Origin of the sequence: Salmonella sp. NW1250 (assembly GCF_051812965.1) — a bacterium.
In the GTDB taxonomy this organism is placed as follows: Bacteria; Pseudomonadota; Gammaproteobacteria; order Enterobacterales; family Enterobacteriaceae; genus Salmonella; species Salmonella enterica.
Window position 1 is genome coordinate 172,028 of the sequence record NZ_JAMNDD010000006.1, and the last position, 57,041, is coordinate 229,068.

Below are 57,041 nucleotides of genomic sequence, written 5' to 3' on the forward strand. Positions count from 1 at the left end.
GGCGAGCTCGAACTCTATGAATATGACGCGGGAGAACTCCAACCGGAAGATGTCGAGGTACGGGTCGACTACTGCGGGATCTGCCATTCCGATCTGTCGATGATCGACAATGAATGGGGGTTCTCTCAATACCCTCTGGTTGCCGGACATGAGGTCATCGGTCGGGTAGCCGCGCTCGGCAGCGCGGCACAGGATAAGGGGCTAAAAGTCGGCCAGCGCGTTGGAATCGGCTGGACGGCGCGCAGCTGCGGACACTGCGATGCCTGCATCAGCGGCAATCAAATTAACTGCCAGGAAGGCGCAGTGCCCACTATCCTCAATCGTGGCGGTTTTGCCGAGAAGCTTCGCGCGGGCTGGCAGTGGGTAATTCCTCTTCCGGAGAATATAGATATGGCGTCCGCAGGCCCGCTGTTATGTGGCGGCATTACGGTCTTTAAACCGCTATTGATGCACCATATTACTGCTACCAGCCGCGTTGGCGTCATCGGTATCGGCGGGCTGGGGCATATCGCCATAAAGCTGTTACATGCAATGGGCTGCGAAGTCACCGCGTTCAGCTCCAATCCATCGAAAGAGCAGGAAGTGCTGGCGATGGGGGCCAATAACGTGGTGAACAGCCGCGATCCGGAAGCGTTAAAAGCACTGGCGGGTCAGTTCGATCTCATTATTAACACGGTCAACGTCGATCTCGACTGGCAGCCCTACTTCGAAGCGCTGACCTATGGCGGCAACTTCCATACCGTTGGGGCGGTATTGAAGCCGCTGCCCGTACCGGCGTTTACATTAATTGCCGGCGATCGCAGTATCTCAGGCTCGGCAACCGGAACGCCATATGAACTTCGCAAACTGATGAAATTCGCCGGACGCAGCAAAGTCGCGCCCACCACGGAACTGTTCGCAATGTCACAAATCAACGAGGCTATCCAGCACGTTCGCGACGGCAAAGCCCGCTATCGTGTAGTGCTAAAAGCTGACTTCTGACCGCCTGACTCAGCGCTTTGACAATGATCAGGAAGCGCTGAGTGCCTGACGAAAAGCCTGTACAGCCAGTCGGCACTGCTCCGTCACGTGCTCGATGTCATGATTAACATCGATACGCGCAATATCATGTTCATCGGCACAGGGTCGCTCCAGCGCGTCAAACTGACTTTGCAGCAGGTCTGGCGGCATAAAATGCCCGGCACGACGCTGCATTCGCTGCAGAATAGTGGCGTAATCGCCATCCAGCCACAGGAAATGTACGTTAGGGCTGCTCTTACGTAAAATATCGCGGTACTGTTTTTTTAATGACGAGCAGACAATAAATCCCGTCTCATTTTTTTTATAAAGACTGTATGAAGCGTCATTTAATCGTTCCAGCCAGGGTAAACGGTCTTCATCAGTTAACGGTATTCCCTGAGACATTTTATCAATGTTTTTCGCCGGATGGAGATCATCGCCGTCAATAAACTTCGCAGAAAATAATGTTGCAATTTTGCTGCCTATTAAAGACTTACCACTACCTGAAACACCCATTAAAATATAGCTTTCCCCGGCCATTTAAATACCTCTGAGTCATATTCCACTCCACAATATTACGCCTCTACGTTCGACAATTTCACGTTTTTTAATTTCCATAGAGAAGAACTCTAAGGCACATCACGTTATGCGTAACATTGTAGTGTAACAATTTTCCAGCGTGACATAAGTCACAAATAATGACAAATAAAACCGCTTAAATGCGTTCAGGGTAACTACCTGACCAGTGAGGAATTTATGGAAGTAAAAACTCAATCCTGCGTTGTTGCGGGTAAGCGTGCTGTTGCCGTTACGGAACAAAATATTGAATGGAATAATAAAGGAACACTCGTACAAATTACCCGAGGCGGCATTTGTGGGTCTGACTTACATTATTATCAGGAAGGCAAAGTCGGCAATTTTACAGTAAAAGCGCCAATGATTTTAGGGCATGAAGTGATTGGCAAAATCGTTCATAGCGACTCAGATTTATTACGTGAAGGACAACCGGTAGCGATTAATCCATCGAAGCCTTGCGGTCATTGCAAATACTGTCTGCAGCATGAAGAAAACCACTGTACTGAAATGCGTTTCTTTGGCAGCGCCATGTATTTTCCGCATGTCGATGGCGGTTTTACCCGATTTAAAGCTGTCGATACCGCTCAGTGCATTCCCTGGCCGGAACAGGCGGACGAAAAAGCCATGGCCTTTGCCGAACCGCTGGCGGTTGCCATTCATGCGGCTCATGAGGCGGGCGATCTGCAGGGCAAACGCGTCTTTATCTCCGGCGTTGGCCCTATTGGCTGCCTGATTGTTAGCGCGGTAAAAACGCTGGGCGCGGCGGAAGTGGTATGTGCCGATATCAGTACCCGTTCTCTCTCGCTGGCCCGGCAGATGGGCGCGGATACGCTGGTGAACCCACAGCATGATTCTCTCGATGACTGGAAAGCAGAAAAAGGGTATTTCGATATCAGTTTTGAAGTCTCTGGGCATCCTTCCTCTATCTCAACGTGTCTGGAAGTCACACGGGCCAAAGGCGTGATGGTGCAGGTTGGCATGGGCGGCGCAGTTCCCAACTTCCCGATGATGATGGTAATAAGCAAAGAGATCTCGCTGAAAGGCTCTTTCCGCTTTACTACCGAATTTAATACTGCGGTTTCCTGGCTTGCCAACCGCGTTATCAATCCGCTGCCGTTACTGAGCGCGGAATATCCATTTACCGACCTGGAAGCGGCGCTGATCTTTGCCGGAGACAAAACACAGGCGGCAAAAGTTCAGCTCGTTTTCTGAGAAAGTAAAATAAGGGACACTATCATGAACGATCTTTTTTCACTGGCAGGTAAAAATATCCTTATCACCGGAGCCGCTCAGGGAATTGGTTATTTGCTGGCGACCGGTCTTGGTCGCTATGGCGCGCGCATTATTGTTAACGATATCACCCCGGAGCGCGCCGAAACAGCCGTGACGAAACTTCAGCAGGAAGGGATAAAGGCTATTGCCGCTCCCTTTAATGTCACTCATAAACAGGATATTGAAGCTGCGGTTGAACATATCGAAAAAGATATCGGCGTCATTGACGTCCTGATAAATAACGCCGGTATCCAGCGCCGTCATCCGTTTACTGAGTTTCCCGAACAGGAGTGGAATGACGTCATCGCCGTAAATCAAACCGCGGTTTTTCTCGTCTCTCAGGCCGTTACGCGCCGTATGGTGGCGCGTCAGGCAGGAAAAGTGATCAACATCTGTTCGATGCAAAGCGAGCTGGGCCGCGACACGATTACGCCATACGCCGCGTCGAAGGGTGCCGTGAAGATGCTGACTCGCGGCATGTGCGTGGAGCTGGCGCGTCATAATATCCAGGTCAACGGTATTGCGCCGGGATACTTCAAAACGGAGATGACCAAAGCGCTGGTTGAAGATGAAGCCTTCACCTCCTGGCTATGCAAACGTACGCCTGCCGCACGCTGGGGCGATCCCCAGGAGCTTATTGGCGCAGCGGTGTTTCTCTCGTCAAAAGCTTCCGACTTTGTTAACGGACATCTGCTGTTTGTCGATGGCGGTATGCTGGTTGCCGTCTGACCAGGGAAATACGACGCAGCGCGTAAGCGCTGCTATTTTGGCGCTAATAAGAGAGACGAATATGCCATTAATAATTATTGCGGCAGGCGTTGCGCTGCTGTTGGTTTTAATGATTGGCTTTAAAGTTAACGGCTTTATCGCCCTTGTTCTGGTTGCCGCCGTGGTGGGATTTGCCGAAGGGATGGGCGCGCAAGACGTCCTGCACTCCATACAAAACGGAATTGGCGGTACTCTGGGCGGACTCGCCATGATCCTCGGTTTTGGCGCGATGCTGGGAAGATTAATTTCCGATACCGGCGCCGCGCAGCGCATTGCGACGACGCTCATTAATACGTTCGGCAAAAAACGCGTGCAATGGGCGCTGGTGATCACCGGGCTTATCGTCGGCCTGGCAATGTTTTTTGAAGTCGGATTCGTACTGCTGTTGCCGCTCGTTTTTACGATTGTGGCCTCATCGGAACTGCCCTTGCTGTATGTCGGGGTTCCAATGGTCGCCGCCTTATCCGTTACGCACTGCTTCCTGCCGCCGCATCCCGGCCCTACCGCTATTGCGACAATTTTTGAGGCAAATCTCGGTACGACCCTGCTGTATGGGTTAATCATTACCATACCGACCGTGATTGTTGCCGGCCCTCTGTTTTCAAAATTGCTGGCGCGCTTTGAGAAAGCGCCGCCTGAAGGATTATTTAATCCTCACCTATTCAGTGAAGAGGAGATGCCGTCATTCTGGAACAGTATTTTTGCCGCCGTGATCCCGGTCATTCTGATGGCCATCGCAGCGGTATGTGAAATCACGCTGCCAAAAACGAATGCCGTGCGGGTTTTCTTCGAATTTATCGGTAATCCAGCAGTGGCGTTGTTTATTGCCATTATCATCGCCATTTTTACGCTGGGCCGACGCAACGGACGTACGGTTGAGCAGGTGATGGATATCGTCGGCGAGTCCATTGGCGCTATTGCGATGATTGTTTTTATCATCGCGGGCGGCGGCGCGTTTAAGCAAGTGCTGGTGGATAGCGGCGTGGGTCAATATATCTCGCAATTAATGACTGGCACATCGCTATCTCCGTTATTAATGTGCTGGACGGTAGCCGCCGTGCTGCGTATTGCGTTAGGTTCCGCGACCGTGGCCGCGATAACCACAGCGGGCGTCGTATTGCCGATTATTAACGTAACCCACGCCGATCCGGCGTTAATGGTACTGGCGACAGGCGCGGGAAGCGTTATTGCATCACATGTTAACGATCCCGGTTTTTGGCTGTTTAAAGGGTATTTTAATCTTAGCGTCGGGGAAACCCTACGCACCTGGACCGTTATGGAAACATTGATTTCTGTCATGGGATTGCTGGGCGTACTGGCGCTGAATGCGGTTCTGCATTAATTCATCATCCGCAGCCCAATTAACCATGGGGGCGACGTTCCCGCCCCCGGTACTGGAGAAAACATGAGGAATCACAGAATTTCTTTGCAGGATATCGCTACGCTTGCAGGCGTGACAAAAATGACGGTGAGCCGTTACATCCGATCGCCGAAAAAAGTCGCCAGGGAAACCGGCGAGCGTATTGCGCAGATCATGGAGGAAATTAACTACATACCAAATCGCGCGCCAGCTATGCTGCTAAACGCGCAAAGTTACACTCTGGGCGTGCTGATCCCCTCTTTTCAGAACCAGTTGTTTGCCGACATTCTTGCCGGGATTGAATCCGTAACGTCGGGTCATAACTACCAAACTCTCATTGCGAATTACAATTACAATCGCGATTCGGAAGAAGAGTCCGTTATCAATTTACTGTCTTACAATATCGACGGCATTATTCTTTCAGAAAAATATCATACCCTCAGAACCGTCAAATTCCTGCGCTCAGCAACCCTCCCGATTGTAGAGCTCATGGACATCCAGGGCGATCGCTTAGATATGGAGGTGGGGTTTGATAACCGTCAGGCCGCCTTTGATATGGTCAGCACCATGCTGGATAAACGCCAGCGGCGGAAAATCCTCTATCTGGGTTCAAAAGACGATATCCGTGATGAGCAGCGTTATCATGGCTACTGTGATGCGATGACGCGCCGGGGGCTGGCGCCGTTGCGCATCAATCCACGCGCTATCTCCTCTATCCATCTGGGGATACAGCTAATGCGTGATGCGCTTGCTGCGCACCCGGACGTGGATGGCGTCTTTTGTACTAATGACGATATCGCAATGGGCGCTCTACTGTGGTGCCGCGAGCGTCAACTGGCCGTACCGGAGCAGATCTCCATCGCCGGCTTCCACGGTCTGGAGATGGGCAGGCAAATGATACCGAGCCTCGCCAGCGTAATTACCCCTCGTTTTGAGATCGGGCGCAGAGCCGCGCAGATGTTGCTCAACAAAATTAAAAATAACGATCTCAACCATAATACGATTGATTTGGGTTATCAGATTTATCACGGCAGCACGTTATAAATTTTTTGATCTACTTTTTCCCGCAGCTTGCCTGAGCTTAACGCGTAGCCAAAAGCGCCACGCGTCAGGTTACGCACTACATCATTCGAGGAATACCAGGCGGTCTGCCGGATGGCGGCGGAAAGGACTTATCCGGCCTACGGGTCCGGAGTAGGCCTGAAAAGCACAGCGCCATCAGGCCTACGATTACTGTGATTACGACTTACGCAGCATTAGCCACAGGCTAATCAGGAAGAAAGACGCGCTCGGCAGCAGCGCGCCGACAATCGGCGGAATGCCGTATACCAGCGTCAGCGGGCCAAAAATCTGGTCGAGGACGTAGAAGACGAAGCCGAAGCTAATCCCCGTCACTACGCGCACGCCCATCGGCACACTACGCAGCGGGCCAAAGATAAACGACAGCGCCATCAGCATCATCACCGCCACGGAGAGCGGCTGGAAGATTTTACTCCACATATTGAGCTGATAACGTCCGGCGTCCTGTCCGCTCGACTTCAGATATTTAACGTAGTTATGCAGACCGCTGATGGAAAGCGCATCCGGGTCCAGCGCCACCACGCCTAACTTATCCGGCGTCAGATTCGTTTTCCAGGTGCCGCTCACCGTCTGCGAACCGGTGATCTGTTTCGGGTTTTGCAGATCGGACTCATCCACCTGCGACAAACGCCAGACCTTATGCTCCGGGTCGAATTTTGCCGAAGCGGCGTAACGCACTGACTGCAAACGACGCTGATCGTTGAAAGCGTAAATACTAATGCCGGCCAGCTCCTCGTCGCCCTTCACCCGTTCAATATAGACAAAGTTATTCCCGTCTTTCGCCCACAGACCTTGCTGGGTGGAAAGCAGCGAACCGCCATACATCGCCTGCGCACGATAGTTACGCGCCATCTGCTCGCCCTGCGGGGCGACCCATTCGCCGATCGCCATGGTTAACAGCACCAGGGGGATAGCCGTTTTCATCACCGACAGCGCCACCTGCATACGGGTGAAACCCGATGCCTGCATCACCACCAGTTCGCTACGCTGCGCCAGCATCCCCAGTCCCAGCAGCGCGCCAAGCAGCGCCGCCATAGGAAAGAAGATCTGGATATCCTTAGGTACGCTGAGCAGGGTGTACATACCCGCGCCCAGCGCGTCGTAGTTACCCTGCCCCGCTTTTTTCAGCTGATCGACAAACTTGATGATCCCGGAGAGCGACACCAGCATGAACAACGTCATCATGATGGTGGTAAAAATGGTTTTACCGATATAGCGGTCAAGTACACCAAATGGCTGCATTATACCGCTCCTTTACGCAGAAAACGGGCACGCAGGCGGCGGACCGGCACCGTATCCCACAGGTTTAAACCAATCGCCAACGCCAGATAGATCAGGTTGACCGCCCACATCCAGATAACCGGGTCCAGTTTGCCTTTACCGCCATTCGATTTAATGGAGGTCTGGATCAGGAAGAACAGCAGATAAAGCAGCATGGCGGGCAACATAGACAAGACGCGCCCCTGACGTGGATTCACCACGCTGAGCGGCACGACCATCAGCGCCATCATAAATACGGTAAAGACTAACGTGATACGCCAGTGCAGCTCGGCGCGAGCGCGATCGTTGTCGGTATTCCACAGCGTGCGCATGTCCATCTGGTCGGTATCGTTCGGGTCCAGCGCCACGGCCTGATGGCCAATAATCGCCTGATAGTTCTGGAAGTCGGTGATGCGAAAATCGCGTAGCAACGCCGTCCCTTCAAAACGCGTCCCTTTGTTTAAGGTGACAACCTGGGAGCCATCGCGCAACTGAGTAAGGTGTCCGGAATCGGCCACGACCACAGAAGGACGAGCATTGCCCTTAGGGCGAATTTGCGCCAGGAAAACATCGTGGAAGTCGCTGCCGTCAACGCTTTCGATGAACAACACCGAGCTGCCGTTGGTCGCCTGCTGGAATTGTCCCTGCGCCAACGCCGCCATACCGGGGTTCGCTTTCGCCTCCGCCAGTACTTCATCCTGGTGTTTTGACGACCAGGGGCCGGCCCACATCACGTTAACCGCCGCAAGGATACCGGTAAATAACGCCAGTACCATGGCGGCCTTTACCAGCACGGCTTTGCTCAACCCACAGGCGTGCATGACCGTAATTTCACTTTCGGTATACAGTTTGCCCAGCGTCATCAGCAGCCCCAGGAACAGGCTTAAAGGCAGGATGAGCTGCGCCATTTCCGGTACGCCCAGCCCCAGAAGCGAGAGCACCAGATTTGCGGGAATATCGCCGTCAACCGCCGCGCCGAGAATCCTCACTAACTTTTGACAAAAGAAGATCAAAAGTAAGATGAAGAGTATCGCCAGCTGGCTTTTGAGCGTCTCCCGCACCAGATATCTTATGATTATCACTTTAAATACGCCCGTAAAAACCCATTTTTTTGCTGGAATTTAGCTTGTTTCATGGCTTAAACGTCATTTATTCTCTTGAGTCGTCGAAATCATCGCTAAGATCATTATACTCAGCGGATTCACCTCTCAGAACTTGTTCTGACGTGCCAATGCCGTAATAACGTTAAGATTAACACGAAGTCACCGCAACAGCGGACATGAGTTACGAAAGCTTTCAATTTCTATACTCTAATGGATTTCGAGTTGCAGGCAGGCGGCAAGACTGTGAAGCCCCGGAGCTTACATCAGGTAAGTGACAGGGGTGAGCAGGCGCAGCCAACGCATCTGCAACTTGAAAGACGACGAGTATAGCTGTAGCCACCACTGTTGTCTTTAAGATTCAGGAGCATAGTGCATGGAGTTCAGTGTAAAAAGCGGTAGCCCGGAGAAACAGCGGAGTGCCTGCATTGTCGTGGGCGTCTTTGAACCGCGTCGCCTTTCTCCGATTGCAGAACAGCTCGACAAAATTAGCGACGGATACATCAGCGCATTGCTGCGTCGCGGCGAACTGGAAGGAAAACCGGGGCAGACTCTGTTGCTGCACCATGTTCCTAACGTTCTTTCCGAGCGAATCCTCCTCATTGGTTGCGGCAAAGAGCGCGAGCTTGATGAACGTCAGTATAAGCAGGTTATTCAGAAAACGATAAATACTCTGAATGATACCGGTTCGATGGAAGCCGTCTGTTTCCTGACCGAACTGCACGTCAAAGGCCGCAACAACTACTGGAAAGTGCGTCAGGCCGTCGAAACGGCCAAAGAGACGCTTTATAGCTTTGATCAACTCAAGACCAACAAGAGCGAGCCGCGCCGCCCGCTACGTAAGATGGTCTTTAATGTGCCGACCCGCCGTGAGCTCACCAGCGGCGAACGCGCCATTCAACACGGTCTGGCCATCGCCGCCGGGATTAAGGCAGCGAAAGATCTCGGCAACATGCCGCCCAATATCTGTAACGCCGCCTACCTGGCGTCACAGGCGCGCCAGTTGGCTGACTGCTACAGCAAAAATGTCATCACCCGCGTCATCGGCGAACAGCAAATGCGCGAACTGGGTATGAACGCTTATCTGGCGGTCGGCCACGGTTCGCAGAATGAATCGCTGATGTCGGTGATTGAGTACAAGGGCAATCCATCCGAAGACGCGCGCCCGATCGTGCTGGTGGGTAAAGGCCTGACCTTCGACTCCGGCGGCATCTCCATCAAGCCATCTGAAGGGATGGACGAGATGAAGTACGACATGTGCGGCGCGGCGGCGGTTTACGGCGTGATGCGTATGGTCGCCGAGCTTCAGCTTCCGATTAACGTTATCGGCGTACTGGCGGGCTGTGAAAACATGCCGGGCGGACGCGCGTATCGTCCGGGCGACGTACTGACCACCATGTCCGGTCAGACGGTTGAAGTGCTGAATACCGATGCTGAAGGCCGTCTGGTACTGTGCGACGTGCTGACCTACGTTGAGCGCTTCGAACCGGAAGCCGTCATTGACGTCGCGACGCTAACCGGCGCCTGCGTGATTGCGCTGGGCCATCACATTACCGGTCTGATGTCGAACCATAACCCGCTGGCGCATGAACTGATCGGCGCGTCCGAGCAAGCGGGCGACCGCGCGTGGCGTCTGCCGCTGGGCGATGAGTTCCAGGAACAACTGGAGTCCAACTTTGCGGATATGGCGAATATTGGTGGTCGTCCTGGCGGCGCTATCACCGCGGGCTGCTTCCTGTCGCGCTTTACCCGTAAGTATAACTGGGCGCACCTGGATATCGCCGGTACCGCCTGGCGCTCCGGCAAAGCGAAAGGCGCGACGGGTCGTCCGGTAGCGCTGCTGTCGCAGTTCCTGCTCAATCGTGCGGGCTTTAACGGCGAAGAGTAAGTTTGAGATTACCCCGTAGGCCTGATAAGGCGCATTAGCGCCGCCATCAGGCGTTTTGCCGGATGGCGCTGCGCTTATCCGGCCTACGGGAGGCATCATGGCAACGCATTTAAATCCACCACAAGAAGCCCCATATATGAAGAATGCGACGTTCTATCTTCTGGATAATGACACTACCGTCAACGGTTTAAGCGCCGTTGAACAACTGGTGTGTGAAATTGCCGCAGAACGTTGGCGCGCCGGCAAGCGCGTGCTGATCGCCTGCGAAGATGAGAAGCAGGCCATTCGGCTGGATGAAGCGCTGTGGGCGAGACCGGCGGAAAGTTTTGTCCCGCACAATCTGGCAGGCGAAGGCCCACGCGGCGGCGCGCCGGTTGAAATCGCCTGGCCGCAAAAACGCAACAGCAGCCCGCGCGATATTTTAATCAGCCTGCGTACAAGCTTTGCAGATTTTGCCACCGCTTTCACAGAAGTGGTAGACTTCGTCCCTTACGAAGAAACTTTGAAACAACTGGCGCGCGAACGCTACAAAGCCTACCGCGTGGCTGGTTTTAACCTGAATACGGCAACCTGGAAATAATGGAAAAGACATATAACCCCCAAGATATCGAACAGCCGCTTTACGAGCACTGGGAAAAGCAGGGCTATTTCAAGCCTAACGGCGACGAAAGCAAAGAGTCCTTCTGCATCATGATCCCGCCGCCGAACGTCACCGGCAGTTTGCATATGGGACATGCTTTCCAGCAAACCATCATGGATACCATGATCCGTTACCAGCGTATGCAGGGTAAAAACACCCTGTGGCAGGTCGGCACCGACCACGCCGGGATCGCGACCCAGATGGTGGTTGAGCGCAAGATTGCCGCTGAAGAAGGTAAAACCCGTCACGACTACGGCCGCGATGCGTTTATCGACAAAATCTGGCAGTGGAAAGCAGAATCCGGCGGCACCATTACCCGTCAGATGCGCCGTCTCGGCAACTCCGTTGACTGGGAGCGCGAGCGCTTCACCATGGACGAAGGTCTTTCCAATGCCGTGAAAGAAGTCTTTGTCCGCCTGTACAAAGAAGACCTGATTTACCGTGGCAAACGCCTGGTGAACTGGGACCCGAAACTGCGTACCGCCATCTCTGACCTGGAAGTGGAAAACCGCGAGTCCAAAGGCTCGATGTGGCACATCCGCTATCCGCTGGCCGATGGCGCGAAAACCGCAGACGGTAAAGATTACCTGGTCGTCGCCACCACCCGTCCGGAAACCGTACTGGGCGATACCGGCGTGGCCGTGAACCCGGAAGATCCGCGTTATAAAGATCTGATTGGCAAATTCGTTATTCTGCCGCTGGTTAACCGCCGCATTCCAATCGTTGGCGACGAACATGCCGATATGGAAAAAGGCACCGGCTGCGTGAAGATCACCCCGGCGCACGACTTTAACGACTATGAGGTCGGGAAACGTCATGCCCTGCCGATGATCAACATCCTGACCTTTGACGGCGACATCCGCGAAAGCGCGGAAGTGTTCGATACCAAAGGTGAAGAGTCTGACGTTTATTCCAGCGAGATTCCGGCTGAGTTCCAGAAGCTGGAACGCTTTGCTGCCCGTAAAGCAGTCGTTGCTGCCGTTGACGCGCTGGGCCTGCTGGAAGAAATTAAACCGCACGACCTGACCGTCCCTTACGGCGACCGTGGCGGCGTGGTTATCGAACCGATGCTAACCGACCAGTGGTATGTGCGTGCAGACGTGCTGGCGAAACCGGCGGTGGAAGCGGTTGAAAACGGCGACATTCAGTTCGTGCCGAAGCAGTACGAAAACATGTACTTCTCCTGGATGCGTGATATCCAGGACTGGTGTATCTCTCGTCAGCTGTGGTGGGGTCACCGTATCCCGGCATGGTATGACAACGACGGCAACGTCTACGTTGGCCGTACCGAAGACGAAGTGCGTCAGGAAAACAACCTTGGTGCCGACGTTGCGCTGCGTCAGGACGAAGACGTTCTCGATACCTGGTTCTCCTCCGCGCTGTGGACTTTCTCCACCCTCGGCTGGCCGGAAAACACCGACGCCCTGCGTCAGTTCCACCCCACCAGCGTGATGGTGTCCGGCTTCGATATCATCTTCTTCTGGATTGCCCGCATGATCATGATGACCATGCACTTCATCAAAGATGAAAACGGCAAGCCGCAGGTGCCGTTCCATACCGTCTATATGACCGGTCTGATTCGCGACGACGAAGGCCAGAAGATGTCCAAATCCAAGGGTAACGTTATCGACCCGCTGGATATGGTGGACGGCATCTCTCTGCCGGAACTGCTGGAAAAACGCACCGGCAATATGATGCAGCCGCAGATGGCGGAGAAAATTCGCAAGCGTACCGAGAAGCAGTTCCCGAACGGCATTGAGCCGCACGGCACCGACGCCCTGCGCTTTACCCTGGCGGCGCTGGCCTCGACCGGTCGCGACATCAACTGGGATATGAAGCGTCTGGAAGGTTACCGTAACTTCTGTAACAAGCTGTGGAACGCCAGCCGCTTTGTGCTGATGAACACCGAAGAGCAGGATTGCGGCTTCAACGGCGGCGAAATGACGCTGTCGCTGGCGGACCGCTGGATCCTGGCGGAGTTCAACCAGACCGTTAAAGCCTACCGCGACGCTCTAGACAGCTTCCGCTTCGATATCGCCGCGGGCATTCTGTACGAGTTCACCTGGAACCAGTTCTGTGACTGGTATCTGGAGCTGACCAAGCCGGTAATGAACGGTGGCACCGAAGCCGAACTGCGCGGCACCCGCCATACGCTGGTCACCGTTCTGGAAGGTCTGCTGCGCCTGGCGCATCCTATCATCCCGTTCATTACCGAAACCATCTGGCAGCGCGTGAAGGTTATCTGTGGCATTACCGCCGACACCATCATGCTGCAGCCGTTCCCGGAATATAACGCCGCACAGGTGGATGAAGCCGCGTTGGCCGATACCGAGTGGCTGAAGCAGGCGATCGTCGCAGTACGTAACATTCGTGCGGAAATGAACATCGCCCCGGGCAAACCGCTGGAACTGCTGCTGCGCGGCTGTAGTGAAGAAGCCGTTCGTCGTGTTAACGACAACCGTAGCTTCCTGCAAACCCTGGCGCGTCTGGAAAGCATCACCGTGCTGCCAGCCGATGACAAAGGCCCGGTTTCCGTGACCAAAATCATCGACGGCGCCGAACTGCTGATCCCGATGGCAGGCCTCATCAACAAAGACGATGAGCTGGCGCGTCTGGCGAAAGAAGTGGCGAAAATCGAAGGCGAGATTGCCCGTATCGAAGGCAAACTGTCCAACGAAGGTTTCGTCGCCCGTGCGCCGGAAGCGGTGATTGCCAAAGAGCGTGAGAAGCTGGACGGTTACGCAGAAGCCAAAGCGAAGCTGATTGAGCAGCAGGCGGTTATTAGCGCGCTGTAATCTGAAAGCCTGATGGCGCTTCGCTTACCAGGCCTACACGTTCGCTTATTGACATGGCGCGATCGGTAGGCCGGATAAGGCATTCACGCCGCCATCCGACAACATGAATTATGGGCCGACGTAAACGTCGGCCTTTTTACATCAGATAAACGGGAAGTAAGGCATGATGCCACGAGAAATCCACATTAGCAGGCTGTTTTCCAGCGGCTTCTCATCATTGGTTAACTCAAGCGAATCCAGATCGCCCTGGACCTGTGTATTCTGCGCCAGCCAGCTCACCAGCCAAATTTTCAACCACGGATAAGCCAGCCCTAAGGTCACGCCGGAAATCACAAACACCACCAGTAACCGCCACAGCATACCGTGTGCAGTGACAGAGGAATGAAAACGAATCGAATCGTTCGCCAGTGACAAATTGTTTAAAAACAGGTTGCGTAACGCCACATATAAGTAACTGGTTACCACAATAATCGCGAGAAAATAGAGGAAATAACATGCCATTATCTGGCCATAATATTGCAGAATAAGCGCCCCTCCTGCCTGCGCATTCCCCATCATACTCAAAAGAATCATGTCGGTGAACACCGGCGCGATTAGATAACCAATCACGACAGCAAAAGGGAAAAGGGTCAACATTGCCAACACGCACCCTCTGATGCACGTTTTAACATTAACCTGAATCGAGAAACGATGAATGCCAAAGTTTGCGCCATTGCCAAACAAGGTCATCCATTTGCTGTAGGTAATACCGTTAATGACCCCTATCCCAATAATAGCCAGCAAACCGAGAAAAACGATATTGAACACTAAACCGCCGACGGCGATGGTTACCAGTGAGATAATATAAAGAACAATATAAAGCGCCACCATCAGGAGTACCGGGAGAGCGAACATGTACCACCAGGCGCGCCGCATGGAACACTGGAATCCAAAATGTACGCCATTAAGCGAAGTCATCATCGCCTGATACTATAATCCTTTCACCGCCATAAAAGGAATAATCGCAATTAATAAGCCGAATAGCGTAAAACCGAGACCGGGATGACCGTGCTCAATAAGAGAGAGGCTAACAATATAAATAATAAAAACTAACAACACACTAATAAATAATGCGCCGCCCGTGGCTTTGTAAGCAAAAGGCTGATTGTTTAGCGTCATATTAGTATAAATATAACGTCGACATTTCACCATCGCCCACGGCGCATAGATTCCCAACGTGATACACGTCAACAAGAAATTCACAAGGCAAATAACAAAATACTTTCCGCCCTTGCCTGTAAACACCAACGTGTGATTATGGTTATCTTTACTACTGATAACGTTATTCATGAATCATATCCCTGAATTACAATCTATTAGAATTAATAATAAAAACCAGTAAATTGTTACTGATTTGACTACGATACTATTTTTGTTTAATTTTTCCGCCTTTTATTTTGTCTGATTCAGGATCTCCTTGCGCGTGACTCAAGACGGTGGTATTAAAGTAATCTATAAATAAATTTTAAAAATTGAGCCATATTATGAATAATGTCGCCTCGCCAACGCTCACGGTGCGCCGAATCACTACCGCCGACAATGCCGCTATTGCCCGTGTCATCCGTCAGGTTTCAGCGGAATACGGACTTACCGCCGATAAAGGTTATACCGTTGCCGACCCCAATCTGGATGAACTGTATCAGGTTTATAGCCAACCGGGCGCGGCCTACTGGGTGGTAGAGCAAAACGGTTGTGTGGTGGGCGGCGGCGGCGTGGCGCCGTTATCCTGTAGCGAACCAGACATTTGTGAACTGCAAAAAATGTATTTTTTACCGGTGATTCGTGGTCAGGGGCTGGCGAAAAAGCTGGCGCTGATGGCTCTGGATCATGCCCGTGAACAGGGTTTTAAACGCTGCTATCTGGAAACAACGGCTTTTTTACGCGAGGCGATTGCGCTATACGAACGTTTAGGATTTGAACATATTAGCGAACCGCTCGGCTGCACCGGACATGTCGATTGCGAAGTGAGGATGTTAAAGGATCTCTGAAAACCAGGCGTTTATTTATCCTCGCCAGGTATTATTTTTGCTGATATAAGTAATCCCGGAAACATCCTGTTATCCGGGAATCACTTATTATTCAAGGAAGTTATAAATGAAACGCCTATTATCAGCAATTGTTTTCCCCGCTATGTTTATTAGTATCTCTAATGTATATGCATTAGATATACAGCCCGGCGAATGGAAAATGGAAAATATAGAAATGCGCACCATCAATCCAGATACAAAAGAAGTATTAATGGATGAAAAAAATTCGGGCATAGCGACGCTTATGTGTTATACCCCTAAAATGTCTGAAGATTCTAAAAAAATGGTGAAGGGTTTTTCTACCAGTGCAGGCGGTTGCACGACAACATTTGTAGAAAGTACGGATACCAAACTGATCAATGAGACTGTCTGTAATAATCCTGATGTCAAATCGCACTCTATTGTAGAAACGACGAAAATAAGCGATACAGAATTTGCGATGACCATGAAATCGGATGTCGATGCAGGAGGTAATAAAACCACCTCCATCAACAAAATTAAACAAACCTTTGTTGGCAAGACCTGCTCTGAAGCGTCAAAAGGCGTGAAACAGTAAGTATTTCAACACAAGAACCCGTAGTGATGATGCAAAAAGGGCATTGTTCACGGTCACCTTTCGGGAATATAACACTGAGTGAGTTCTTTTTGCCTGCCGCAGGGCAGGCTTTACTCAGGACAGAATATCATGAAAATGACTTTTCCTGCTCGCCAGCAGTTTGATGCCGGGCGGATGACCACGCAGGTGGCGACAGCGTAAAAGATAAAAACGCTAATCTTTAATTTTACCCTTTATCCGGCGACTGGCACGCCGCTATGAAAACGAAACTCGCGGTCTGGCGACAAGATAAGGTCAGCTTCCACGTCGCCAAAATAGCGCACGCGCGCAGAAATGTCCTCGGCGGAAATCTGCTGCGCCAGCGCCAGGTAATCCTGATAATGCCGCGCTTCGGAGCGCAGAAGCGAGAGATAAAACGTCTGTAAATCCTCATCCAGCCAGGGCGCCAGAGCGGCAAAACGTTCGCAGGAGCGGGCTTCAATGTACGCCCCGCAAATCAGCTTATCAATTAAGGTGAGCGGTTCGTGCGTGCGTACCGCTTTCAACATTCCTTTCGCGTAGCGGCTGGCGGTGATTTTCACATAAGGAATGTTTCTGGCCTGCATGACCTCGCGTACCTGCCAAAAATGGTGCAACTCCTCTTTAATCAATAACACCATACGGTCGATAAGCTGACGTCCCCAGGGGTCATCAGTTTGCGGCATGGCGCTTTTGCTAATCTGTTTATGCAGGGCAACAAAATCCGGCTCCGGCCCCTGACGAAACGCGAACGCCTCGTAAGGTTGCAGCCAGGCGAGCAGCGCGTCGGCGCCCGATTTATCGGCGACATATTTACGCACCAACAGCAACGCGGTTTGCGCAGCCTTCAGTTCGCAGATCAAGTGATCGGTAAGCAGAAGAGGAAGATTTTGCGGATCGCGGGCCTGGACAATCCACGCCTGCGGCGTCGGGCAATGCAGGAAATTAAGCACCGGAGAGAGTATTTGCGGGTAATTCATACGTAACCTGTTAAAAAAATACGACAGCAGACGCTGCCGTACCGTCATACTATGCAGCTTTAGTGACGCACGCCGTCGTCATCTTCATCGACATAATCGTCGTCATCACCCTCTTCGCCATTAGGGTCTTCGAAATAGGTTCCCCAGCCGTCGTATTCAACATCATATTTTTCCGCCAGGTTCATCAGTTGCTCAACCTGAGCGTCGATGAGTTCGGCGTTCAACGCGCACTCGCTGAGGATGTCGCAACAAATAACCGTATCGCCCTCTTCCACTTCCAGCTCTTCCGGCTCCGTCACTTCATAGCCGAGTTTAAAGGCTTCTACCGCGGCTTTTTCCAACGTTTCGAAATCGTCAGCGGAAAGGTGATGCTCGATAGTGTACAGCGCATCCGGATCGCTGCCGTCCTCAAGTAACTCTTCAATAATTAACCGCGTTTCTTCACGCTGCTCTTCCAGTAATTCCGGGTTTGCCATAGCTCGTTCCTCATAGATGTCCTGCCGATACTCTTATTGTCACATACCGCCGACGTTGCCTCCACCTTATCGAGAAAAGTTTTATCAAACAGGGTTGCAAATGAATAATCATCCATATAAAGTGAATTTTAATTCAATGAGAGGCCTAAGCCATGTGAGGGAAGTATGTCTACGTTTTACCAAAAACCTTTTTTAAAGTTACTTGATTTCACCGCCAGCGAGCTCGCTGCTCTGTTGCAGCTTGCCGCCAAACTGAAAGCCGATAAGAAAAACGGTAAAGAAGAACAAAAGCTGGTGGGTAAGAATATTGCGCTCATCTTCGAAAAAGACTCGACCCGGACACGATGCTCTTTCGAAGTTGCCGCATACGATCAGGGGGCGCGCGTGACGTACCTGGGTTCCAGCGGGAGCCAGATCGGCCATAAAGAGTCCATCAAAGATACTGCCCGCGTCCTGGGCCGGATGTTTGACGGTATTCAGTATCGAGGATATGGCCAGGAGATCGTCGAAACGCTGGCTGAATATTCCGGTGTGCCGGTATGGAACGGTTTAACCGATGAGTATCACCCAACGCAATTACTGGCGGATCTGCTCACCATGCAGGAACATCTGCCGGGTAAAGCCTTTAACGAGATGACGTTGGTCTATGCCGGAGACGCGCGTAATAACATGGGTAACTCCATGCTGGAAGCCGCCGCGTTAACAGGATTGGATCTCCGTCTGGTCGCGCCAAAAGCCTGCTGGCCGCAAGCCGCGTTAGTGGCGGAGTGCAGCGCCATGGCGAAAAAGAACGGCGGCGCCATCACCCTGACCGAAGATATCGCCTCGGGCGTAAAAGGCGCGGATTTTATCTATACCGATGTTTGGGTCTCTATGGGCGAACCCAAAGAGAAATGGGCGGAGCGTATTGCCCTGCTGCGTGATTATCAGGTCAACAGCCAGATGATGGCGTTAACCGGCAATCCGCAGGTTAAGTTCCTGCATTGTCTGCCTGCGTTCCATGATGACGAAACCACGCTCGGCAAAAAAATGGCCGAAGAGTACGGTTTACATGGCGGGATGGAAGTGACCGACGAGGTTTTTGAGTCTGCGGCCAGCATTGTCTTTGATGAAGCGGAAAACCGAATGCATACCATCAAAGCAGTAATGGTAGCGACGCTGTCTAAATAATGTCGTGATGATGCCGGATGGCGGTTGGCCTACAAGATCGCAACGTGCAGGCGCCGCCATCCGGCACAAAATATTACGCCATCAGCATTTTCACAACCGCTTTACGTACCCGCGCCGATTCTCCCACCGCGCACAGGGGCTTATGCACTTCGCCGGGATAAAACACCACAAAGTCGCCTTCGTTCAGGACGACGGTTTTCTCGTCGACGCTCGTCGGTAAAAATGCAATGTCTTTATCCGCCAGCCAGTCCGTGTGCGGCGTTCCCGCAGGCCGGGTACTGAATGCCATCCCTTCCTGACCTTGTAGCACAATCTGAATATCAAGATAACGGGCGTGATACTCTGCGCTGCGCGATTCGCCCGGCTCCGTCATATTTTCAGAAATCATATAAAACAGCCTGTCGCCGTCAATGTCATACTTACCTGGCGCGGTCGTTGCCGTGACATGCGCATTGACGTGCTCAATCGCCTGCCGTAACGCCGTCGGCAGCCAGGCCTCCAGATATTCAATATTGCCAACAATCATCGCATCCCCTTAGTTAAAACAGCGTTTTATTTTTCTCTTTATACGAGAAAAATGGCTGCCATACTACCCTTACTCTCATCGATTTTGCGCCAGCGCATGTTTATCGCCAGCGGTGTTTATATATTGTTAATAGTTCACCCAACTTTATGCAGCACCTATGCATAAACCCCAGCGGCGCCAAATTGCCACCACTAACAACGCTTTGATATTAAAGGCGTTAACATAAAAACGTTTTAGCGATCACAATTCGCTCTCCCTGCATAAATGACTTCTCTATCCATAGTTATTTTTAAATTATTTAAATATCCCCGATAATAAAATCCCCCTCACGCATAGTTATGCAACCATTAAAAATAATCACTTTATTTTCAATGATTTAAGATTTAAACATCATTCAATACAGCAAACAAATAATTAACAATAAAAAAATAACAAACCATATAGCTGCGTAGTAATTCATTTAATGCCTTATTGTTTTTTGAATTTATCTGACCCGGCTCATATATTAAGTAAGAAAAATAGCACTCCTTGATTGATGTGAATCTCATCACATTAACAACCCAAATAAAATTCAATCATTGCTCCCGAATTTAACTGAAACGCCGCGACTGCAAGCACGCTAAATATTTGCAGCCACTCCTTCTTTATTCTTGAAATTATGTAAAAGGTATAATGATGGAAAAGCATTTTGTCGGTTCTGAAATCGGTCAATTACGCAGCGTAATGTTGCATCGGCCCAATCTCAGCCTAAAAAGACTTACCCCTTCAAATTGTCAGGAATTACTTTTTGACGATGTATTATCCGTAGAGCGCGCTGGCGAAGAGCATGACATTTTTGCCAACACGCTGCGCCAGCAAGGGATAGAAGTGTTGCTGTTAACCGACCTGCTCACCCAAACGCTGGATGTGGCTGACGCTAAAGCCTGGCTACTGGACACGCAAATTTCCGATTATCGCCTTGGGCCCACCTTTGCCGCAGATATTCGCGCCTGGCTGGCGGATATGCCGCACCGTGAACTGGCTCGCCATTTAAGCGGCGGTTTAACTTACGGCGAAATCCCCGCCTCCATAAAAAATATGGTGGTCGATACTCACGATATTAATGACTTTATTATGAAGCCATTACCGAATCACCTATTTACCCGTGACACGTCCTGCTGGATATATAACGGCGTCTCAATTAACCCCATGGCGAAACCTGCACGCCAACGTGAAACGAATAATTTACGTGCTATTTATCGCTGGCATCCTCAATTCGCAGGCGGTGATTTCATTAAATATTTCGGCGACGAGGACATTAATTACGACCACGCCACTTTAGAGGGCGGCGATGTGCTGGTGATTGGCCGCGGTGCGGTGTTGATCGGTATGTCTGAACGTACTACGCCGCAGGGCGTCGAGTTCCTGGCGCAGGCATTGTTTAAACATCGTCAGGCGGAACGCGTCATTGCCGTTGAACTGCCAAAACATCGCTCCTGTATGCACCTTGACACCGTCATGACCCACATTGATATCGACACCTTCTCCGTCTATCCGGAAGTCGTTCGCCCGGACGTTCAGTGCTGGACGCTGACGCCAAACGGACGCGGCGGTCTGAAACGAACCCAGGAGAGCACGCTGGTTCATGCTCTTGAAACAGCGCTTGGCATCGATCAGGTGCGCTTAATCACCACTGGCGGCGACGCATTTGAAGCTGAGCGCGAACAGTGGAATGACGCCAATAACGTGCTCACCCTGCGTCCCGGCGTGGTGGTGGGCTATGAGCGCAACATCTGGACCAACGAAAAATACGACAAAGCCGGCATTACCGTCCTTCCCATTCCCGGCGATGAACTGGGTCGCGGGCGCGGGGGCGCACGCTGCATGAGCTGTCCACTGGAACGCGATGGTATTTAAAGGAGACGTTATGGAAAACAAACGCACACTGGTCGTCGCGCTGGGCGGCAATGCGCTGCTCAAACGCGGCGAACCGCTGGAGGCTGATATTCAGCGTAAAAATATCGAACTGGCGGCCAGAACCATCGCCCAGCTTACCCGGCAATGGCGCGTGGTGTTGGTGCACGGCAATGGCCCACAGGTAGGACTGCTGGCGCTACAAAATAGCGCCTACGCTAACGTTACGCCCTACCCGCTCGATATTCTCGGTGCGGAAAGCCAGGGCATGATTGGCTACATGCTGCAACAGGCGCTGAAGAATCATCTGCCGGAGCGTGAAATCAGCGTCCTGCTCACCCAGGTCGAAGTCGATGCCAACGACCCGGCATTCCTCAATCCAACCAAATATATCGGACCGATTTACGACGAAGCGCAGGCCCGTGCGTTACAGGCAGAAAAGGGCTGGGTATTCAAAGCCGACGGTAACGCCTTCCGCCGCGTTGTGCCCTCCCCGCAGCCGAAACGCATTGTGGAAAACGATGCCATCCGCGCGCTGATTAGCCGCGATCACCTGGTTATCTGTAACGGCGGCGGCGGCGTGCCGGTCGTGGAAAAAGCCGATGGCTACCACGGTATCGAGGCGGTGATCGACAAAGATCTGTCCGCCGCCCTGCTTGCCAGCCAAATTCACGCCGACGCGCTGCTCATTCTGACCGATGCCGACGCGGTGTATCTCGACTGGGGCAAGCCCACCCAACGCCCGCTGGCGCAGGTTACGCCGGAGCTGCTTCGTGAAATGCAGTTCGACGCCGGTTCGATGGGCCCGAAAGTGACCGCCTGCGCTGAGTTTGTCAGCCATTGCCGCGGCATTGCCGGAATCGGCTCGCTGGCGGATGGGCAAGCCATTCTCGCGGGCGAGAAAGGTACTTTGATTCGGTGTGAAACCGCCGACGTTGACGCATAAGGCTTTTTACCGGATGGCGGCTTCCGCCTTATTCGGCCTACAGAGCGCGCATAACCGTGGGCCGGATAAGCGCAGCGCCATCAGGCAATTCATTTTAACAAGGATATTGTAATGGTTATTTCACTGAAAAATCGTAACTTTTTGAAGCTGCTTGACTACACCCCGGCGGAAATCCAACACCTCATCGATCTGGCTATTGAGCTGAAAGCCGCCAAAAAAGCCGGATGCGAAAAGCAAACACTGATCGGCAAAAATATCGCGCTGATTTTTGAAAAAACCTCTACCCGCACCCGATGCGCGTTTGAAGTCGCCGCGTTCGACCAGGGCGCGCAGGTGACTTATCTCGGCCCAAGCGGCTCGCAGATCGGCCATAAAGAGTCCATGAAAGATACTGCTCGCGTCCTGGGGCGGATGTATGACGGCATCGAATATCGCGGTTTTGGTCAACACATTGTGGAAGAACTAGGGGAATACGCGGGCGTTCCCGTCTGGAACGGCCTGACCGATGAATTTCACCCCACACAGATCCTGGCCGATCTGATGACCATGCTGGAACACGCGCCGGGTAAAACGCTGCCGGAACTGAGCTTCGCCTACCTGGGCGACGCGCGCAACAACATGGGCAACTCGCTGATGGTGGGCGCGGCGAAGATGGGCATGGATATCCGCCTGATAGCGCCAAAGTCCTTCTGGCCTGATGCCGCGCTGGTCGCGCAGTGCCGGGAAATCGCCAGCGTTACCGGCGCTCGTATCACCTTAACGGAGAGCGTTGAAGATGGCGTTCACGGTGTGGATTTCCTCTATACCGACGTCTGGGTCTCGATGGGAGAGCCCAAAGAAGCCTGGGCGGAGCGCGTCAGTCTGATGACGCCATATCAGGTCAACCAGCAGGTGGTAAACGCTACCGGTAATCCTGATGTGAAGTTTATGCACTGCCTGCCCGCCTTCCATAACGAGCACACCAAAGTGGGACGCGAAATCGAAATGGCTTACGGCCTGAAAGGACTGGAGGTCACGGAAGAGGTGTTCGAGTCCGCAGGCTCGATAGTCTTCGATGAAGCGGAAAACCGGATGCATACCATCAAAGCGGTCATGGTGGCGACGCTCGGCGACTAATCCCACAGGATATGCGCCCTCGCGGCGCATATCCGTGATATCAGGAGAGAACATCATGGGTAAATTTAAATTTCCCACCGCTTATACCATCCTGTTTATTCTTATTGCCCTGGTCGCGGTGATGACCTGGATTGTGCCGGCGGGAAAATACCAAATGGCGATGAACGCCACGCTGGGAAAAGAGGTGCCGGTGGCGGGAACGTATGCCCCCGTGGACGCGCATCCGCAAGGGATTACCGCTGTTTTACTGGCGCCGATTGACGGCCTCTATAACCACGAAACCTACACCGCCGGCGCCATTGACGTCGCGCTGTTTGTCTTGATTATCGGCGGCTTTCTGGGGGTGGTGAATAAAACGGGGGCGATTGATGCCGGTATTGAACGGGTAACAGTCAAACTCAACGGCAAAGATGAGTGGATGATCCCCATTCTGATGGCGCTGTTCGCCGCAGGCGGCACTATCTATGGCATGGCGGAGGAGTCGTTGCCCTTCTACACGCTGCTGGTGCCGGTCATGATGGCGGCCCGCTTCGATCCGTTAGTGGCGGCGGCAACCGTACTACTCGGCGCGGGGATAGGCACGCTCGGTTCGACCATTAACCCTTTCGCCACGGTCATTGCCGCCAACGCCGCCGGCATCCCTTTTACTCAGGGAATGCTGATGCGCGTACTGCTGTTAATTGTCGGCTACGTACTGTGCGTGTTTTGGGTAATGCGCTATGCGCGCAAAGTCCGCGCCCATCCTGAGCTTTCTATCGTGGCGGATAAAATGGAGGAAAACCGCGCTCATTTCCTCGGCAATCGCGCCAATACTCTGCTGGAGTTTACGGCTACCCGGAAATGGGTGCTGCTGATCTTCGCCGCCTCTTTCGCGGTGATGATTTACGGCGTGGCGGTTCTCGGCTGGTGGATGGCGGAAATCTCCGGCGTCTTTCTGGCGGCGGCGATTATCGTTGGCGTGATAACGCGGATGGGTGAGGAAGCGTTCACCAGTACCTTTATTGACGGCGCGCGGGATTTACTCGGCGTGGCGCTAATTATTGGTATCGCGCGCGGCATTGTGGTGGTCATGGATAACGGTATGATTACCCACACCATTTTGCACAGCGCGGAAAATCTGGTTTCCGGCCTCTCTACCACCATTTTCATAAACGTAACCTACTGGCTGGAAGTATTGCTCTCCTTCCTGGTGCCCTCCTCTTCCGGTCTTGCCGTATTGACAATGCCCATTATGGCGCCGTTAGCGGATTTTGCCCACGTACAGCGGGATTTGGTCGTAACCGCCTACCAGTCGGCCTCCGGGATTGTGAACCTGGTTACTCCCACCTCCGCCGTGGTCATGGGCGGTCTGGCGATCGCGCGGGTTCCCTATGTCCGCTATCTGAAATGGGTCGCGCCGCTGTTGCTGATCCTGACATTGCTGAACATGGCGGTACTGAGCATCGGAGCGATGATGTAACGAGCCAGATGGCGACGCGTCTTATCCGACAGGACTGATAAGCACAGCGCCATCAGGCACGCCGTCACCTTTTTTGATCGGCTTCTCATTTTCCTGCAAAACCGCCCGATTGATCCGCAATCGATGTGACAAATGTGATGAATTTCGCCAGTCCGTTGATATTAATAATAAAGATAAGGTGCATTTATGAAGGAATACGATGATTACTCCGCCAAAGAACAACAGCAACTGGCGGTTTGTCAGCGCCTGATTAGTGAAAAAAGTTACCTGTCCCAGGAGGAGATTCGCCGCGATTTACAAAATGAGGGATTTGAAGGTATCAGCCAGTCTACGGTTTCGCGCCTGCTCAAGCTGCTGGGCGCAATAAAAATCAGAAATACGAAGGGACAAAAGATTTATTCCGTAAATCCCCAGCGGCGTCCTTCGCCGGATGCCGGACGTTCAATAGCCGAAATGGTCGTCAGCGTTGAACATAATAGCGAATTTATCCTTATCCATACGGCAGCAGGTTATGGTCGCGCCGTCGCAAGAATTCTGGATTACCACGCATTGCCGGAAATTCTCGGCGTCGTTGCCGGTAGCAGTATTGTCTGGGTCGCACCACGGGTCGTTCAGCGCACGGCGCTGGTACACAAACAAATTAATTATTTACTTAAAATGAATTTAAATTCATAAGAACCGTTTGCGATGAGTAAATCATGCATTAATCGCTTGATCCCCAAACAGAGCTGAGTATAATCGCGGACAATTTGCCGGGAGGAAGCATGGTTCAGTGTGTACGACATTCTGTCTTACCGCGTCTGAAAAAGGACGCAGGCCTGCCGTTTTTCTTTCCGTTGAAAACCAATACCAAGCCCCTCAATTGAGGGGCTTTTTTTTGCCCAGGCGTCAGGAGATAAACATGGCTAACCCGCTATATCAAAAACATATCATTTCCATAAACGACCTCAGCCGCGACGATCTTAATCTGGTACTGGCGACGGCGGCGAAATTAAAAGCCAACCCGCAGCCGGAGCTATTGAAACATAAAGTGATCGCCAGCTGCTTTTTCGAAGCCTCCACGCGTACCCGCCTGTCGTTTGAAACTTCAATGCATCGCCTGGGCGCCAGCGTAGTGGGCTTCTCCGACAGCGCCAACACGTCGCTGGGGAAAAAAGGAGAAACGTTAGCCGACACGATCTCAGTGATTAGCACTTACGTGGACGCGATTGTGATGCGCCATCCGCAAGAAGGCGCGGCACGTCTGGCGACGGAGTTTTCCGGTCAGGTGCCGGTGCTCAATGCGGGCGACGGTTCGAACCAGCATCCGACGCAGACCCTGTTGGATCTATTCACCATCCAGGAAACGCAGGGCCGTCTGGATAACCTGCATATCGCGATGGTCGGCGATCTGAAATATGGCCGCACCGTGCATTCGCTAACCCAGGCGCTGGCGAAATTTAGCGGCAACCGTTTTTATTTTATCGCGCCGGACGCGCTGGCGATGCCGCAGTACATTCTGGATATGCTGGATGAAAAAGGGATGGCCTGGAGCCTGCATGGTTCTATTGAAGAGGTCATGGCCGACGTCGACATCCTCTATATGACTCGCGTACAGAAAGAGCGTCTCGACCCGTCGGAGTACGCCAATGTGAAGGCGCAGTTTGTTCTGCGCGCCAGCGACCTGAACGGCGCGCGTGAAAATATGAAAGTGCTGCACCCGCTGCCGCGGATTGATGAAATCACCACGGATGTGGATAAAACGCCACACGCCTGGTACTTCCAACAGGCGGGCAACGGTATTTTCGCTCGCCAGGCGTTACTGGCGTTGGTACTGAATAGCGAACTGAGTCTGTAAGGGAGAAAAGCGATGACACACGATAACAAACTGCAGGTTGAAGCCATTAAATGCGGCACCGTGATTGACCATATCCCTGCGCAGGTAGGCTTTAAACTGCTGAGTCTGTTTAAATTGACCGAGACCGATCAGCGAATCACTATCGGTCTGAATCTCCCGTCTGGCGAGATGGGGCGTAAAGACTTAATCAAAATAGAAAACACCTTTCTCACCGAAGAGCAGGTTAACCAACTTGCTCTGTACGCGCCGCAGGCCACCGTTAACCGCATCGACAACTACGACGTAGTCGGGAAATCACGCCCCAGCCTGCCAGAGCGTATTAATAATGTGCTGGTTTGCCCGAACAGCAACTGCATCAGCCACGCGGAACCAGTATCCTCCAGCTTTGCAGTGAAAAAACGCGCCAATGATATCGCCCTCAAATGCAAATACTGTGAAAAAGAGTTTTCGCATTATGTGGTGCTGGCCAACTAATTTGGGTTGGTTATGAGATCCCGGCTCCCTATAATGAGCGGGGACATTCTATTACCGCTGTAATTCAGGAGAAATCATGAGCAAAACTATTGCGACGGAAAATGCACCAGCAGCAATCGGCCCATACGTACAGGGCGTTGACCTGGGTAGCATGGTAATCACTTCCGGTCAGATCCCGGTTGATCCGAAAACCGGTGCCGTAGCGGAAGACGTATCCGCTCAGGCACGTCAGTCGCTGGAAAACGTTAAAGCTATCGTGGAAGCCGCTGGCCTGAAAGTAGGCGACATTGTGAAAACGACCGTATTCGTGAAAGACCTGAACGATTTCGCGACCGTCAACGCCACCTACGAAGCCTTCTTCACCGAGCACAACGCCACCTTCCCGGCGCGTTCCTGCGTGGAAGTTGCCCGTCTGCCGAAAGACGTGAAAATTGAGATTGAAGCGATCGCTGTTCGTCGCTAAGCGCCGGACGTTATCCCCGCCGGGCGGCGCAAGTTTGCCCGGTTCGGGGCACCAACAGCCATGGAGAGGCGGCAATGGTAAGATCGCGTTTTACCGAGGAACAAATAGCCGATTTTCTGCAACAGTCGAAAAACGGCGTACCGAATAAGGCGTTGTGCGAAGAATATGGATTTAGCAACAGCACGCTCCGTCGCTGGCAGGAGAAACATGCTGAAAGCATACGCCAGGAATTAAAACAGATAGAATCTACCGCGAAGATAGTCTTTTTATGCTTCATTGTCGCAGCCATATTGCTTACCCTTATGTTTCCTAAACCCACTGCCGCCTTAGCGATTCCTCCTTACTTAGTTTATTGCATTAGCTATATTCGCCGCTTTCGTCGCATATCCGCAAAACATATCCGGCGGTGGGACATCTCCTCCTCTCGTTCTGGCTCGGGGGCAGAGAATGTATTTTACAAACTTAGCTGGACATTCCTCTTTTTTATGCCTGCATATAGCATTCTACAGTTGCTTGAATAAGCCCTGAAATTTAAAGATAAAGCCGATCGCGTTAAACTTGTCGAGCTTTACGGGCATCTGACCTGGTTAGCGATATCGGGGATTAAGCACGCTGGCGAATCCCCGACGAAAGTGTTTACTGCCAGCCATAACGTCGGCTGTAAAACCCTTTCACTAACTGGGTTAACGTCATATAGCCCGCCAGAATGGCAATCAGCCACGGGAAATAGCTTAACGGCAGCGCCTGCAACTGCAGGTAAGACGCCAGCGGCGAAAACGGCAACGAAACTCCCACCACCATCACCAACAACGTCATCGCCATCAGCGGCCAGGCGGCGCGACTTTGAATAAACGGCAGACGGCGGGTACGGATCATATGCACAATCAGCGTTTGCGACAGTAATCCCACCACAAACCAGCCGGACTGGAACAAAGTTTGCGTTTCTGGCGTATTCGCATGAAATACCCACCACATCAGACAAAAGGTCAAAATGTCGAAAATCGAGCTGATCGGACCGAAAAAGACCATAAAGCGCCCCAAATCCGCCGGATTCCAGCGCTGCGGCTTTTGAATTTGTTCTTCATCGACATTATCAAACGGAATCGCCACCTGGGATACATCGTACAGCAGGTTTTGAATCAGCAAGTGCAGCGGCAGCATTGGCAGGAACGGCAAAAAGGCGCTCGCTACCAGCACGCTAAACACGTTACCGAAATTTGAGCTGGCCGTCATCTTGATATATTTCAACATATTAGAAAAAGTACGACGACCTTCAATGACGCCTTCTTCCAGCACCATCAGGCTCTTTTCCAGCAGGATAATATCGGCGGCTTCACGGGCGATGTCCACCGCGCCATCTACCGAGATACCAATATCCGCCGCCCGCAACGCCGGAGCATCGTTAATCCCGTCGCCCATAAAACCGACCACATGCCCCTCGCGTTTGAGTAAAGTGACGATGCGCTCTTTATGCATCGGCGTCAGACGCGCAAACAACGTCGTACGGGCGGCCAGCGCCGCCAGCGCGTCGTCGCTTAACCCTTCAATATCACTGCCAATAATGACATCGCCCGCATCCAGCCCAACCTCATGGCAAACTTTTGCCGCTACCAGCTCGCTGTCGCCGGTGAGAATTTTCACCGTAATTCCGCTCGCCTTCAGCGCTTTCAGCGCCGGCGCGGTGGTCTCTTTCGGCGGATCGAGAAAAGCGATATACCCTTCCAGGATCAGGTCAGATTCATCGATACGCTGGTAATCGCCCTCACGCGCAGGCAGGTATTTGGTCGCGACGGCGACCACGCGTAGCCCCTGACGGTTCAGCGTGTCGGTAACGCGTTTCACCCGGCGCAGCATATTGTCGTCCAGCGGCACAATATCGCCGTTGTGGCGCACCTGAGTACACACGCTCAGGATCTCCTGTAACGCGCCTTTGCAGACCAGTTGATGCACGTTCGAATCTTCGGCGACCACCACCGACATCCGGCGACGCTCAAAATCAAACGGAATCTCATCGATTTTCTGCCAGCGTCCGGAGAGCTGACGCGCGGCGGTTTCGTCTACTCCCTCCAGGACCGCCGTATCCAGTAAATTTTTTAGACCGGTCTGATAATGGCTGTTCAGCCAGGCGCAATGCAGTACATGCTCGCTGGGCTTACCAGAAATATCCGTATGATTCTCCAGCACAATTTTGTCCTGCGTCAGTGTGCCGGTTTTATCGGTGCACAGAATATCCATCGCGCCGAAGTTCTGAATCGCATCAAGGTGCTTCACGATAACTTTCTGTTTCGAGAGCTTCACCGCCCCGCGCGCGAGGGTGGAGGTGACGATCATCGGCAACATTTCCGGGGTGAGCCCTACCGCTACCGAAAGCGCAAATAGCGCCGCTTCCCACCAGTCACCTTTCGTGTAACCATTAATAATCAGTACTACCGGCGCCATGACCAGCATAAAGCGGATCAGCAACATACTGACGCGGCTAATTCCTTTCTGGAAAGCGTTCTGCTCGTTATCTTGTTCCGAAACGCGCCCCGCCAATTGACCAAACCAGGTGTCGGCGCCGGTCGCCATCACCACGGCCTGCGCCGTTCCGCTCACGACGTTCGTCCCCATAAAGCACAGCGTGTCGCACTCAAGCGGGTTATTTTGCCGGGGCTCACGCGTCGCGGCGACTTTCTCGACCGGCAGAGATTCGCCGGTCAGCGACGCCTGGGCGACAAACAGATCGCGCGCCTGGATAATCCGTAAATCCGCCGGGATCATATCCCCCGCCGCCAGCTTAATAATATCGCCGGGCACCAGTTGATCGATGGGTAATTCCAGCCAGACGTTTTCGCCATTTTCATTAATAACCCGCAGTACGGTAGCGGTATTGCTCACCATCGCTTTTAGCGCGTCCGCCGCTTTTGTCGAGCGCGCTTCCTGCACAAAATTCAGCAGCGTTGAGATACCGACCATCAGGGCGATAACGCCTGCGGCAAACAGATCCTCCGTGGCATAAGAAATGCCGCCAAGAATCGTGAGTAATATGTTGAAAGGATTGCGATAACATACCCACAGATGCACCCACCACGGCGAGGGTTTCTGTGCCGGAAGGCGGTTTTCGCCATGCTTTTCACGCGCGCGCGTCACCTCGGCAGCGTTTAATCCCTCCGGGTGCGTATCAAAAACGCGCCAGAGAGTCTCCTGCTCCATTGCCGCGACTTTCAGACAGCGCTCGCTCAGCGAAGGCGGGATAGTCGCATTTACCGCGGTCTGCGCGCCGGGCAGCGGATCGCGGTGAACCAGACGATAAGGCAAATGACGATTAAGCCGGGCAAAAAGCTGGCGGGTAATGGTTTTTAGCATAGGTAATCCCTCCGCGCCGAAGTCAGGCGCAGAAAATTCTTCAGGCGCGGCAAAGCCTTGCCCGATGAGCAATGTTTAAATAAAAACAGGGACGTTATTGTGTCACTGTCTTACACACCGGTAAGACAGCAGAGGCAGGCTTACCGGAAAAGGAAAATTCTCCATCGCGGGAGAGGGGTGGGTTCAGGGTCCATGTCGCCTCCGGTAAGTAAATAATTTGCGCCGCGGATTATACGCATAAATCCATAAGTTTTGTGGCAATTATGGCGGTATCATACCGTTACGTAATTAAACCAACGATAAACCAGACTTTGCCCATTGCCCTTCGCTTGAGTAAAGTTACTCTTTTTATCACCATCAGCGTCACGCCACGGGAAAACAGGATGCAAAACCGGCTCACTATCAAAGACATCGCCCGCCTGAGCGGCGTAGGGAAATCAACCGTTTCCCGCGTGCTTAACAATGAAAGCGGCGTAAGCGAACGTACCCGCGAGCGTGTCGAAGCGGTGATGAATCAACACGGTTTCTCCCCGTCCCGCTCCGCCCGCGCGATGCGGGGACAAAGCGATAAAGTGGTCGCTATTATCGTCACTCGCCTTGATTCGTTGTCTGAAAACCTCGCGGTTCAGACCATGCTGCCTGCGTTTTATGAACAGGGCTACGACCCTATTATGATGGAAAGCCAGTTCTCGCCGACGCTGGTAATGGAACATCTGGGCATGCTCAGACGACGTAACATTGATGGCGTGGTGCTGTTTGGCTTTACCGGCATCACAGAAGAGCTGATCGCCCCCTGGAAAGCCTCGCTGGTGCTGCTGGCAAGAGATGCGCAAGGTTTTGCCTCCGTCTGTTACGACGACGAGGGCGCGATTCATATCCTTATGCAGCGGCTGTATGAGCAGGGACACCGCAACATTAGCTTTCTGGGCGTTCCCCATAGCGATATTACCACCGGCAAACGTCGGCATGACGCATACCTGGCGTTTTGCAAAAAACATAAACTTCACCCCGTCGCCGCCCTGCCCGGTCTTGCCATGAAGCAGGGTTATGAGCATACAGCAAGCGTCATCATGCCGGATACCACCGCGTTAGTCTGCGCCACCGATACGCTGGCGTTGGGCGCCAGCAAGTATTTACAGGAGCAACGTATTGAGACGCTGCAACTGGCAAGCGTCGGGAACACGCCGCTGATAAAATTCCTGTACCCGGAGATCGTCACTGTCGATCCTGGCTATGCTGAAGCCGGACGGCAGGCGGCTTCGCAACTGATCGAACAGATCAATGGCCGCTGCGATCCGCGCCGGATCGTCATTCCTTCTACCCTCGCCTGAGTGACTGATTAAACGGAATACCACGAGTAATTTGTGATCGTCGCAGCGTTTCGGGAACGTTCCCATTTTTAAACCAACGTTGAAGAGATACTCTTGCGCCAACCCATAACATACCTCCTCTGCCATGAGGCTTTACGATGAGCAAAGTAAAACAAGCCGATATCGACCGGCTGATTAACCTGGTCGGCGGGCGCGACAACATAGCCACGGTGAGCCACTGCATTACTCGCCTGCGCTTTGTGCTCCACCAGCCCGCGAACGCCAGGCCAAAAGAGATCGAACAATTACCGATGGTTAAAGGTTGTTTCACCAACGCTGGTCAGTTTCAGGTGGTGATTGGCACCGACGTTGGCGATTACTATAACGCGCTGCTGGAGACCACCGGCAAAGCGTATGCTGATAAAGAGCAGGCCAAAAAAGCCGCTCGCCAGAACATGAAGTGGCATGAGCAGTTAATTTCCCACTTTGCGGAGATCTTCTTTCCGCTACTACCGGCGTTGATCAGCGGCGGTTTGATCTTAGGCTTTCGTAACGTGATCGGCGATGTGCCGATGAGCAACGGCCAAACGCTGGCGCAGATGCATCCGGCGCTAAAAACGCTTTATGATTTTTTATGGTTGATCGGCGAAGCGATCTTTTTCTATCTGCCGGTGGGGATCTGCTGGTCGGCGGTGAAAAAAATGGGCGGCACGCCGATTCTTGGTATCGTGCTCGGCGTGACGCTGGTGTCGCCGCAGTTGATGAATGCGTATCTGCTGGGCCAGCAAACGCCAGACGTCTGGAACTTCGGCTTATTTAGCATTGAGAAAGTGGGCTACCAGGCGCAGGTTATCCCGGCGCTACTGGCAGGGCTGGCGCTTGGGTTTATTGAAACGCGGTTGAAACGCATCGTGCCGGATTATCTCTACCTGGTCGTCGTCCCGGTGTGTTCGTTGATACTGGCCGTCTTTCTCGCCCACACCTTTATCGGCCCCTTTGGTCGTATGATCGGCGACGGCGTGGCCTTTGCGGTACGTTATCTGATGACCGGCAGTTTCGCCCCGATAGGCGCGGCGCTGTTCGGCTTCCTGTATGCCCCGTTGGTCATTACCGGTGTCCACCAGACAACGCTCGCTATCGATATGCAGATGATCCAGAGCATGGGCGGTACGCCAGTCTGGCCGCTGATTGCGCTGTCGAATATCGCGCAGGCCTCCGCCGTGGTGGGTATCATCATCTCCAGCCGTAAACACAATGAACGCGAGATCTCCGTTCCTGCCGCCATTTCCGCTTACCTTGGGGTAACCGAACCGGCGATGTACGGTATCAACCTGAAGTATCGTTTTCCGATGCTGTGCGCGATGATCGGATCTGGTCTGGCGGGACTGCTCTGCGGTCTGAACGGCGTCATCGCCAACGGTATCGGCGTGGGCGGCCTGCCGGGCATCCTGTCTATACCGCCGCGCTACTGGCAGGTGTACGGCATGGCGATGGTTATCGCGATCGTGATCCCGGTGATTCTGACCACCTTTATCTATCAGCGTAAGCATCGTCAGGGCACATTACAAATTGTCTAATTCTTCTTCGGGGCGCAGTTGCGTCCCAACGCACTTGCAGGAAACAACAATGACTATTCCCCTCTGGTGGCAAAACGGCGTTATTTATCAGATCTACCCGAAAAGTTTTCAGGACACGACCGGCAGCGGCACCGGCGATTTACGCGGCGTCACGCAGCGCCTTGACTATCTACAGCGACTCGGCGTAGATGCCATCTGGCTCACGCCGTTTTATATCTCGCCGCAGGTGGATAACGGTTATGACGTCGCAAATTATACGGCTATCGACCCGACCTACGGCACGCTGGATGATTTTGACGAGCTGGTCGCGCAGGCGAAAATACGCGGTATTCGCATCATCCTGGATATGGTGTTTAACCATACTTCTACCCAGCACGCCTGGTTTCGCGAAGCGCTGAACAAAGAGAGTCCATACCGTCAGTTTTATATCTGGCGCGATGGCACGCCGGATGTCTGCCCGAATAACTGGCAATCCAAATTTGGCGGCAGCGCCTGGCGCTGGCATAGCCAAAGCGAACAATACTATTTACACCTTTTCGCGCCTGAACAGGCCGACCTGAACTGGGAAAACCCCGCCGTGCGCGCCGAGCTGAAAAAGGTCTGCGAATTCTGGGCCGATCGCGGCGTGGATGGCCTGCGTCTGGACGTGGTGAACCTGATCGCCAAAGATCAGGATTTTCCTGACGATCCGACGGGCGACGGACGCCGCTTTTATACCGACGGACCGCGCGCGCATACGTTTTTACGCGAAATGAACCGTGACGTTTTTACGCCGCGTAATCTGATGACGGTAGGCGAAATGTCCTCTACCACGCTGGAAAACTGCCAGCAATATGCCGCGCTTAGCGGCGACGAACTCTCGATGACCTTCAATTTTCATCATCTGAAGGTGGATTACCCCAATGGCGAAAAGTGGACGCTGGCAAAACCTGATTATGTGGCGCTGAAAGCGTTGTTCCGCCACTGGCAACAGGGGATGCATAACGTCGCCTGGAACGCGTTATTCTGGTGTAATCACGATCAGCCGCGCATCGTTTCCCGCTTTGGCGACGAGGGTGAATACCGTATTCCAGCCGCGAAAATGTTGGCGATGGCGCTGCACGGTATGCAAGGGACGCCTTATATCTATCAGGGCGAAGAAATCGGCATGACCAACCCACACTTTACCCGCATCACCGATTATCGCGACGTGGAAAGCCATAACATGTTTGCCGCGCTACGCGCCGCCGGACGCGACCCCGACGAACTACTGGCTATCCTGGCCAGTAAATCCCGCGACAACAGCCGCACGCCGATGCAGTGGGACCACGGTAAAAACGCCGGTTTCACCCAGGGCGAGCCGTGGATAAGCCTGTGCGATAACTATACGGAGGTTAACGTCGCGGCAGCATTACGCGATGAAAACTCGGTGTTTTACACCTATCAAAAGCTGATTGCGCTACGTAAAACCCAGCCTGTACTGATCTGGGGCGATTATCAGGATCTCCTCCCGGATAGCCCATCAGTATGGTGTTATCGCCGCCAGTGGCAGGGGCAAGCCCTGCTGGTTGTCGCCAATCTGAGCGACCAGTGCCAGGAGTGGCATCCACCGCATATCAAAGGACAGTGGCAGGCGCTACTGCACAATTATGGCGAGGTCGCCAGCCAGCCAGCCGCGATGACGCTCCGCCCATTTGAAGCCATCTGGTGGTTACAACGCTAACGCGACGTCCTTATACGGATAAACGCCACAAACCTATTGACACGGGCTGTGGCGTTGCTCCAGGTTACTGACTGTTTTTGTTGAATAATTAATCAGATTTTTCTTGCTATCTTTTACAAACGCTACAGCGCCCGCCATCTGTACGCTCTGATTTTTACCTTGTTCTACATCAATAAAATTGCAAACATCCTTGATGCAAATCACTACATATAGACTTTAAAATGCACGCCGACCCAATATGTTGTATTAATTGACTACAATTGCTACAACACCTGTTCACTCGACACAAGGTGAATTGTGGATAACCTGGGTCAGGATTGCGGGAAGTCGTTGGAAAAGAGATGAATAAACCTGTTATGGCTTCCCCGGCCTCTGTGGATAACCTGTTCTTACAAATATGGAGTGATCATGACACCGCATGTGATGAAACGAGATGGCTGTAAAGTGCCATTCAAATCAGAGCGCATTAAGGAAGCCATTCTACGTGCAGCTAAAGCAGCGGGAGTCGATGACGCAGATTACTGTGCCACCGTCGCAGAAGTCGTTAGCAGCCAAATGAACGCACGCAGTCAGGTGGATATTAACGAGATCCAAACTGCGGTTGAAAACCAACTGATGTCCGGCCCGTACAAACAGCTTGCCCGCGCCTACATCGAATACCGTCACGATCGCGACATTCAGCGTGAAAAGCGTGGTCGTCTGAACCAGGAAATTCGCGGCCTGGTAGAGCAAACTAACTCCGCGTTGCTCAATGAAAACGCCAACAAAGACAGTAAAGTCATTCCCACCCAGCGCGATTTGCTGGCCGGGATTGTCGCCAAACACTATGCCCGCCAGCACCTGTTGCCGCGTGACGTAGTACAAGCGCATGAGCGCGGCGATATCCACTATCACGATCTCGACTATTCGCCGTTCTTCCCGATGTTCAACTGTATGTTGATCGACCTGAAAGGCATGTTGACCCAGGGCTTTAAGATGGGTAACGCCGAGATCGAACCGCCAAAATCTATCTCTACCGCCACTGCCGTTACCGCGCAGATTATCGCGCAGGTCGCCAGCCATATTTATGGCGGCACCACCATTAACCGTATCGACGAAGTGCTGTCGCCGTTTGTCACCGAAAGCTATAACAAGCACCGCAAAACCGCCGATGAGTGGCAGATCCCGGATGCCGAAGGGTATGCGCGTTCTCGCACCGAAAAAGAGTGCTACGACGCCTTCCAGTCGCTGGAGTACGAAGTTAACACGCTGCACACCGCTAACGGCCAGACGCCTTTCGTGACCTTTGGTTTTGGCCTCGGCACCAGTTGGGAGTCGCGTCTGATCCAGGCGTCTATTTTGCGTAACCGTATCGCCGGTCTGGGTAAAAATCGCAAAACCGCCGTGTTCCCGAAACTGGTCTTCGCTATCCGCGATGGTTTGAACCACAAGTTTGGCGATCCGAACTACGACATTAAACAACTGGCGCTGGAGTGCGCGAGCAAGCGCATGTATCCGGACATCCTCAACTACGATCAGGTGGTCAAAGTCACCGGTTCGTTCAAAACGCCAATGGGCTGCCGCAGCTTCCTCGGCGTGTGGGAGAACGAAAACGGCGAGCAGATCCATGACGGGCGTAACAACCTGGGCGTGATTAGCCTTAACCTGCCGCGCATCGCGCTGGAAGCAAAAGGCGACGAAACCGCATTCTGGAAACTGCTGGATGAACGTCTGGCGCTGGCGCGGAAGGCGCTGATGACCCGTATCGCCCGCCTTGAAGGCGTGAAAGCCCGCGTCGCGCCTATCCTGTATATGGAAGGCGCCTGCGGCGTGCGGCTGAAAGCGGACGACAACGTGTCTGAAATCTTTAAAAATGGTCGTGCGTCCATCTCTCTGGGCTACATTGGTATCCATGAAACCATTAACGCGCTGTTCGGCGGCGAACACCTGTACGACAGCGAGCAACTTCGCGCTAAAGGCATCGCGATTGTGGAGCGTCTGCGCCAGGCCGTGGATCAGTGGAAAGAAGAGACCGGCTACGGCTTTAGTCTGTACAGCACGCCAAGTGAAAACCTCTGTGACCGCTTCTGCCGTCTGGATACCGCCGAGTTCGGCGTGGTGCCGGGCGTAACCGATAAAGGTTACTACACCAACAGCTTCCACCTCGACGTGGAGAAGAAGGTTAACCCGTACGACAAAATCGATTTCGAAGCGCCGTATCCGCCGCTGGCGAACGGGGGTTTCATTTGCTACGGCGAATACCCGAACATTCAGCACAACCTGAAAGCGCTGGAAGATGTCTGGGATTACAGCTATCAGCATGTACCGTATTACGGCACCAACACGCCGATCGATGAATGCTACGAGTGCGGCTTTACCGGCGAGTTCGAATGTACCAGTAAAGGTTTCACCTGCCCGAAATGCGGCAACCACGACGCCGCACGCGTCTCGGTCACCCGCCGCGTGTGCGGTTATTTAGGCAGCCCGGACGCACGCCCGTTTAACGCCGGTAAGCAGGAAGAAGTGAAGCGCCGCGTGAAGCATTTAGGCAACGGGCAGATAGGTTAATCCTCCGTTTGCAATGCGTAAATGCCGGATGGCGGTGTAAACACCTTATCCGGCCTACAACCGCTGGCTATAGTTCCAATTTCATGAGTTTCCTCTAAGCAGTTGGTGTTGTAGCAAGGCGGCAAACGAACGAATCCCAGGGAGCTTACATAAGTAAGTGACCTGGGTAAGTGAGAGCGGCCAACGCCGCTACAGCGCCAAATGCAACGAGGAAACATGAACTTTCATCAATACTATCCCGTCGACATCGTTAACGGCCCCGGCACCCGCTGCACCCTGTTTGTGTCAGGGTGCGTGCATGAATGCCCTGGCTGCTATAACAAAAGCACCTGGCGGCTCAATTCCGGCCAGCCGTTTACCAAAGAGATGGAAAATAAGATCATTGCCGATCTGAACGACACGCGCATTCACCGTCAGGGGATCTCGCTGTCGGGCGGCGATCCGCTGCATCCGCAAAACGTACCGGATATCCTGGCACTGGTACAACGCATCCGCGCAGAGTGCCCGGGGAAAGATATCTGGGTGTGGACCGGCTACAAGCTCGATGAACTCAACGCCGCGCAAATGCAGGTAGTCGATCTCATCAACGTGCTGGTCGATGGCAAATTTGTGCAGGATCTGAAAGACCCGGCGCTTATCTGGCGCGGTAGCAGCAACCAGGTAGTGCATCATTTGCGTTGATCGCTAAAGCCGTTTGTTTGCATCGTGATAGACGGCTGAATGTTCTCGCTTACCGACCGCGACAACAAACACAATCACAACGTCATCCCGAACCTGGTACACCAGACGATAACCGGACGATTTAAGCTTAATTTTATAGCAGTCAGGAAGACCGTTTAAACGGGCAGAGTCGATTCTGGGGTTCAATAGCACATCAGCCAACTTTTTCTTAAGCTGAGCCTTCACCGTATCGCCCAGCTTATGCCACTCTTTTAAGGCCCTCGGGTCGAATTCCAGTTCATAAGTCATCCAGACTAACCTTGATTCCCTTTTGCGGACTAGACAGCCTCTCCCGAACTGTCTGAATCAATGCATCTTCACTGTCGCTAAGAGTGACGGTTTTCACTGGCATGCGCCCCGTTTCCGCGACGTACTGGAACAGTAATCGCACGGCTTCCGTTGGAGTAATGTTCAGTTTTTCCAGCACGGCATAAGCCTCATTTTTGAGTTTGTCATCCAGACGGACGTTCAGCGTGGCCATTATGCCTCCAGTAAAATCGAATGTGTAATGCAGTTTAGCATTACATTCGCATTACATCGAATTCTGGATAACGCCTCTCAAAAACGACTCACGCACTCCATCGCGACCGTTTTAAATTGCGTAAAATTCTGACATGCGCAGAGGCGCGTCATGGCGCGTTCGCGCAGGAAAGTGACGAAAATATCGTAGATGGCCATCGCCTCTTCATATTCACTTTTGCTGATGGCGAGTAAAAAAATAACGTGCGCCGTTTCATCACCCCAGGCAATCCCCTGCGGCGCGAGCACCGTATAAACCACCGTTTTCTTCGCCAGCAGCCCCAGCGCGTGTGGCAAGGCAATCCCGTCGCCTAATAACGTACTGACGATAGCTTCACGTTCAATAACCGAATCGAGAAACGCCGCATCAACAAAGCCTTCCTCGTGCAACTGATCGCACAGCGTTTTAAACAGCGTCTGTTGATCTATTTCCCCTTCCACAATGCGAAAATGCGAGGCATCGAAATATTTATCCAGCATCCACGGACGGGTTCTGTCCACCAGCACCAGCTTACCGATCTGCTCCAATTGATAGTCGGTAGGAAAGGGCGCGATCATAATGACCGGTTTATCTTTTTCGCCGATCCGCGCTGTGGAAATCACAAAATCCTCCACAATGCTGTCCCGCGCCTCATAGTCGCGTAGCGTCAGAGTGCGGGCAATCTCAATCTGCGGGTATTTCCGCGCCAGTACCGCTTCAATCATCCGCACCATCGCATTACCAGCATCGCACACCAGCAGTACCTGTGGCTGCCGCTGGTAGCCAATGTTGTAACTACGTTCCAGCCCAACGCCAATATGCAGCACCAGAAAACCGATTTCGTTTTCGCTAATGGTATACGGCGTGTATTTCCCCCAACTCGATATCGCCGCCAACGTCATATCCCACGCCATCGGATAGTGCTGCTTAATATTTTCCAGTAGTGGGTTGGGGATCATGATCTGGTAGCGCACGCGGGTGATCATCGTTTTGATGTGGGTCAGCAAGTCCGCGTGAAGCTGTTTATCATTCAACAGGTTATAGTTGTACTGGGTATTAATAAAATTGAGGATATAGCGCACCAGCGCCTCTTCATCATCGGCATTAATGGCGCTGGGGGCAATCTCCTGTACCTGGCGGGCGGCAATATGCACCTTCAGCCAGCTTACTTCCGGCTCCGACAGCGGCTTGTCGGCAAGCTGTTGTAGTAGCTCCGCAATCTCATGCGCCGCATGGCGCACTTTTTCATCGACCTCCTCTGCCACGCATTCCGATAACGGATACCCCTCGCGAATACGCCGTACCGCCACCGCGCAGTACAAACGCAGAAACAGCTCGCCCTCATCGGTCAGGCGGATTTGACAATGAGAGAAAATATCCGGCAAAAGAGACTGCAGCCGTTGAGACACCTCGGTGTTCAGCGTGGTACTAACGATTAACGGATGGGAGGGCTCCTGCTGCGCCAGTGTCCATAAAAGGTCGGTCAGACAGGCGCGAATCGCCATCTCTCCGCCAAACAATTTCATGCCATGACGCGGACGCGTTTCCAGCGTCAGATGATAACGCAGCAAATGCTCGCGTACGTCCGCCATATCGTTCTGCAACGTCGCACGGCTGACAAACCATTCATCTGCTAAATCCTCCAGCTTCAGCGAGAAGGCGGAGGTTAAAAAACGCGCCAGCAAGTAGTGTATCCGCTCCTGGCTGGTGCGCGGACCGCGCGCCAGCGTGGGAGATTGCTGCGTTTGCAGGGATTGATAACGTGCCGGATCATCAATTTTGAGCTGATACCCGTTGCCGCGGCTGAGAGTAAATTGCACACCATGCGGCGTCAGCAACATGTTCAGCGCGGCGATATCCGCCCGAACGGTACGCGTGGAGACCGACAACCGCTGCGCCAGCTCGTCCTGCGGCAGCGTCTCGTTTTGCAGCATCGCAAATAGCTGCGCTAAACGTTGGTTGGGGAATCGCACGTCTCTCTCCTCATGATTAGCCGACACGCGACCGGACGATAGCGAGTAACTGACGCACATCGTCCGCACGGGTGTTGCCGCTCACCTTATCAATAATCGAACTATAAATGTGAGGAATGATTTTGCTTACACCTGCATCAAGGGCGATGTGCAGAATCTCGGCGAAGTTTTCCAGATCGATACCGCCCGTCGGTTCCAGCCAGAAATCATGGCGGGCGCAGGCGTCAGCCACCGCTTTATACTCGTCGCGACAGGTGAGTCCTCCCATCGGAAAGTATTTAACGGAGCTGCCGCCCATGTCTTTGAGTAGCGCAATCGCCGTTTCTATGGGTACGATGCCGTCCGGCGCGCGGCTGCTTAGCGGGCCGGTGGAAATTTTCACCAGTCCCGGCGTGCCGGTCGGCGAGACAAGACCGTTCACCACCGTCTCATTTTGCCCCAGCAGCGCCCGACTGGTCCCTACGCCGGTAAACACCTGGTTGACATGCTGCGGCTGTACCTGACGCGAGATTTCGCTCACCATCGCCGACTGGTTAGGATCGCCCGCCCCCAGCCCCACGGAGAGCGCATTGTCGATAAGCGCCGCATATTCACGCATATCCGCGACTGCGCTTGCCACATCCGGATAGTCTTTGGAGAGCACGCCAACCAGCACATGACCTTCCGCCGCCGCGTAGATTTCCCGGGCGTTATCTTTCGAACCGGCCAGTACGTTCAGGCAAACGCGATCGCGGTAAAAGTTAGGGGTCAGTTTCATGCTTTTTTCTCCTGATTAATCACCTCGCCAATACGACGCGCCACAATCGCTAACTGCGCGCGATCGACGCTGCGGACATCCGCTTCAATAATCCCTTCGTTGGCTTTGTATCCGCGAAAGTAAATCGCGTATTCCCCTTGCTTCAGCGCGTCGACCAGTTCGCCTGTGGCGATGCCAGTAACGGCTTCATCAAACTTAATTTCCGTGCGCGCGATGTCGCGTCCGGCGCTGTCCCACACCACGCGGGCGCTGACGCCGTTAAACGTGTTCAACGTGTCGATAAAGGGCGCCATTTTTTCTACCATCTCCGCGCCGCTCTCTTTTTGCGCCCGCAGGTACAATTCAATGGCACAGGTCAGGCCAACAATTCCCTCTTTGCCGACCTTCATCGCCCGGCCTATGCCCGCTGACTGACGTTTTACCCACTCAACATACTGCGTTTTACCAATCACCAGCCCGCTGGTCGGCCCTTCAATCGCTTTCGCGCCGCTATAGATAACGAGATCTGCGCCCACGCGGTAGTAGCACTGCAAATCTTCTTCCGCCGCCGCGTCCACAATCAGCGGGAGATTATGCGTACGCGCCACCACCGCAGCCTGCTCCACGCTGAGCATACTTTTCTGTACGCAGTGGTGAGATTTGATATAGAGAATAGCCGCCGTGCGCGGCGTAATGGCCGCCGCCAACTGCGCGGCGGAACATTCGTTGGCGTAACCGGCTTCCACCAGTTTGCCGCCGCCCAGCGCCACCATCGTTCCCACCGGCGCGCCAAAGTTGACGTTGTGGCCCTTTGGCAGGACGATTTCGTTATTTTCAATCTGTGTAACGTGCAGGTTTTCCAGCAGCCAGTCACTGTCCTGAACCAGGACCGCGGCAACCGACTGGGCAAGGCCCGCACTGGCGCAGGAGACTACCGTCGCCCCTTCCACCTCCAGCAATTTCGCAATGTACTCGCCGGTTTTATTCACCAGATCTTTCATCTCGAAATACTGATTCATTCCGGCCATCGCCGCGTCTATCACTTCCGGGCGCGGCGTAGAGACGCCGAGCGCCGTCATACGTCCGGAGACGTTAATCACCTGTTTTAATTGATACTTCTCAAAAATCGAAGGCATGTTCCGCGCTCCCTTGTTCGGTCATATAGCCCTTGCCTGCGCGTATCGCGGCAAGCGGCGTCAGCAATTCTTCAGCCTGTAAGCTGTCGTTTTCCGCGTCTACCAACACGGTGGGCTGGCGTTTAAGTGTAAAGAGGGTCAGGTCGGCATCCAGACCTGGCTGAAGACGACCTTTGGTTTTCAGATTCAGGCTATCGGCGGCATTGGCCGTCACGCACGCAATGACCTGCGGCAGCGACATGCCGATGGTGAGGAATTTCGACATCACATTAGCCAGCGAATGCACCGGGCCATTGATGCGGTTACGGCAGTAGATATCGGAACTGATGGTATGCGGTAAAATCCCCAGGCTAATGGCGCGTTTCGCCACCGCAAAGCTCAGGCTGGCGGTACCATGTCCGACGTCCAGACGCACGCCGCGCGCCAGCGCTCGTGTCACCGAGGCGCGCAGCTCGCCGTCAGGCCGAAGAATACGGTTCGGCTTACCGTTGTAACAGTGGGTAATGATATCGCCCGCCGTCAGACGCTCCGCGATTTCGTCCAGATCCGGCGGGTTATTGCCAATATGCACCATCAACGGCAGGTTGCCGTTTTCTTGCTGCATGGCTTTAGCGCGTTCCAGCGGCGTGATGCCGTTAACGCCTACCACGCTGCTGCTCATCCGCGCCTTGAGGCCGACGATAAAATCCGGGTGGCGTTTTACCGCCTGCCGGACCGCATCGGCGTCAATATTGGCCATGTTAGCCAGCTCGTTTTGGGCAATAAGCCCAACGCGTGAAACATTCAGCAGCGCATAAACGTCGGTGGTCGCCTGACGTGTCAGAGCATAGAAATCATCAATGTCGTCTGCGCCAGTGCTGCCTGCATCCACCACTGTGGTAACGCCAGTGGCAATACCCACGCTGTCCGGTTCGTCGTGATAAATCGGTGATGTCGGGTAGCAGTGAACGTGAGAATCAATCCAACCCGCACTAACGTAACACTCGCCGCGCAGGTCAATGGTTTTCACCGCCGGACCATCAACGTCACCCAACGCCGCGATTTTGCCATCTTGCAGGGCAATATTAGTCAGCGTGTCATCGACCAGACGCGCATGGCGCAGGAGTAAATCAAACATCGTTCTCTCCTTTGCCGGATGGCGGCGCAACCGCCTTATCCGGCCTACAAATCAACAGTTAGCTAATCGCAATCGGGAAGATGGAACCGAGGATCATCGCGCCTAAAATCGCGCCGCCGGTAATCGGCTTCTGCCAGATATAAAACAGCAGCGCGCCCACCAGAGAGCCCAGACCAATGGGAATCGATGCCGTCATGGCGCTGAGGATAATCAACGGCCCCAGAAAACGGCCTGAAGTGTTACCGGCCCCCATCATGACGTCCGCCCCGTACGTGGAGTCGCTCTGATTGATGGTGAACTTACGCGCCAGAATAATGATGTAGCCAATCGCCAGGCCAATCACCAGACCGGTTATCAGCGAAGCGATAAAGTTCGCCACCGGGAAGACAAAGCCAGCCCCCAGCAGTAACGCCGGAACCCCTAAGCCCACGCCGGTCTGAATTGCCCCGCCGATATCCAGAATTCCGACCAGCGAACCTTCGATAATGCGGGCAAATAAAAAGCTGGCGCCGAAAGCGGCGACCGCGCCGTAGACGCCGGTATCCATCCCCGCTTTCAACATCGCCACAAAAGCGACTTCGTTAAATGCGCCGATACCGTACAGATAGTACATATGCGTCCCGGCGAAAACGCCGGAGGAGAGCAGGCCAACAAAGATCGGGAACGACCAGTCGGCATACCAAAAACCTTTATTCTCTTCCATTGTGGCCTCCGTTATTTGCCGCTGAGCGAGTTGTGGATCAGTTCAAGCCAGTTCGGTACCGTCATGTTGAAAGACTCGATCATTTTCATGTCGAAGCCGCGGAAGAAGCCGCTCAACACAAACAGCAAAACGATGGCGACCATCATCACTTTGGTGACATGGTTCCAGCCGCTCTCTTCTACGCCTTTACCGATCAAAATACCCAGCACCAGCCCCGGTACGGCGTTCCCCATGATGAGCTGCGCCGCGCCGCCGAAAACGGTGGCCCAGAAGCCCGATTTTTTACCGGCGTCGATCGCCGCTAACCAGAAGATCACAGGCATGACGATGTTGACCAGCAGGTTTGCCGCCGGTACCAGCACCTTAACCGCTGTCACCTGTAGCGCTTCTGGCACGGATGAGGCGGTCAGGTTAAGGAACGTCACGACGATCATGCCGATGACGGCGCAGGCGATCGCCATTTTTTTCGGGTCGTGCAGCGTCTCGCCGACGTTACGGTTTTTGATCATTAGCGCCGCCGCGCCCCAGTTAGGGATGATGCGGTGATCGACATCCTGGGTGAACGATCCGGCCGCCACAGACGACGCCCAGGCGTTAAAGAAGAAACCCAGCCCAAAGGAGAAGTGAGATGCCGGGTCGCCTTCACAAGAGTTGAGTTCGCCCAACGTACGGAACGCGCCCATCCCCTGCGTGGTTGGCGCGTGAAACATGCGTGCAGCCCCAGCGCCCACCCCTACGCCGACCAGCGCGCCGATAATGAGCGATTTAATTAGTATTATCAGGAACATAACTATGCCTTTTTAATAAAAATCAGCGTTTCGCGACGAAATCCACCCTGTCGAGATTGATGGCGGTCACGTTGACGGTCACATCCAGCTCCACGCTGTAAGTGCGTCGTTCCCGGCGCAAAAAGAAAAACAGAAAGGCCTCTTTACGCACCGACTCATGCGCCTGAACAATCCGCACATCCTGTGGCTCAATACGCAGTAAGATATACGGCGACTCTCTCATCACCGCCGACTGAACATGGTTCAGCGCATCGGCAAAGGCGCGTGCTTTGGCGTCGCCCTTGCCTTTTACTCTCACCGTGGTGGTGAATTGCTCTTTCATCATCAGGCGCCGTATTTCTTTTGCCACGCCTGCACCAGGCGCTCGCCGAGCTCTTCTTTATCCATAAAGCCGAAACCCAACACGTTGCAGCCTTCATTGATAGCGGTGACGCCTTCATCCACTGACCGCATGCCATATTTGGCTTTGTAGCCATGCTTGTTTTGCGCGGTGATAGCGCCCGCGCCGCCGCTGCCGCAAAATGAAATGCCGAAGGTGGCGTTTTCCGCTTTCATCACATCGCCCAGCTTCATGTCTGCCGCGACGCCCGGTACGACGACCGCGCGACCGCCCGCTTTTTCCACGCCTGCCGCCACTTTCTGGCCTTTACCCAGGCGATCGCCAATCACGACGGTAATCTGTTCCATTTTTTGCTCCTTAGAGGTTGTCTTTCGCGACTTCAAAATGTACCGATAATAGCCAGGCTTCTTCGTCAGGAAGGTTGCCAAACGCCGCCACGATTTCGCGGGCGAGCGCCATTGATTCGGCTGAGATTTCATCAAACAAGCTGGCATCGACTTCCGGTAAAGGCTCGCCGGTAATTGACCGGTGCGCCATCGCGCGAACGTGCGAGGTCAGCATTTGCGTCTGTACCGCATTGGGGACAATGTGATGTCGCCCCAGCAGGCCATCCACCTGCGTTAACACCTGTTCAGCCAGTTCGTTAATTCGCTCACCGGCATCGTGTTTTACTGCTCCGTTATCCACGCGTCTCACCCCGTTAATGGCAATGAGATAAAACTAGCGGCAAGGGTTAAAAGTTTGTAGCGAGTTATTTTCCACCTCGAAGTGGAAACGCGAGTGGGATAGGTGATCTGCGCCACAGAAAAGGCGGCATTAATGAATTATCGCCGGGAAAGTGTGAGATCTATCGCGGCATAAAGAGGAAATGGCGAAACAATGACGTTGTCGTATAAAGTGAGAAAGTGTGATGGGTATTACATTTTGCCGGATGGCGACCTACGGATAAAGCGAAGCCGCCATCCCACAAAAATTAACGATACTTTTTATGATACGTATTGCGGGTGGTTTTTAGCGCTTCCGCCGCCGCTTTCGCTTCTTTAACGTTACCTTCGTTCGCCAGCTTCAGCGCGCCATCAATTTGGCCGACCAGAATGTCAAAACCGTGACGAAAATCCTTCATTTCCGGGCTATCCGGCGCTTTATCTTCCAGCTTTGGCGGCGTAGCTTTTTGGGCATCCAGCGCGGCCGCGCGCATTTTGGTTAATGCCGCTTTCAGTTCAGGGGCACTATCCGTTTTCTCAACAACTTTCAGGTTATCATTGAGAATATCCATATTATCTTCAAGATCGGCAGCAAAAACAGCCGAACCGAATACCAGCGATGACACAGCAAGAATAGCTAACAGGCTTTTACGCATTGCTCACTTCCTTTTTTATTATTAACGATAAGTGTAATACCCTGAATAATTCGGGTTGCAGGTAGCCAACGCGCCTGCAGCCTGAAGTATGACGGGTATTATTGTCCGGCGATTTTCATCTCCGGTAACAATACCGAACCGCACTGTATATTACTGCGCGTTTCAATATCATCACCTACGGTGACAATATTACGCCACATCTCTTTTAAATTACCGGCAATGGTAATTTCACTTACCGGGTACTGGATTTCACCATTTTCAACCCAGAATCCCGCAGCGCCGCGGGAGTAGTCGCCGGTAATACCGCTGACGCCCTGGCCCATCAGTTCCGTCACCACCAGGCCGGTGCCCATCTCTTTTAGCAACTGCTCAAAGTTCAGCCCCTGCCCGGCGATACGCCAGTTATGAATGCCGCCGGCATGACCGGTACTTTTCAGCCCCAGTTTGCGGGCGGAATAGTTGGTCAGCAACCATTGCGTCAGTACGCCATCCTTCACAATGTCCCGGCGCTCTGTACGCACGCCTTCGCTGTCGAACGGTGAAGACGCCAGCCCTTTTAGCAGATGCGGGTGTTCTTCGATGGTTAACCATTCCGGCAGAATTTGTTTGCCCAGCGAGTCGAGCAGAAAAGTGGATTTACGGTATACCGCGCCGCCGGCAATCGCCCCGACCAGATGACCAAATAGCCCTGTCGCCACTTCATTGGCGAAAATGACCGGCGCTTTCATGGTGGAAAGCTTACGCGGCGACAGGCGGGATAAGGTACGACGCGCGCACTCGGCCCCGACCCATTCCGGCGCTTGCAGATCCGCCATTGCCCGACCGATGGTGTAAGCGTAATCACGCTCCATATCGCCGTTCTCTTCGGCGATGACGCAGCTTGAGAGCGAATGGCGCGTGGAGCAATATCCCTGCAACATGCCGTGGCTGTTGCCGAACACTTTAATGCCGTAATGGCTGTTAAAGCTCCCGCCTTCGGTATTGGTGATGCGTTTATCCGCCTTTAGAGAAGCCTGTTCCGCACGCGCGGCCAGTTCAATGGCTTCGTCTGGCGTAACCTCTGCCGGGTGGAACAAGTCCAGATCCGGCGCGTCAAACGCCAGCAGTTCTTTGTCCGCCACGCCTGCGCACGGGTCAGGCGACGTGTAACGCGCGATATCCAGCGCGGCCTGCACGGTACGGGCAATCGCCTGCGGGCTTAAATCCGTCGAAGAGGCGCTGCCTTTGCGGTTCTGGTGATACACCGTAATGCCCAGCGCGCCATCGCTATTAAATTCGACATTCTCTACTTCACCATAACGGGTGCTGACGCTAATGCCGGTGGTCTTGCTGACGGCGACTTCCGCCCCATCCGATTTGCCTGAGGCTAACTCCAGCGCTGTCGAAACTGCTTCTTCCAGAATCTTACGCTGCGCTTCAACTTGTGAGATTACTTTCATTGCAAATGCCATAATGTAGAGAGAGTTTCTCTGAAGTCTAACAGAGAACCGTTTTTCAGTGCGCATCTTAACTGGTAACATTAGCCTCTTTTTTTAAGGAGCCTGACATGACAAAGCAGCCCGAAGACTGGCTCGACGACGTTCCCGGTGATGACATCGAAGACGAAGACGATGAAATTATCTGGGTCAGTAAAAGTGAAATTAAACGCGATGCCGAGGAATTAAAACGCCTGGGCGCGGAACTGGTGGATCTGGGGAAAAACGCGCTGGATAAGATCCCGCTGGACGCCGATCTGCGCGACGCCATTGAACTGGCCCAGCGTATCAAAATGGAAGGACGCCGCCGCCAGTTGCAGCTTATCGGAAAAATGCTGCGCCAACGCGACGTTGAACCTATTCGCCAGGCGCTGGACAAGCTGAAGAACCGCCATAATCAGCAGGTGGTGCTGTTTCACAAGCTTGAGCATCTGCGCGATCGTCTGATCGTCGAAGGCGATGACGCGGTAGCCGAAGTACTGACCCTGTGGCCGCACGCCGATCGTCAACAGCTTCGTTCATTGATCCGCAATGCGAAGAAAGAGAAAGAAGGCAACAAACCGCCGAAATCAGCGCGTCAGATCTTCCAGTATCTGCGCGAGCTGGCGGAAAACGAAGGGTAATTGCCGCAAATGACCGCGCCAGCCTGTGGCGCGGTACAGGCAAATCCACCCGTTTTTAACGTCCGAGTAGCTCCCGCTCGATCCGCTCGCGCGTTTCCACCGCCTGAACACTCATTTTTTCAGGATAACCAAACAGCGACGTGGTGATAATTGCCTCACCGCCCACCTTAAACGTGCGGTTTGCAAAATCCATTTCACGCAGCGCCTGGAATAGCGCGTCAAAATCGACCTCACCTTCTCCCAGCCCGATGTGCTGATGAATCGTCGCATTCACGCCAGGCGGGTTCATGATGTAGCGGCAGGGGAGCGTGTGGTTGTGCGTATCGGCCAGCAGAACATGCGAAAGATCGGCCCCGGCATAGTTCAGCATCCTTGCGACGTCGCCCTGCCCTTTATCGTAAAAGAAGCCATGCGGTGCGCTGTACAAATAGGTCACGTTATCACTACGCAAAGACTGCACCATGTCGACCGTCTCATCGTTCAGTTCGCAGAAATCCCAGGGGTGAGACTGAATTTCGATTCGAATTCCCTCTCGTTCCACGATCGGCAGCAGTTCCTCCATGGAGCGATACCACATCTCTTCACAAATCTCCGGCTCATCCGGCGTCCCGGAAAGCTCGGTATTAATCACCTGTACGCCCATATCAACGGCAATCTCAATCATCCGCTTCCAGTTGGTTACCGCGGCGCGCCGACGCTCTTCATCGGGGCCGGACCAACGATAAACCACAATAAATGACGAGATTTCCACACCGTAGTTCTGCAAGGCGCGTTTATATTCCTGCATGGTATCGCGACCAGCTTTAGGGTGTTTATAAAACGGATTAATACGCGGGTGCGGCGACTGCTCAATATATTTATACCCCCACTCGGAAACCTGCCGTACCATTTGGGTAATGGGTAAATGTTTAATAACATCGACATCAAAAGCAATTTTCATTGTAAATACCACGCTGCGGAAACTGAAAACGGTCACCTGGAAATTAGCTGTATCATTGCAACAGCAATGACACGCTGCGATTAATTTGTTCCTCTATTTCCGCCTCACTCCAGGAAGCCAACTGGGAAGAAAAAGGTTCAAAAGCGTAAATACCGCGATATCCCATATTTTCCAGACGCTGCACCTGCTGGTAATTCTGCATTACATCCTTTTCACTCAGCATAATACGCTGCTCATCAGCCAATGCTTCCGTTGGTCGGGTGTCTTCCACACCGGACAAATGCACCAACCCGATAACAGAAATATCAATGCGCGACGCAAACTCCTTTTCGGCCTCTTCGTACAGATGATGATGGAAGGTATCCAGCAAAACCTTAAAGGGGGAACCTGCTTCCCGGATCAGTTGCTGAGCCCAGACGGCAGAACGCAGCGAACTTACGCGGAATCCTAAAGGTTCAACCAGCCCCTGAATATCATACCGGGCAAAGAGATCGCTCAGTCGTTTTATTGCCTCAACCGTAACCTCCGGCGGCACAATCGTTCCATCATTCAGCGGACAAAGAACTAATGCCCGCGCGCCGACTCCCTGCGCGTCTCGTAATAATCCTTCCGTTTTTTTTACTACCTCCTCGGTCAGTTGGTTGAAGGGATAGACCGCATTAATTGTGACAATTTCAAGTCCATACTTTTCTGCCAGGTTACGCACCTGATTATAATTCAAGTCATCAGTAACGCTGCCGCTTGGCATATCATTACGCAATTCCACTTTATTAAAATCAAGACGTTTAACCAGTCGAAAGAATGCTTCTATGCTTAGACCCGGTGCAATTTTCCGGTTAATACAAAACCGTGTTTTTTCGATATTCATTATTTTCTCCCTGAACGTATATGGGTGGGTAAATAACCGTAATCCGTTAGTACAATTTAACGTAGGGTGAAAAAACCGGCTTTATCAATCTTGATAAAAACCGGTTTAATTTAGTGATGAACATCACAGGCTATAAGGGATTTTTGAAGAATATTTGAAGCTATTTCTCGCCAGGCACTTTAAGAAACTGCACCAGGATGCCGCTGAATAAATAGAGCCCCGCCATAGTATACATCACCACGCCGGTGCCGAACCCTGCCAGAACAGAGACCAGCGCTGGCCCAACGAAATTCCCCAGGCCGGAGCCAAAGTTCACGGCCGAGTTCGCCGCCCCCTTCTTATCCGGCGCCATCATCGGCACCAGCGGCGTCATTGGCACAAAGCCAGCCAGCCCGGCTCCCCACAAACACATCGCCAGCATAAAGGCGACATAGTTATGCCCCCATATCATCGGCACCCAGTAAACAATCAGCGTAGCGACACCGGTCAGGATGCTGCCAAAAATCTGGATGGTTCGGCGAAAACCAATTTTATCGCCCATCCAGCCAAAGATAATGTTGAAGACCTGGTTAGAGATAAAGGTAATCCCCCAAATACTCGCCCATTCCTCAAGCGTAAAGTGCTTATCCAGCAGAAACAGAGGTAATACGACAACAAAACCATAGGTGCCAAGACCGTTAATAGTTTTGACAATCACCGCCAGACCGATCCGTGGCCGTTCATACATAATGGAGATACCCGCAGATAACTCTTTGAAGACCGGCGTCGTTCGCGGTTTCAGAATGAATTCATTGCGTTCCAGCACCAGCATGAAGAGAACCCCCAGCAGCGCAACGCCCATCCCGGCCCACATCACGTTGATATGCCCCAACGCAGGAATTAACGACGCCGCCACCACCGGCCCAATGATAGTAAAACCAAGGTTATAGACCACCCAAAACAGCGAGGTGCCGATCCCTTGCTGGTGATTATCCAACTGGATGGTCAGGCGTACCAGGAAGGAGTAACAGACCAGCGGATACCCCACGCCACGCAGCATATAGGTCACGAGAATGGCGCCAAAATCATGGCTGGGTAGCGCAAAGTTCAGAAACGCGACGGAAGCCAGAAGATAGACGATAAAACCGGTAACCATCACCTTTTTAGGACCAAAAACGTCCACACAGACGCCGGATAGCCAGGAGGTGATCGCGACCACAATCCCATATCCGGCAAAAATCTGCCCGATATGCGCCTGATCAAATCCCTGCGTATTTAACCAGGCAGATAACCAGCTGTTCTCAATACAGCCGCCCAACATAAATAAAAATGTTCCCAGGTAGCTCCAGATAAACTTACCTGGTTTTATATAAAATGTCTGGGGCAGCGTTGCCTGCATTTCTTTCATTTTATTACCCTCGGTATAGAAAAGCTCTCACACTTTTCAGTGCGAGAGTTTATTCATTATTAACAGATGCAGTTAAAGATAAATATCGCTTGTTATTTTCACCGGCAGCCCGCTTTTTAATGATTGCTGCGCGGCAATAGCGATACGCTGGGCCAATAATGCGTCTTCGCCGGTACAGACAACCGGCGTATGATGCAGGACTGAATCAATAAAGTGTAATATTTCCGTTCGGTAAGCTTCGCGATAACGAACCGTGAAATCAGGAAGGGGATTTTTCATTATGCAGTGCTGGCTGTTGAAAACTTTCACCGTCGATTCACTAACGTTATCCGCATACGCCATCCCTTCTGAGCCAAAAACCTCCACCCGTTGGTCATAGCCATATACCGCCCGACGGCTGTTATCAATGAGCGCGTAGCCGCCGTTTCTGAAAGTCAGCATCACCGCAAGCGTATCAACATCATCAATATTTTTCAGGCTGGGATCAATCAGCGTATTGCCCTTAACATAGACTTCGCTGACTTCATCCTGCATCATAAAACGAGCCATATCAAAGTCATGCATGGTGAAGTCAAAAATCAGACCGCCAATACGTTTGATCAGATCATGGGGTAGCAGGTCCGGATCGCGGGAGGTGATTTTTATCATCTGGGGCCGACCAATCTTGCCGCTGCGCACCAGCTCAAAGACCTCGTGAAACTGAGGATCAAAACGGCGGTTAAAGGCAACCTGCAGCGTCACCCCCTTCTCTTTCACTTTTCTCAGCACCGCCATTGAGGCCTGCTCATCTTCATTCATGCTGAGCGGTTTTTCACAAAAAATGTGCTTCCCCGCCTGCGCTGCCGCCGTGACGATCTCTTCGTGCATATCCGTTGAGGTGAAAATAAAAACTGCCTCTATATCATCACGCTGTAAAAGTTCCTGATAATTTTTATACCCTGAAGTTATATTTACCGAATAAAGCCAATCGCTCATCTCCTCAATAAAATAATCGGCGGCGCAGATAATATCTAATTGAGGCAGTAAATACATATTCTCAACATGCATTTTACCTACCCGACCGAGGCCAATAACACCACATCGAAGCTTTTTCATTCGTACCTCTTAATCTCATGAATAGTAAATTTAAAACCGCAAAAGAAAAGCACCCGTAATTCTGCGAAAAACGGATCGTTTTATTTTGCCGTTCTGAAAAGCAAACAATGCGTTGACGCTGTATCGTTCAGGTTGCAGAACAATAACCACACTTCTGCAACCTGAACGACGGCAAATTAATCAGTACTGCCGGGCCTGTCCGATATGTTCCTCAAGCATACGCGCTACCGCCTGGATACGTTCGCTACGGGATACCTGCGCCCCGCCAACGCGCCACCAGCTCAGGTACTTATGCACCATCGTTTTGGGAAGCACTTTTATGTCTATCAGCGTGCTCACGGTCTGTTTACGAGCATCTTCCAACGCTTCATGCAGTTGTTCAATGGTGGTGACGCGATAGCTTTTACAGCCATATCCTTCAGCGATGCGAGCGAAATCGACCGGGATAAACCCGCCTTCCTGACGACCGCTCTCCTGCTGATGGAAACGAAACTCGGTGAAGTAACTGTCCATACCGTGTTCCATTTGCAGATTATTGATACAGCCGTTGGTCATGTTATCGAGCAAAATGACGGTAATCTTTTTCCCCATCTGGACGGAAGTGACCAACTCAGAGTGCAGCATCATGAACGAACCGTCGCCCACGAAGCTGTACACCTCGCGCTCCGGCTGCGCCAGTTTGGCCCCCAATGCGGCATTGACTTCGTAGCCCATACAGGAGTAGCCGTACTCGACGTGGTAATCATTCTCGCCGCGGCTTTGCCAGACACGCTGGAGGTCGCCCGGCAGGCTGCCCGCCGCCGCCACCACCAGCGCGTTTTCCGGCAACATCCGGTTAAGCACGCCCAACACGCGCGTCTGGGTCAGCCACGACCGCGTAATCTCATTAAACTCTTCAAACACCTTTTGAGTATCCATATGATCCTCAATTTCAGGTTTGAAGCCCTCTCCGCTATATTCCACAGCATAGACGCGCTCAACTTCCGCCATATATTGCGAGCGGACGCGGTGAATAGTCTCACCCCATTGCGAAGCATAATGCTCCTGGGCCAACCGTTCGCTAAGCTGCGTCAGGGCGACGCGAGCGTCACCCTGCATCTGTACGCCATCCAGCTTGAAGACATCAAAGCGGCTAACGTTGATATTTAAGTAGCGCACGTCGGGATTCTGGAAGATCCACTTTGAGGAGGTGGTGAAATCGGTATAGCGCGTCCCCACACCGATAATCAGATCGGCTTCCTGTGCCAGCAGATTCGCCGCCAGTGAACCGGTTTCGCCAATCCCGCCGACGTTCAGCGGATGTGCAGAACTGAGCGCTCCCTTGCCAGCCTGGGTTTCAGCAATCGGCAGATGACAGCGTTCGGCAAATCTCAGCAGCGCCTCTTCAGCCTGCGAGTACTTCACGCCCCCGCCGCAAACGATCAGCGGCCGCTGGTGGCGGCGAATCAGCGCAACCGCCTCGTTCAGCATCGGCTCCGTCGGCGCGTGACGCTCAAGACGATAGACCCGGCGAGCGAAAAAATAATCCGGATAATCCCAGGCTTCACCCTGCACATCCTGTGGCAGGCAAAGCGTCACGGCCCCCGTATCCGCCGGATCGGTTAACACCCGCATCGCGCTGATACAGGCGCTCATTAGCTGTTCCGGACGCGTAATGCGATCCCAGTAGCGGCTAACTGCACGGAAAGCATCATTGGTGCTCAGCGTCAGATCGTGTTCTTGTTCAACCTGTTGCAAAACCGGGTCGGGTTGACGAGATGCGTACACATCGCCCGGCAGCAAAAGCAGTGGAATACGGTTAGCCGTCGCGGTCGCCGCTGCGGTGATCATATTGGCGGCCCCTGGCCCCACTGAGGAGGTGCAGGCATAAATCTGATGGCGACGCATCTGGCGGGCAAATCCCGTCGCGATATGCGCCATTCCCTGTTCGTTACGCCCTTGATGAACGCTAAGTTGGCCACAGTCCTCTTCCAGCGCTTGCCCCAATCCGACGACGTTCCCGTGGCCAAAAATGGCGAAAATCCCTTTTACAAATTTGATTTCGCTGCCGTCTACGTCGATGTACTGATTATCAAGAAAGCGCACCAAAGCCTGCGCCATGGTCAACCTGATTGTTTTCATGTACCCCACCTGCTTTTATCAACCGTTCGGCTGTCGTTGCCTGCTTATGCATCGCTTCAGCCCCAAAAACACAGAGACTTATCATAGGATCAAAATTTCCGTTCTCACAATTATATGGAATTTATATTTCATTTATGGGAAGGAGATCAAAAAACGGTTAAAAAATTTCGCCATTCAGGCGTGTTTTTCATGAAAATGAAATTTATCTTCCATGTGCTTTTAAAAGAAATAACACATTAATAATCAATCAATTAAAACAAAAAAACACAACAAAAAACGATCATACCCGTTGCCCGGAAATGCCATTTCTGTGATCTTGTTCAAACAATAAATGAAAACATTATTTCCATTTTTATTGAAAATGAAATCACCAAACCTTAGTATGAGCAAAAATAACACCGTCTTCTGTTAGGGGATATGTCAATGAATAAAGCAGTCAGTAGTGAGCAAAAGCCGCTGGACGTTATCTGTCTGGGACGAGTCGCCGTTGATTTGTATGGTCAACAAATCGGGTCGCGGCTGGAGGATATGACGACTTTCGCTAAATATTTAGGGGGATCGTCAGGCAATGTTGCCTACGGCACGGCCATTCAGGGATTACGTTCCGCTATGCTGGCCCGCGTCGGCGATGAGCATATGGGACGTTTCGTTCGTGAAGAATTAAACCGCGTTGGTGTGGATACGCAGTGCCTGCTGTCGGATCGCGATCGTCTGACCGCGCTGGTGATCCTCGGCATTAAAGATCAGGACACCTTTCCTCTGATCTTCTACCGCGATAACTGCGCGGACATGGCGCTAACACCCGAGGATATCCGCGAAGATTACATCGCTTCTTCACGCGCATTAGCCGTCACCGGTACCCATCTTTCTCACCCCAATACGCGCGCCGCCGTTCTTAAAGCGCTGGAGTATGCGCAAAAACACGGGCTGCGGCGGGCGCTGGATATCGACTACCGCCCCG

At 52.8% G+C, this 57,041-nt stretch carries 57 protein-coding genes and 1 pseudogene (2 of these 58 running past the window's edge); 29 read left to right on the forward strand and 29 right to left on the reverse strand.

The window, feature by feature from the left end; translation table 11 throughout:
- A protein-coding gene (gene ahr, locus NBA72_RS12700; RefSeq protein ID WP_000152563.1) for an NADPH-dependent aldehyde reductase Ahr crosses the window boundary here: on the forward strand, positions 1-981 show its 3' portion. Its footprint begins 39 nt before the window's first position; only the last 981 of its 1,020 coding nucleotides appear in the window; its start codon lies off the left edge, out of view; the stop codon is at positions 979-981.
- Positions 982-1,008: 27 nt separating this feature from the next.
- Here the strand turns inward: ahr and idnK are convergent, their stop codons facing one another.
- Entirely contained in the window at positions 1,009-1,539 is a 531-nt protein-coding gene (gene idnK / locus NBA72_RS12705; RefSeq protein ID WP_000896756.1) for a gluconokinase, read from the reverse strand.
- Positions 1,540-1,755: 216 nt separating this feature from the next.
- Here idnK and idnD point away from each other — a divergent pair, with 216 nt between their 5' ends.
- From idnD to idnR, 4 genes are all read left to right on the forward strand, one after another.
- A complete protein-coding gene (gene idnD / locus NBA72_RS12710; protein ID WP_000453351.1) occupies positions 1,756-2,787 on the forward strand; it encodes an L-idonate 5-dehydrogenase in 1,032 nt (343 codons plus the stop codon).
- Positions 2,788-2,811: 24 nt separating this feature from the next.
- Positions 2,812-3,576, forward strand: a complete 765-nt coding sequence (idnO, locus tag NBA72_RS12715) for a gluconate 5-dehydrogenase (RefSeq protein ID WP_000998688.1) — start codon at positions 2,812-2,814, stop codon at positions 3,574-3,576.
- Positions 3,577-3,637: 61 nt separating this feature from the next.
- Positions 3,638-4,957, forward strand: coding sequence for a gnt-II system L-idonate transporter (gene idnT, locus NBA72_RS12720; RefSeq protein ID WP_042947815.1), 1,320 nt, complete (start codon positions 3,638-3,640; stop codon positions 4,955-4,957).
- A gap of 63 nt (positions 4,958-5,020) precedes the next feature.
- Positions 5,021-6,019, forward strand: a complete 999-nt coding sequence (gene idnR, locus NBA72_RS12725; protein WP_001244061.1) for a DNA-binding transcriptional regulator IdnR — start codon at positions 5,021-5,023, stop codon at positions 6,017-6,019.
- 195 nt (positions 6,020-6,214) lie between these two features.
- Here the strand turns inward: idnR and lptG are convergent, their stop codons facing one another.
- From lptG to NBA72_RS12740, 3 genes are all read right to left on the reverse strand, one after another.
- Positions 6,215-7,297, reverse strand: a complete 1,083-nt coding sequence (lptG, locus tag NBA72_RS12730; RefSeq protein ID WP_001182242.1) for an LPS export ABC transporter permease LptG — start codon at positions 7,295-7,297, stop codon at positions 6,215-6,217.
- Complete coding sequence (gene lptF / locus NBA72_RS12735; protein ID WP_000584132.1) at positions 7,297-8,397, reverse strand: LPS export ABC transporter permease LptF; 1,101 nt, start codon at positions 8,395-8,397, stop codon at positions 7,297-7,299. The genes lptG and lptF overlap by 1 nt, the downstream gene beginning before the upstream one ends.
- Positions 8,398-8,460: 63 nt before the next feature.
- Positions 8,461-8,511, reverse strand: a complete 51-nt coding sequence (locus NBA72_RS12740; protein ID WP_212724070.1) for a hypothetical protein — start codon at positions 8,509-8,511, stop codon at positions 8,461-8,463.
- 280 nt (positions 8,512-8,791) lie between these two features.
- On the opposite strand from NBA72_RS12740, the gene pepA reads away from it, so the two are divergent.
- The 3 genes from pepA (at position 8,792) to NBA72_RS12755 (ending at position 13,738) form a co-directional block, all read left to right on the forward strand.
- Positions 8,792-10,303: a leucyl aminopeptidase gene (gene pepA, locus NBA72_RS12745; protein ID WP_001727701.1), complete on the forward strand. Its 1,512-nt coding sequence runs from the start codon at positions 8,792-8,794 to the stop codon at positions 10,301-10,303.
- A gap of 136 nt (positions 10,304-10,439) precedes the next feature.
- Complete coding sequence (holC, locus tag NBA72_RS12750) at positions 10,440-10,883, forward strand: DNA polymerase III subunit chi (RefSeq protein WP_001523689.1); 444 nt, start codon at positions 10,440-10,442, stop codon at positions 10,881-10,883.
- Complete coding sequence (locus tag NBA72_RS12755; RefSeq protein WP_042947821.1) at positions 10,883-13,738, forward strand: valine--tRNA ligase; 2,856 nt, start codon at positions 10,883-10,885, stop codon at positions 13,736-13,738. The genes holC and NBA72_RS12755 overlap by 1 nt, the downstream gene beginning before the upstream one ends.
- 141 nt (positions 13,739-13,879) lie before the next feature.
- On the opposite strand, the pseudogene NBA72_RS12760 reads toward NBA72_RS12755, so the two are convergent.
- Positions 13,880-15,067 (reverse strand): annotated as a pseudogene (locus NBA72_RS12760) (YjgN family protein).
- Between the two features lie 194 nt (positions 15,068-15,261).
- Between NBA72_RS12760 and NBA72_RS12765 the strand changes: the two are divergent.
- Positions 15,262-15,765, forward strand: coding sequence for a GNAT family N-acetyltransferase (locus NBA72_RS12765; protein WP_001519079.1), 504 nt, complete (start codon positions 15,262-15,264; stop codon positions 15,763-15,765).
- Positions 15,766-15,871: 106 nt separating this feature from the next.
- Positions 15,872-16,360, forward strand: a complete 489-nt coding sequence (locus NBA72_RS12770) for a DUF3617 domain-containing protein (protein ID WP_000826193.1) — start codon at positions 15,872-15,874, stop codon at positions 16,358-16,360.
- A gap of 233 nt (positions 16,361-16,593) precedes the next feature.
- Here NBA72_RS12770 and miaE read toward each other — a convergent pair whose 3' ends face one another.
- Positions 16,594-17,406 carry a tRNA isopentenyl-2-thiomethyl-A-37 hydroxylase MiaE gene (gene miaE / locus NBA72_RS12775; RefSeq protein WP_001661908.1) on the reverse strand — a complete coding sequence of 271 codons (813 nt, stop codon included), beginning with the start codon at positions 17,404-17,406 and terminating at the stop codon, positions 16,594-16,596.
- Positions 17,407-17,417: 11 nt separating this feature from the next.
- Complete coding sequence (gene rraB, locus NBA72_RS12780; protein ID WP_000002940.1) at positions 17,418-17,834, reverse strand: ribonuclease E inhibitor RraB; 417 nt, start codon at positions 17,832-17,834, stop codon at positions 17,418-17,420.
- Between the two features lie 100 nt (positions 17,835-17,934).
- Between rraB and argL the strand changes: the two genes are divergently transcribed.
- Both argL and argF (NBA72_RS12790) read left to right on the forward strand, forming a co-directional pair.
- Positions 17,935-18,030, forward strand: a complete 96-nt coding sequence (argL, locus tag NBA72_RS12785) for a putative translational regulatory protein ArgL (protein WP_223148976.1) — start codon at positions 17,935-17,937, stop codon at positions 18,028-18,030.
- Positions 18,000-19,004, forward strand: a complete 1,005-nt coding sequence (argF, locus tag NBA72_RS12790; protein ID WP_042947826.1) for an ornithine carbamoyltransferase — start codon at positions 18,000-18,002, stop codon at positions 19,002-19,004. Before argL ends, argF (NBA72_RS12790) begins: the two co-directional genes overlap by 31 nt.
- Before the next feature lie 73 nt (positions 19,005-19,077).
- Here the strand turns inward: argF (NBA72_RS12790) and NBA72_RS12795 are convergent, their stop codons facing one another.
- Positions 19,078-19,530, reverse strand: a complete 453-nt coding sequence (locus NBA72_RS12795; RefSeq protein ID WP_042947828.1) for a YhcH/YjgK/YiaL family protein — start codon at positions 19,528-19,530, stop codon at positions 19,078-19,080.
- Positions 19,531-20,205: 675 nt separating this feature from the next.
- Between NBA72_RS12795 and arcA the strand changes: the two genes are divergently transcribed.
- The 5 genes from arcA (at position 20,206) to NBA72_RS12820 (ending at position 25,619) form a co-directional block, all read left to right on the forward strand.
- A complete protein-coding gene (gene arcA, locus NBA72_RS12800) occupies positions 20,206-21,426 on the forward strand; it encodes an arginine deiminase (protein ID WP_024156568.1) in 1,221 nt (406 codons plus the stop codon).
- A gap of 10 nt (positions 21,427-21,436) precedes the next feature.
- On the forward strand, positions 21,437-22,369 hold the full coding sequence (gene arcC / locus NBA72_RS12805; protein WP_000428751.1) for a carbamate kinase: 933 nt from the start codon (positions 21,437-21,439) through the stop codon (positions 22,367-22,369).
- Between the two features lie 111 nt (positions 22,370-22,480).
- The gene (argF, locus tag NBA72_RS12810; protein ID WP_000237031.1) at positions 22,481-23,485 is read left to right on the forward strand and encodes an ornithine carbamoyltransferase; all 1,005 of its coding nucleotides are present in this window, start codon (positions 22,481-22,483) and stop codon (positions 23,483-23,485) included.
- A 55-nt stretch (positions 23,486-23,540) separates the two neighbouring features.
- Positions 23,541-24,944: a YfcC family protein gene (locus tag NBA72_RS12815; RefSeq protein WP_000514434.1), complete on the forward strand. Its 1,404-nt coding sequence runs from the start codon at positions 23,541-23,543 to the stop codon at positions 24,942-24,944.
- A 186-nt stretch (positions 24,945-25,130) separates the two neighbouring features.
- On the forward strand, positions 25,131-25,619 hold the full coding sequence (locus NBA72_RS12820; RefSeq protein ID WP_000666051.1) for an arginine repressor: 489 nt from the start codon (positions 25,131-25,133) through the stop codon (positions 25,617-25,619).
- Here the strand turns inward: NBA72_RS12820 and NBA72_RS12825 are convergent.
- Entirely contained in the window at positions 25,589-25,729 is a 141-nt protein-coding gene (locus tag NBA72_RS12825) for a hypothetical protein (RefSeq protein WP_001518160.1), read from the reverse strand. The two genes, NBA72_RS12820 and NBA72_RS12825, sit on opposite strands and share 31 nt — an antisense overlap.
- Here NBA72_RS12825 and pyrL point away from each other — a divergent pair.
- The 5 genes from pyrL (at position 25,709) to NBA72_RS12850 (ending at position 28,239) form a co-directional block, all read left to right on the forward strand.
- Positions 25,709-25,810: a pyr operon leader peptide gene (gene pyrL / locus NBA72_RS12830; protein ID WP_000249504.1), complete on the forward strand. Its 102-nt coding sequence runs from the start codon at positions 25,709-25,711 to the stop codon at positions 25,808-25,810. The genes NBA72_RS12825 and pyrL overlap by 21 nt on opposite strands.
- A 35-nt stretch (positions 25,811-25,845) precedes the next feature.
- Positions 25,846-26,781, forward strand: coding sequence for an aspartate carbamoyltransferase (pyrB, locus tag NBA72_RS12835; RefSeq protein ID WP_000013055.1), 936 nt, complete (start codon positions 25,846-25,848; stop codon positions 26,779-26,781).
- 12 nt (positions 26,782-26,793) lie between these two features.
- The gene (pyrI, locus tag NBA72_RS12840) at positions 26,794-27,255 is read left to right on the forward strand and encodes an aspartate carbamoyltransferase regulatory subunit (RefSeq protein ID WP_000148570.1); all 462 of its coding nucleotides are present in this window, start codon (positions 26,794-26,796) and stop codon (positions 27,253-27,255) included.
- Between the two features lie 76 nt (positions 27,256-27,331).
- Complete coding sequence (gene ridA / locus NBA72_RS12845) at positions 27,332-27,718, forward strand: 2-iminobutanoate/2-iminopropanoate deaminase (RefSeq protein WP_000047544.1); 387 nt, start codon at positions 27,332-27,334, stop codon at positions 27,716-27,718.
- Between the two features lie 74 nt (positions 27,719-27,792).
- Complete coding sequence (locus tag NBA72_RS12850) at positions 27,793-28,239, forward strand: transposase (RefSeq protein ID WP_000252550.1); 447 nt, start codon at positions 27,793-27,795, stop codon at positions 28,237-28,239.
- A gap of 115 nt (positions 28,240-28,354) precedes the next feature.
- Here NBA72_RS12850 and mgtA read toward each other — a convergent pair whose 3' ends face one another.
- Both mgtA and mgtL read right to left on the reverse strand, forming a co-directional pair.
- Entirely contained in the window at positions 28,355-31,063 is a 2,709-nt protein-coding gene (gene mgtA / locus NBA72_RS12855; RefSeq protein WP_042947833.1) for a magnesium-translocating P-type ATPase, read from the reverse strand.
- Between the two features lie 140 nt (positions 31,064-31,203).
- Positions 31,204-31,302 carry a mgtA regulatory leader peptide MgtL gene (mgtL, locus tag NBA72_RS12860; protein ID WP_105789234.1) on the reverse strand — a complete coding sequence of 33 codons (99 nt, stop codon included), beginning with the start codon at positions 31,300-31,302 and terminating at the stop codon, positions 31,204-31,206.
- A gap of 144 nt (positions 31,303-31,446) precedes the next feature.
- On the opposite strand from mgtL, the gene treR reads away from it, so the two are divergent.
- The 5 genes from treR (at position 31,447) to nrdG (ending at position 38,880) form a co-directional block, all read left to right on the forward strand.
- On the forward strand, positions 31,447-32,394 hold the full coding sequence (gene treR / locus NBA72_RS12865) for a trehalose operon repressor TreR (RefSeq protein ID WP_042947834.1): 948 nt from the start codon (positions 31,447-31,449) through the stop codon (positions 32,392-32,394).
- 137 nt (positions 32,395-32,531) lie between these two features.
- Positions 32,532-33,950, forward strand: a complete 1,419-nt coding sequence (gene treB, locus NBA72_RS12870; RefSeq protein ID WP_000048845.1) for a PTS trehalose transporter subunit IIBC — start codon at positions 32,532-32,534, stop codon at positions 33,948-33,950.
- A 49-nt stretch (positions 33,951-33,999) separates the two neighbouring features.
- Positions 34,000-35,652 (forward strand): alpha,alpha-phosphotrehalase, encoded by a 1,653-nt coding sequence (gene treC, locus NBA72_RS12875; RefSeq protein ID WP_042947835.1) that lies wholly within the window; start codon positions 34,000-34,002, stop codon positions 35,650-35,652.
- Positions 35,653-36,060: 408 nt separating this feature from the next.
- Positions 36,061-38,199 (forward strand): anaerobic ribonucleoside-triphosphate reductase, encoded by a 2,139-nt coding sequence (gene nrdD / locus NBA72_RS12880; protein WP_042947838.1) that lies wholly within the window; start codon positions 36,061-36,063, stop codon positions 38,197-38,199.
- A gap of 216 nt (positions 38,200-38,415) precedes the next feature.
- On the forward strand, positions 38,416-38,880 hold the full coding sequence (gene nrdG / locus NBA72_RS12885) for an anaerobic ribonucleoside-triphosphate reductase-activating protein (protein ID WP_042947840.1): 465 nt from the start codon (positions 38,416-38,418) through the stop codon (positions 38,878-38,880).
- A 3-nt stretch (positions 38,881-38,883) separates the two neighbouring features.
- Here nrdG and NBA72_RS12890 read toward each other — a convergent pair whose 3' ends face one another.
- The 13 genes from NBA72_RS12890 to pmbA all read right to left on the reverse strand — a co-directional run bounded on the left by NBA72_RS12890 (position 38,884) and on the right by pmbA (position 49,022).
- Positions 38,884-39,168, reverse strand: a complete 285-nt coding sequence (locus NBA72_RS12890; protein WP_000220578.1) for a type II toxin-antitoxin system RelE family toxin — start codon at positions 39,166-39,168, stop codon at positions 38,884-38,886.
- On the reverse strand, positions 39,158-39,400 hold the full coding sequence (locus NBA72_RS12895) for a type II toxin-antitoxin system RelB/DinJ family antitoxin (protein ID WP_000212724.1): 243 nt from the start codon (positions 39,398-39,400) through the stop codon (positions 39,158-39,160). The genes NBA72_RS12890 and NBA72_RS12895 overlap by 11 nt, the downstream gene beginning before the upstream one ends.
- Positions 39,401-39,477: 77 nt before the next feature.
- On the reverse strand, positions 39,478-41,391 hold the full coding sequence (locus tag NBA72_RS12900; protein ID WP_001212156.1) for a BglG family transcription antiterminator: 1,914 nt from the start codon (positions 41,389-41,391) through the stop codon (positions 39,478-39,480).
- A 16-nt stretch (positions 41,392-41,407) separates the two neighbouring features.
- Entirely contained in the window at positions 41,408-42,148 is a 741-nt protein-coding gene (gene dagF / locus NBA72_RS12905) for a 2-dehydro-3-deoxy-phosphogluconate aldolase (RefSeq protein WP_000779248.1), read from the reverse strand.
- Complete coding sequence (locus tag NBA72_RS12910) at positions 42,145-43,263, reverse strand: DgaE family pyridoxal phosphate-dependent ammonia lyase (protein ID WP_042947845.1); 1,119 nt, start codon at positions 43,261-43,263, stop codon at positions 42,145-42,147. The genes dagF and NBA72_RS12910 overlap by 4 nt, the downstream gene beginning before the upstream one ends.
- On the reverse strand, positions 43,247-44,380 hold the full coding sequence (locus NBA72_RS12915) for an amidohydrolase/deacetylase family metallohydrolase (RefSeq protein ID WP_042947848.1): 1,134 nt from the start codon (positions 44,378-44,380) through the stop codon (positions 43,247-43,249). Before NBA72_RS12915 ends, NBA72_RS12910 begins: the two co-directional genes overlap by 17 nt.
- Positions 44,381-44,438: 58 nt before the next feature.
- Entirely contained in the window at positions 44,439-45,083 is a 645-nt protein-coding gene (locus NBA72_RS12920) for a DUF4310 family protein (RefSeq protein ID WP_000392127.1), read from the reverse strand.
- Between the two features lie 11 nt (positions 45,084-45,094).
- On the reverse strand, positions 45,095-45,871 hold the full coding sequence (locus NBA72_RS12925; RefSeq protein WP_000478578.1) for a DUF4311 domain-containing protein: 777 nt from the start codon (positions 45,869-45,871) through the stop codon (positions 45,095-45,097).
- 22 nt (positions 45,872-45,893) lie between these two features.
- On the reverse strand, positions 45,894-46,196 hold the full coding sequence (locus NBA72_RS12930; RefSeq protein WP_000975187.1) for a DUF4312 family protein: 303 nt from the start codon (positions 46,194-46,196) through the stop codon (positions 45,894-45,896).
- A complete protein-coding gene (locus tag NBA72_RS12935; RefSeq protein ID WP_000435389.1) occupies positions 46,196-46,558 on the reverse strand; it encodes an SFCGS family glycine-rich protein in 363 nt (120 codons plus the stop codon). Before NBA72_RS12935 ends, NBA72_RS12930 begins: the two co-directional genes overlap by 1 nt.
- A gap of 10 nt (positions 46,559-46,568) precedes the next feature.
- A complete protein-coding gene (locus tag NBA72_RS12940; protein ID WP_001255103.1) occupies positions 46,569-46,907 on the reverse strand; it encodes a glycine dehydrogenase in 339 nt (112 codons plus the stop codon).
- A 277-nt stretch (positions 46,908-47,184) separates the two neighbouring features.
- A complete protein-coding gene (gene cybC, locus NBA72_RS12945) occupies positions 47,185-47,571 on the reverse strand; it encodes a cytochrome b562 (protein WP_001232231.1) in 387 nt (128 codons plus the stop codon).
- A 98-nt stretch (positions 47,572-47,669) separates the two neighbouring features.
- Positions 47,670-49,022 (reverse strand): metalloprotease PmbA, encoded by a 1,353-nt coding sequence (gene pmbA / locus NBA72_RS12950; RefSeq protein ID WP_000852994.1) that lies wholly within the window; start codon positions 49,020-49,022, stop codon positions 47,670-47,672.
- A 95-nt stretch (positions 49,023-49,117) separates the two neighbouring features.
- Here pmbA and yjgA point away from each other — a divergent pair, with 95 nt between their 5' ends.
- A complete protein-coding gene (gene yjgA / locus NBA72_RS12955) occupies positions 49,118-49,669 on the forward strand; it encodes a ribosome biogenesis factor YjgA (RefSeq protein WP_000166287.1) in 552 nt (183 codons plus the stop codon).
- A gap of 55 nt (positions 49,670-49,724) precedes the next feature.
- On the opposite strand, the gene iolH is transcribed toward yjgA, so the two are convergent.
- The 5 genes from iolH to iolD all read right to left on the reverse strand — a co-directional run bounded on the left by iolH (position 49,725) and on the right by iolD (position 56,080).
- A complete protein-coding gene (gene iolH / locus NBA72_RS12960; RefSeq protein WP_000683955.1) occupies positions 49,725-50,609 on the reverse strand; it encodes a sugar phosphate isomerase/epimerase IolH in 885 nt (294 codons plus the stop codon).
- Between the two features lie 52 nt (positions 50,610-50,661).
- On the reverse strand, positions 50,662-51,477 hold the full coding sequence (gene iolI2, locus NBA72_RS12965; RefSeq protein ID WP_042947853.1) for a 2-keto-myo-inositol isomerase IolI2: 816 nt from the start codon (positions 51,475-51,477) through the stop codon (positions 50,662-50,664).
- Between the two features lie 160 nt (positions 51,478-51,637).
- Positions 51,638-52,864, reverse strand: coding sequence for an MFS transporter (locus tag NBA72_RS12970; RefSeq protein ID WP_000661780.1), 1,227 nt, complete (start codon positions 52,862-52,864; stop codon positions 51,638-51,640).
- 72 nt (positions 52,865-52,936) lie between these two features.
- Positions 52,937-53,959 carry a D-chiro-inositol-2-dehydrogenase IolG2 gene (iolG2, locus tag NBA72_RS12975; RefSeq protein WP_000736098.1) on the reverse strand — a complete coding sequence of 341 codons (1,023 nt, stop codon included), beginning with the start codon at positions 53,957-53,959 and terminating at the stop codon, positions 52,937-52,939.
- Between the two features lie 180 nt (positions 53,960-54,139).
- Positions 54,140-56,080 carry a 3D-(3,5/4)-trihydroxycyclohexane-1,2-dione acylhydrolase (decyclizing) gene (iolD, locus tag NBA72_RS12980; RefSeq protein WP_000849477.1) on the reverse strand — a complete coding sequence of 647 codons (1,941 nt, stop codon included), beginning with the start codon at positions 56,078-56,080 and terminating at the stop codon, positions 54,140-54,142.
- 417 nt (positions 56,081-56,497) lie between these two features.
- On the opposite strand from iolD, the gene NBA72_RS12985 reads away from it, so the two are divergent.
- Positions 56,498-57,041, forward strand: partial view of a bifunctional 5-dehydro-2-deoxygluconokinase/5-dehydro-2-deoxyphosphogluconate aldolase gene (locus tag NBA72_RS12985; protein WP_014343940.1) — the 5' portion only. 1,394 nt of this gene lie beyond the right edge of the window; the window shows 544 of its 1,938 coding nt (coding positions 1-544); the start codon lies at positions 56,498-56,500; its stop codon lies beyond the right edge, outside the window.

What these genes read in the sequence shown, in the direction of transcription:
- idnK (WP_000896756.1), bottom strand. Translation starts at nt 1,539, where the DNA reads ATGGCCGGGGAAAGCTATATTTTAATGGGTGTTTCAGGTAGTGGTAAG.
- idnD (WP_000453351.1), top strand. Translation starts at nt 1,756, where the DNA reads ATGGAAGTAAAAACTCAATCCTGCGTTGTTGCGGGTAAGCGTGCTGTT.
- idnO (WP_000998688.1), top strand. Translation starts at nt 2,812, where the DNA reads ATGAACGATCTTTTTTCACTGGCAGGTAAAAATATCCTTATCACCGGA.
- idnT (WP_042947815.1), top strand. Translation starts at nt 3,638, where the DNA reads ATGCCATTAATAATTATTGCGGCAGGCGTTGCGCTGCTGTTGGTTTTA.
- idnR (WP_001244061.1), top strand. Translation starts at nt 5,021, where the DNA reads ATGAGGAATCACAGAATTTCTTTGCAGGATATCGCTACGCTTGCAGGC.
- lptG (WP_001182242.1), bottom strand. Translation starts at nt 7,297, where the DNA reads ATGCAGCCATTTGGTGTACTTGACCGCTATATCGGTAAAACCATTTTT.
- pepA (WP_001727701.1), top strand. Translation starts at nt 8,792, where the DNA reads ATGGAGTTCAGTGTAAAAAGCGGTAGCCCGGAGAAACAGCGGAGTGCC.
- holC (WP_001523689.1), top strand. Translation starts at nt 10,440, where the DNA reads ATGAAGAATGCGACGTTCTATCTTCTGGATAATGACACTACCGTCAAC.
- NBA72_RS12755 (WP_042947821.1), top strand. Translation starts at nt 10,883, where the DNA reads ATGGAAAAGACATATAACCCCCAAGATATCGAACAGCCGCTTTACGAG.
- NBA72_RS12765 (WP_001519079.1), top strand. Translation starts at nt 15,262, where the DNA reads ATGAATAATGTCGCCTCGCCAACGCTCACGGTGCGCCGAATCACTACC.
- NBA72_RS12770 (WP_000826193.1), top strand. Translation starts at nt 15,872, where the DNA reads ATGAAACGCCTATTATCAGCAATTGTTTTCCCCGCTATGTTTATTAGT.
- miaE (WP_001661908.1), bottom strand. Translation starts at nt 17,406, where the DNA reads ATGACGGTACGGCAGCGTCTGCTGTCGTATTTTTTTAACAGGTTACGT.
- rraB (WP_000002940.1), bottom strand. Translation starts at nt 17,834, where the DNA reads ATGGCAAACCCGGAATTACTGGAAGAGCAGCGTGAAGAAACGCGGTTA.
- argL (WP_223148976.1), top strand. Translation starts at nt 17,935, where the DNA reads ATGAATAATCATCCATATAAAGTGAATTTTAATTCAATGAGAGGCCTA.
- argF (WP_042947826.1), top strand. Translation starts at nt 18,000, where the DNA reads ATGTCTACGTTTTACCAAAAACCTTTTTTAAAGTTACTTGATTTCACC.
- NBA72_RS12795 (WP_042947828.1), bottom strand. Translation starts at nt 19,530, where the DNA reads ATGATTGTTGGCAATATTGAATATCTGGAGGCCTGGCTGCCGACGGCG.
- arcA (WP_024156568.1), top strand. Translation starts at nt 20,206, where the DNA reads ATGGAAAAGCATTTTGTCGGTTCTGAAATCGGTCAATTACGCAGCGTA.
- arcC (WP_000428751.1), top strand. Translation starts at nt 21,437, where the DNA reads ATGGAAAACAAACGCACACTGGTCGTCGCGCTGGGCGGCAATGCGCTG.
- argF (WP_000237031.1), top strand. Translation starts at nt 22,481, where the DNA reads ATGGTTATTTCACTGAAAAATCGTAACTTTTTGAAGCTGCTTGACTAC.
- NBA72_RS12815 (WP_000514434.1), top strand. Translation starts at nt 23,541, where the DNA reads ATGGGTAAATTTAAATTTCCCACCGCTTATACCATCCTGTTTATTCTT.
- NBA72_RS12820 (WP_000666051.1), top strand. Translation starts at nt 25,131, where the DNA reads ATGAAGGAATACGATGATTACTCCGCCAAAGAACAACAGCAACTGGCG.
- pyrL (WP_000249504.1), top strand. Translation starts at nt 25,709, where the DNA reads ATGGTTCAGTGTGTACGACATTCTGTCTTACCGCGTCTGAAAAAGGAC.
- NBA72_RS12825 (WP_001518160.1), bottom strand. Translation starts at nt 25,729, where the DNA reads ATGTCGTACACACTGAACCATGCTTCCTCCCGGCAAATTGTCCGCGAT.
- pyrB (WP_000013055.1), top strand. Translation starts at nt 25,846, where the DNA reads ATGGCTAACCCGCTATATCAAAAACATATCATTTCCATAAACGACCTC.
- pyrI (WP_000148570.1), top strand. Translation starts at nt 26,794, where the DNA reads ATGACACACGATAACAAACTGCAGGTTGAAGCCATTAAATGCGGCACC.
- ridA (WP_000047544.1), top strand. Translation starts at nt 27,332, where the DNA reads ATGAGCAAAACTATTGCGACGGAAAATGCACCAGCAGCAATCGGCCCA.
- NBA72_RS12850 (WP_000252550.1), top strand. Translation starts at nt 27,793, where the DNA reads ATGGTAAGATCGCGTTTTACCGAGGAACAAATAGCCGATTTTCTGCAA.
- mgtA (WP_042947833.1), bottom strand. Translation starts at nt 31,063, where the DNA reads ATGCTAAAAACCATTACCCGCCAGCTTTTTGCCCGGCTTAATCGTCAT.
- mgtL (WP_105789234.1), bottom strand. Translation starts at nt 31,302, where the DNA reads ATGCGTATAATCCGCGGCGCAAATTATTTACTTACCGGAGGCGACATG.
- treR (WP_042947834.1), top strand. Translation starts at nt 31,447, where the DNA reads ATGCAAAACCGGCTCACTATCAAAGACATCGCCCGCCTGAGCGGCGTA.
- treB (WP_000048845.1), top strand. Translation starts at nt 32,532, where the DNA reads ATGAGCAAAGTAAAACAAGCCGATATCGACCGGCTGATTAACCTGGTC.
- treC (WP_042947835.1), top strand. Translation starts at nt 34,000, where the DNA reads ATGACTATTCCCCTCTGGTGGCAAAACGGCGTTATTTATCAGATCTAC.
- nrdD (WP_042947838.1), top strand. Translation starts at nt 36,061, where the DNA reads ATGACACCGCATGTGATGAAACGAGATGGCTGTAAAGTGCCATTCAAA.
- nrdG (WP_042947840.1), top strand. Translation starts at nt 38,416, where the DNA reads ATGAACTTTCATCAATACTATCCCGTCGACATCGTTAACGGCCCCGGC.
- NBA72_RS12890 (WP_000220578.1), bottom strand. Translation starts at nt 39,168, where the DNA reads ATGACTTATGAACTGGAATTCGACCCGAGGGCCTTAAAAGAGTGGCAT.
- NBA72_RS12895 (WP_000212724.1), bottom strand. Translation starts at nt 39,400, where the DNA reads ATGGCCACGCTGAACGTCCGTCTGGATGACAAACTCAAAAATGAGGCT.
- dagF (WP_000779248.1), bottom strand. Translation starts at nt 42,148, where the DNA reads ATGAAACTGACCCCTAACTTTTACCGCGATCGCGTTTGCCTGAACGTA.
- NBA72_RS12910 (WP_042947845.1), bottom strand. Translation starts at nt 43,263, where the DNA reads ATGCCTTCGATTTTTGAGAAGTATCAATTAAAACAGGTGATTAACGTC.
- NBA72_RS12915 (WP_042947848.1), bottom strand. Translation starts at nt 44,380, where the DNA reads ATGTTTGATTTACTCCTGCGCCATGCGCGTCTGGTCGATGACACGCTG.
- NBA72_RS12920 (WP_000392127.1), bottom strand. Translation starts at nt 45,083, where the DNA reads ATGGAAGAGAATAAAGGTTTTTGGTATGCCGACTGGTCGTTCCCGATC.
- NBA72_RS12925 (WP_000478578.1), bottom strand. Translation starts at nt 45,871, where the DNA reads ATGTTCCTGATAATACTAATTAAATCGCTCATTATCGGCGCGCTGGTC.
- NBA72_RS12930 (WP_000975187.1), bottom strand. Translation starts at nt 46,196, where the DNA reads ATGATGAAAGAGCAATTCACCACCACGGTGAGAGTAAAAGGCAAGGGC.
- NBA72_RS12935 (WP_000435389.1), bottom strand. Translation starts at nt 46,558, where the DNA reads ATGGAACAGATTACCGTCGTGATTGGCGATCGCCTGGGTAAAGGCCAG.
- cybC (WP_001232231.1), bottom strand. Translation starts at nt 47,571, where the DNA reads ATGCGTAAAAGCCTGTTAGCTATTCTTGCTGTGTCATCGCTGGTATTC.
- pmbA (WP_000852994.1), bottom strand. Translation starts at nt 49,022, where the DNA reads ATGGCATTTGCAATGAAAGTAATCTCACAAGTTGAAGCGCAGCGTAAG.
- yjgA (WP_000166287.1), top strand. Translation starts at nt 49,118, where the DNA reads ATGACAAAGCAGCCCGAAGACTGGCTCGACGACGTTCCCGGTGATGAC.
- iolH (WP_000683955.1), bottom strand. Translation starts at nt 50,609, where the DNA reads ATGAAAATTGCTTTTGATGTCGATGTTATTAAACATTTACCCATTACC.
- iolI2 (WP_042947853.1), bottom strand. Translation starts at nt 51,477, where the DNA reads ATGAATATCGAAAAAACACGGTTTTGTATTAACCGGAAAATTGCACCG.
- NBA72_RS12970 (WP_000661780.1), bottom strand. Translation starts at nt 52,864, where the DNA reads ATGAAAGAAATGCAGGCAACGCTGCCCCAGACATTTTATATAAAACCA.
- iolG2 (WP_000736098.1), bottom strand. Translation starts at nt 53,959, where the DNA reads ATGAAAAAGCTTCGATGTGGTGTTATTGGCCTCGGTCGGGTAGGTAAA.
- iolD (WP_000849477.1), bottom strand. Translation starts at nt 56,080, where the DNA reads ATGAAAACAATCAGGTTGACCATGGCGCAGGCTTTGGTGCGCTTTCTT.